Origin of the sequence: Haloarcula mannanilytica (genome assembly GCF_005406125.1) — an archaeon.
Lineage (GTDB): Archaea > Halobacteriota > Halobacteria > Halobacteriales > Haloarculaceae > Haloarcula > Haloarcula mannanilytica.
This window is the reverse complement of record NZ_BIXZ01000004.1, coordinates 221813-276053: the sequence shown is the minus strand read 5'-3', so window position 1 is coordinate 276053 and position 54241 is coordinate 221813. Positions and strand designations below refer to the sequence as shown.

Here is a 54241-nt window from a genome sequence, read left to right as displayed (position 1 = left end):
AACGCGATATCGGCGTAGTAGCCCAGAATATCCCGAAGCTCTGTCGCATCGTACGGACCGAACTTGATCTCCCGTTCCCCGAGGGTCGATTTTACTTTGGGTTCCAGCACATCGACGAATTTGAGGTCGTTCGAGATACCGATGAGTCCGACCTTCGCATCAGTGATCGGCGTGTTCTCGTTCGCTTCTGCTCGGGGGAGTTCATAGAGGAAGTCGTTCCGTGCGTCCGCGGGGATGTTGTCGATTTCGTCCAGAATGATAAGGACGTTCCCGCCGACGGCTTCGATCTCTTCGTAGAGGAACTCGAAGACGCTATCAGTGCTGTAGCCACTCTCCGGTAGTTGGTTCTCCGAGTCCCGGAACTCGTTGACGAGCGTGTTGACCAGCGCGTACGCCGACCGGTAGTTCCGGCAGTTGATCGGCCCGATGACGGTGAGTGGGATGTCCTCGGCCTCGGCTTTTTCTTCGAGTTTGTCACGGACCCACTTCGTGACAGCAGTTTTACCGACACCTGTGGGACCGTAGACGAAGACGTTGTTGGGGTCGTGGCCGACGATAACATCCTGAAGCGCATTAATGTAAAATTCGATCTCTTCGTCGCGGTGAAAGATCGTATCCGGCGTGAACGTGTCCTTTTTCAGCGGTTGCTTTCGTTCGAAGATCGCGTCGGTCCCGTCGAACGGGTTCTCGTTCACGTCGACCATCGTACCCCACCTTTTGAGTGGCCCTACATAAAACCAGTGACCACCGTTCAAGTGTTTCAAGTGTTCTTACGCCGAACAGTCACACACCACCCTGCAAGTGTTTCTCCAATAGACTTCGAAAATAGCCACGAACGGACTGCTACGTCGATTCCTGATCTAACGTACTTGAGTCCTGTGATTTCCTGTTATCTCATCCTAAACTAGATCTAGGTCTAGTAATAACAATTTATATCTTATGGTGTAGGCAATATATCTATATTCATTTAGTTCAGTACCAGATCAGGTGATATTCTAAAACTGTGTATTTAGTCCTTTAAACGTTGTAATCTTCACTTTGAGATTATTCTCTCTATCACAGAATCGTGATAGACGCGATCACTCCCCATCTAATTAAGTACGTCTGAGGTGGCCCACCCCTCCCCACCCCCACCCCCGCCAACACCGAGAACACTTGCACGGTGGTGTGTGTGGGTCCCGCTCCAAAGAGCGCGATTCGCTATAAAAGGGCGTTACGTTCGAGCGGTCCGAAGTCGATGACACGGTAAAAGCTGGGTGACACAGTGAAGATATCCAGATAGCGGACGGCCCAATGGCTACGGCATCGCTCTTTATCCGCTGAGCGCACAATGATTCTCCATGGCAGACATTACGGTGACGTTCGTCGACCGAGGTCGCGTACAGGCTGACCGGAACTTCGTCGTCGATGGCCACAGCGTCGCGACGGCCTCGGACCGCGACCCGGACCACGAGTACGAAACGTACGTCGTCTGGAACCTCGTCGTGGAGACGCCGGAACTGACCGTACTCTGGGACACTGGCTCTCACTCCGAAGCCGCCGATGGGTACTGGCCAACGCCGCTGTACGAGGCGTTCGCACACGTCGATGCCGCCGAGCACACCCTGTCGGCCGACCTTGAAGAGGCGGGCTACAGCATTGCGGACATCGACGCGGTCGTGATGAGCCACCTCCATCTTGACCACGCCGGCGGCCTGCACAACTTCGCCGGAACAGACGTACCGATCTACGTCCACCGCGAGGAACTCCCGTACGCGTACTACAGCGCCAACACCGACGAGGGATCTATCGCCTATCTCGCCAGCGATTTCGACCGCGACCTGAACTGGGAAATCGTCCACGGCGACAGCTACCATCTCACGGACGGTATCGAACTGCTGCACCTTCCCGGCCACACGCCCGGACTCATGGGTGCGTTCATCGACCGCCCGGAGCAGCCGCTCCTCGTCGTCGGCGACGAAGCGTACGTCGAGGCGAACTACGCGGGCCAGCCGATGGCGACGAGCCTCCTCTGGAACAACGGTGCGTGGAAAGAGAGCTTGGAGCGATGCCGCGACCGTCAGCGGGCCACAGGGGCCGAGGTGCTACTCGGCCACGACCTCGCGGTGTTCGAGGACGTGTCCGGGGCCATGGACTGAGACACGGTCGCGGCAGGGCAGACGAACCGCGGCAGGGCACACGATCTGCGGCAGGGCACACAATCCGCGGCAGGTCAGTCCGACACGGGGACGAGCGTCCGTTGCTCGCCGTCTTCTGTCGCCACGACCCAGCGGTCTTCGTGGCGCTCGACAACGGCCCACACGCCGAAAAACAGGTGTAAATCCAGTTCGAGACCGTTCAGTCGCTGACCGGTCTCTTCGATGCGGAACGCCCGGGACTCGGCGACCGTCGTCATCTCAAGAGCGGATGCCAGACGACGGCGAGCCGTAGCGATGACCGGTTCGAACGCGACTCACTGTTCGAGATACCCGTACGTCTCCTCCAGATAGTCGATGATCCAGTCGACCGTGGACTCGTCGTAGGTCCAGAAGCCGTAGAACTCCCGCGGCTCGCGCTCCTCGGCCAGCAGCGCGCACTTCTGGGTCGGGTCGCCGCCGCCGTCGAACACGACGAACCACGAGTCGGCAATCTCCTCGGCTCGTTCCAGGTGGAGTGTGAACGTGCTGTACTCGGGCGGGTCGACATCCGGCACACAGTATGCGTGAACATCCACATCTGTCTCACCGAGTCGCTCGTAGAGGTCGAGTTCGCCCTGCAAAGTCGAGAGGGTCTGGAAACCGGCGTGTAGCGTCCCGTTTCCGACCCGCCACGCGCGGTCCTCGATTTCGCGGGACGCTGCGGTCATCCGCTGGATCGACCACGAGGTGAACATCGTCTCGTCGAGGTGATCGAGAATCGACGCATAGGGGCTGTTGTCCCGCGTGATGTACCGTCGCCCCTCGTTGAGTGAGTCGGTGAACGAATTGAGGCTCGCGGCCGCGATGACTTCCCCGTCCTCGCTGAGCGTGATAAACTCGCCCGGTCGCCCGCTCTCGGTCTGCTCGGTCTGAACGCGAACGTTGCGGTCCGCGAAGCGCTCCTGCAGGTCCTCGGCTGCCGTCGGCCCGGCGTTGAAGACGGTCAGCGTCTTCCGGTGGTTCTCGACACCGGCGATGAGTTCCGTTAACGACATCCTCGACTATACATCGGTAGTCACTGTGTTAGTCGTTCCGGCGGGGAAGTCGCACACCTTATTATTTGCATCTGATATGTACTTCTCAGAAGCACCTATAGGACACGCGAACACATACCAAAAGTGACGAAACGGGATTTCGAAAACGGCAATCTGAGGTGCCTGAGCCGAAAGATAACGATTAATGAGTGGTGATGTAGTGGAAAATCTTTAGTCATGGCCCCCCAACGGAAGGATACGGCACCAGAGCTGGGGCCGAGGATTTCACCATGACAGACAACGAACTAATCTGGCGAATCGCCGGTGGTTCCGGTGACGGAATCGACTCGACAAGCCAGAACTTCGCGAAGGCCTTGATGTGGTCGGGGCTGAACGTGTTCACGCATCGCCATTACCCGTCGCGTATCCGCGGCGGCCACACGTACGTCGAAGTACGTGCGGACGACGAGCCAGTAAAGTCCCGCGGGGACGGCTATAACTTCCTGCTGGCCCTGGGTGACTCCTTCGCCCGGAACCCACAGGAAGAAGCCTACTACGGCAAAGAGGAGCTGAAACCGCTGTACGAGAACTTCGACGACCTCCGCGAGGGCGGCGTCCTCCTCTATGACGAGGGACTGCTCGACGACGAGGATGTCGAGGAGATCGGCCTCGAAGAGGCCGCCGAGGAGAACAACTGGCACGTCGTGCCGATGGACCTCCGCGGCATCGCCAAGGAACACGGCCGCGAGATCATGCGGAACACGGCCGGTATCGGCGCGACCGCGGCCATTCTCGACATCAGCACCGACGAGTTCGAGAAGCTCATCAAACAGAACATGAGCGGCGACATGCAGGAGGCGAACCTCAACGTCCTTGAGGACGCCTACGAAGCCGCCAGTGAACTCGATATCGACCACGATATCGAGGTCCCCGAAGGCTCCCACGACGAGGAGCAGGTCATTCTCTCGGGTTCGAACGCCATCTCCTACGGCGCAATCGACGAGGGCTGTCGCTTCATCTCGGGGTACCCCATGACTCCGTGGACCGACGTGTTCACGATCATGTCCCAACACCTGCCCGAGTTCGGTGGCATCTCCGAGCAGGTCGAGGACGAGATCGCGGCCGCAGCGCTCGCACTCGGCGCGTCCCACGCCGGCGTCAAAGCCATGTCCGGGTCCTCCGGCGGTGGCTTCGCGCTGATGTCCGAACCGCTCGGACTGGCTGAGATGACCGAGACGCCGATTGTGCTGGTCGAAGCGATGCGGGCCGGTCCCTCGACCGGGATGCCGACCAAGCCCGAGCAGGCGGACCTCGAACACGTCCTGTACACGTCACAGGGCGACTCCGCCCGCGTCGTGTTCGCGCCCGCGAACATCCGCGAGTGTTACACCCAGACCCGCTCGGCGTTCCGCATCGCCTACGAGTATCAGATTCCGGCCATCGTCATCTACGACCAGAAGATCCAGGGCGAACTCCGGAACCTCCCGGCCAGCCACTTCGACGAGGAACCGAACGCCGACCCCGGCTCGGTCCTCACCGAAGAGGAGATTCAGGACGCAGCCCACCACTCCTCCGGGAAGTTCCAGCGGTTCCTCCACGAGCCAGAGGACGGCTCCAACGTCAGCCCGCGCTCCGTGCCGGGCCAGAAGGACGGCCGCTTCCTGGCGACGGGTAACGAGCACAACCCATCGGGCCACATCAGCGAGGACCCCGAGAACCGTATCGCCCAGATGAACCGACGGCTCAACAAGCTCGACGACATCCGTGCTGACTTAGACGAGAACACGTCCCACCAGACCTACCGCGGACCCGAGGACGCCGACTACGGCATCCTCGTGTGGGGCAGCCAGCAGGGGACCGTCTTCGAGGCCGTCGACCGACTCAACGAGAACGGCCACTCCGTGAAGGCACTGGGCGTCTCCGACATGGCCCCGTACCCGAAGGAAGAGGTCTCCGAGTGGCTCGAATCGGTCGACGAGGCGCTCGTCGTCGAGATGAACGCTACGGCCCAGTTCCGCGGTCTGACCCAGAAGGAACTCGGCAAGTACGGCGACAAGATGTCGAGCTTGCTCAAGTACAACGGCAACCCCTTCGAGCCCGCCGAGATCGTCGACGGGTTCGAGTCCAGCATTGACGGCGAGGAACTCGCCGCGAGCAACATGAAGTACGTCCCCGCGGCAGGTGACTAACCAATGAGTGCATTCTCAGCAATCAACGACGACCGCGAGATCGAGCGCGATGAGTTCACACCCGGTATCGAACCGCAGGCGACCTGGTGTCCGGGCTGTGGCGACTTCGGCGTCCTCAAGGCGCTCAAGCAGGCCATGCCGGAGGTCGGCAAGAACCCCGACGAGGTCGCGCTGTTTACCGGTATCGGCTGTTCCGGCAAGCTCAACAGCTACTTCAACAGCTACGGCTTCCACACCATCCACGGCCGCTCGCTGCCCGTCGCCCGGGCCGCGAAGCTCGCCAACCCCAACCTCGAAGTCATCGCGGCTGGTGGGGACGGCGACGGCTACGGTATCGGTGGGAACCACACCATCCACACGGCCCGTGAGAACCACGATATGACGTACATCGTGTTCAACAACGAGATCTTCGGGCTGACCAAGGGCCAGACCTCGCCCACGTCCCCGAAGGGCCACAAGTCCAAGACACAGCCCCACGGGTCGGCGAAGTCGCCGATCCGGCCGCTGTCCCAGCAGCTCAACGCCGGTGCGACCTACATCGCTCGCACGGCAGCGGTCAACCCGAACCAGGCCAAGGAGATCATCGCCGAGGCCATCGAACACGACGGTTTCGCGCACATCGATTTCCTGACCCAGTGTCCCACCTGGAACAAGGACGCGAAACACTACGTCCCGTACACGGACGTTCAGCAGTCCGACGAGTTCGACTTCGATGTCTCGGACCGCGCGGAAGCCGCCGAGATGATGCGAAAGACCGAGGAGCGACTGTACGAAGGTGAAGTGCTGACCGGTCGGATGTACATCGAAGACGAGCGTCCCTCCTACGGCGAGGAGAAGCGCCAGATCGGCGAGATGCCCGAGGAACCGCTCGCAGAGCGGTACTTCGACGAGGACGCCGAGTGGGAGCGGACCTACGACAACCTCCTCGAACACCACAAGTAAGCGTCGCGGGCGGACTTCCGATACCTACCGAACGTGGGTTTCTGGTTCGGAAGATATTTTTTCATGCACCGAAAAGAATAGTCCATGAGCGCCGAGTCCACGGAGCGTCGAATCCTGTCGGTCCTTGAAGAGGACGCACAGGCCTCCTACGCAGAAATCGCGGAACGAGCCGACGTATCGAAGCCGACAGTGCGGAAGTACATCCAGAAACTCGAAGAGGAAGGCGTCATCGTCGGGTACTCCGCCGATGTCGACCCGAAGAAACTGGCGGGCCAGTCGATTGCACTGGTCGGCATCGACATCGCCAGCGATTGCTACGTCGAGGCTACGCGGAACCTCAAGGAGATCCCGGAGATGGAAGAACTGTACACCTCCAGTGGCGACCACATGCTGATGGCGGAGGTCCGAGCGATGGACGGGGACTCTCTAGCGGATGTGATCGAGGACAAGATTCTGGCCCTTGACGGCGTTACCGCCGCACATCCGTCGTTTCTCCAGGAACGGCTGAAGTGACGGGTTTTTAGACGCTCCAGCGCTGACTGCACGGTATGCTTTCTCGGCTGGTGCTCGGACTCGGGCCGACGGCCGCTGATCTTCTCAACGGGATTAGCGATGATCGCGGCGACCTGACGGTTGTGACACAGGACGAGCACCGCGCTGAAACGCTTCGGGCGGACGGTATCAACGTGCTTGAAGCCGACCAGTCCGATCCAGTTGTTCTCGCTGATCTCGATGTCCAGCCCGAGAGTGTCATCGTCGCCAGCGAGGACCCCGAACAGAACGCTGCGGCGGCGGCGGCCGCTCGTGACTGCTTCCCCGACGCGTTTCTCTTCGCCTACGCCGGTCGCGGCGCGACGGCCGACCAGCACGACCGACTCGACGGCGTGGCGGATCGCGTGCTCGATCCGCAAGCAGTCATCACCGATCACATCGCCAACTCTATCGGTGACGAGGGGACGCGGGCCAGACAGCTCAATCAGGTACTGCGGACGATTGACGACCACCTTGCCGTCGTCACCCACGACAACCCCGACCCGGACGCGATCGCCAGCGCTGTCGCCCTCGGCGCGCTCGCGGAACGGGCCGGCTGCGAGGTGACGGTCTGTTACTACGGGGAGATCTCTCACCAGGAGAACCGGGCGTTCGTGAACCTCCTCGAGTTCGACCTCCTGAACCTCGATGCCGATTCGCCGGACGAACTGGCGGCGTTCGACGGGTTCGCGCTCGTCGATCACTCGCGGGCCGGCGTCAACGACCAACTCCCGTCCGATACCCCTATCGACATCGTCATCGATCACCACCCGCCGCGTGTCCCGATCGAAGCCCGCTACGTCGACCTTCGGAGCAGTGTCGGAGCGACGAGTACGCTGCTCGTGGACTACCTCCAGCGGTTCGACATCGACATTCCGACGCCAATCGCGACGGGGCTGCTGTTTGGAATTCAGGTCGATACGAAGGATTTCCGGCGGGAGGTCGTCGCGGCGGACTTCGAGGCCGCCGCGCATCTCGTGACGAACGCCGATATGGCGACGCTCCAGCGGATCGAGGACCCGAGCGTCAGCCCGGAGACGCTGTCGGTCATCGGCCGCGCGATCACGAACCGCGAACAGGAGGGGTCGGTGCTCCTGACCTGCGTCGGCGAGATCGGCGACCGGGACGCGCTCGCGCAGGCGGCCGACAGGCTGCTCGACCTCGAAGGCGTCCAGGCGACGATGGTGTACGGCGTCATCGACGGGACGATTTACGCCTCCGCACGGGCGCGCGGAGCGGACATCGACCTGGGTGAGGCCCTGCGGGACGCCTTCGGACAGATCGGCTCCGCGGGCGGCCACGCCGACATGGCGGGCGCACAGATCGACCTGGGAGTGATGGATACCGTTGACGAGCGCGAGGAGTCACTGGAGGATATCGTCCGCTCTATCGTCTCGGACCGGTTTCTCGACGCTATCCAGTCACGGTCCCACCGGCTGCTCGGGCACGTCTACGCGCGCTCTGACTACGATGTAGCCGCGTTCACGGAACCGACGGCGCTCGGGCAAGACGGCGAGACCGACATCGTGACAGCTCGCGACGGGCCTGACGCGTCGGATACCGAAACCGAATGGGACTGGAACGGCACCGCAGCGGATGCGGTGGACGAGGCCACGACGGACGACGAGACGGATACAGTGGACGAGGCCACGACGGATACAGTGGACGGTGATGCGACGGATGCGGCGGACGACGAGACGGGCGACACAGAATCACTCGTCGAACCTGACGACGCCGACTCGTCGTAGGCGAGCCTTTTTTGCCGTCGGTCGAGAACGCTGGGCCGATGGAGGAATCGAGTCGACCGACGGTCGGAGACTACATGACGCGGGAGGTTGCCACCGTCGAACTCGACGACACCGTCGGAGAGGTCGCCCGACGCATCGCCGAGAACGACCACTTTAGCGGCTTTCCGGTGACTGACGGCCGCCGCGTCGAGGGATTCGTCAGCGCGCGCGACCTGCTGCTCGCGGAAGACCACGAGCCGATGTTCCGCGTGATGACCGACGATATTCTCGTGGCGCATCCGGACATGGCCGTCCAAGACGCCGCGCGCGTCATCTTGCGGTCGGGCATCCAGAAGCTCCCGGTCGTCGACGACGCCGGCCACCTGGTCGGCATCATCTCGAACGCCGATGTGATCCGCTCTCATATCGAGCGAGCGACCCCGGGGAAGGTGGACAAACTCAGCCGGACGCTTGAGAACATCCACGGGATCACGACACACGAGGATCGCCGAGAGGTGCAACTCGACGACCTGACACCGACACAGACGACGGTGTACGCCGACGAACTCGAAGGCCGGGTGTACGAACTCGAACGCGGGCTTGCGGAGCCGCTGGTCGTCATTGACAACGGCGGGGACCTCCTGCTGGCGGACGGCCACCACCGCGTGAAAGCCGCTGTACGGCTGGATGTCGACGAGATGGACGCCTACGTCATCGTCCTCGACGAGACGGTCGAACTCGGCATGGCCGAAACTGCCGCGGACTCCGACCTGGAGTCCATCGGCGACATCGAAGTCGTCGATTACGCGCATCACCCGCTCGTCCAGACGACGGAGCGACTGCAGGACTGATCCCGCGTCTACCTGCTTCTGGGAACGCGAAACCTGGTCGCCCGAACCTTCTTGCTAAATGATGACAAACACGAAGGCATGTTCGACGAGTCGGACCTCCAGCGCATCCGCGAGCGGAAAGACGAGTGGGAATCGGAGACGCTCGACCCCGTACTGGACGCTTACGGCGAACGCAAGGACCGCTTCGCGACCGTGTCGAATCTGGATGTAGACAGGCTCTACACCCTGCTCGATGTCGACGATATCGACTACGAGGACGACATCGGCTTCCCCGGCGAGGAGCCGTTCACCCGCGGCGTCTACCCGACGATGTACCGCGGTCGGCCCTGGACCATGCGGCAGTTCGCGGGCTTTGGCACTGCCGATGAGACCAACGAGCGGTTCCACTATCTCATCGATGAGGGCCAGACTGGGCTATCGACTGCCTTCGACATGCCGACGCTGATGGGCATCGACTCCGACGACGTGATGGCCGACGGCGAGGTAGGCAAGGAGGGTGTCGCCGTCGACACGCTCGCGGACATGGAGCGACTCTTCGACGGCATCGACCTCGCTGAGGTGTCGACCTCCTTCACGATCAACCCCAGTGCGCCGGTCATCTATGCGATGTATATCGCGCTGGCCGACCAGCAGGGCGTCCCCCGTGCGGAGATCCGCGGGACGCTCCAGAACGACATGTTCAAGGAGTTCATCGCACAGAAGGAGTGGGTCATTCCGCCGGAGCCGTCGCTGAAGCTCGTCACCGACACGATTGAGTTCGCCAGTCAGGAAACCCCGAAGTTCAAGCCCATCTCAGTGTCGGGGTATCATATTCGTGAGGCTGGCTCGACCGCCGTGCAGGAACTCGCTTTTACGCTGGCGGACGGCTTCGCCTACGTCGAGGACTGCTTGGACCGAGGTCTCGATATCGACGAGTTCGCCCCGCAGCTCTCCTTTTTTTTCAACTCTCACAACTCCATTTTCGAGGAAATCGCGAAATTCCGCGCGGCCCGGCGCATCTACGCCCGCGTGATGGACGACTGGTACGGCGCCGAGGCCAAGGAGAGCAAACAGTTGAAGTTCCACACCCAGACCGCCGGGCAGTCACTGACAGCCCAGCAGCCGCTGAACAACATCGTCCGCGTGACGATTCAGGCCCTCGCCGGCGTCTTCGGCGGAACCCAGAGTCTCCACACCAACAGCTTCGACGAGGCGCTGGCGCTCCCGTCCGAGCAAGCGGTGCGGGTCGCCCTCCGGACCCAGCAGATAATCGCAGAGGAGTCGGGAGCCGCCGACATCGTCGACCCGATGGGCGGCAGTTTCGCCGTCGAGTCGCTAACAGACGATATCGAGGAGCAGGCGATGGCCTACATCACACATATCAGGGACGAACTCGGCGATGGATCGGTCCGCGACGGCGTCATCCGGGGGATTCAGGACGGCTACTTCCAGCGCGAGATTCAGGACGCCGCTTACGAGTACCAGGAGCGCGTCGAGAACGATGAGGAAGTTGTCGTCGGCGTCAACAAGTACACCGTCGAAGAGGACACCGAACCCGAGATTCTGACCGTCGACGAGGACGTGCAGGAGCGCCAGCGGGACAGGCTCGCAACGGTCAAGGCGGACCGGGACGAGGCGGCCGTGGAAGCGGCGCTCGACGAGCTGCAGCAAGTGATCACAGACGGCGGGAACGTCATGCCGGTCATCGTTGATGCGGTGAAAGCCTACGCGACGATGGGCGAGATCATGGCCGTCTTCGAAGCCGAGTACGGCAGCTATCAGGAAACGGCGACCGTGGCCTAGTTCGGTGTCGTCTCGTCGACCCGCTCGGAGACGTACATCACGAGGCCGAGCAACAGGCCGAGACCAACTCCAACTGTTATGAATCCGTACACTGCGACGCCAAACGGCGTCGGCGGGAGCGAAATGAATCCGAACAGCTCAGGCTGGAGGTTCTCCGGGCGGATGCTCCCCAGCACGAACCCCATGACGCCGGCGAGCACGACGATGCTGGCGTACAGCCGAACGACGATTTTCCGCCCGGACCGGCCGTCGACTTGGTCGCTCATGTGGGAGAGAGGGTCCCGAGACGATTAGCCTTTTTCACTTCCGCCCCCAAGGTATCGTATGTCCCAGAAGGAACTGCTGTTTCTCGTCCTGTCGGGGATCGCGCTCATGATGTTCGTGACAGCTATGGTGCTCGTCTCCGGCGCGAGCTGACGGGGCCGTCAACAGTCCGACTGCTGGGTCCCAGCAGAAACACGTACGCGTCGAAAAAACAGCGGCGTCGGCTAGTCTTCCTGTCCGCCGTCAGCGAGCAGGGATGGGTCTTTCTCCGGTTCCTCGGCTTCGAGTTGCTCGTCGAACCACTGGAACTCGCGGTCCAGCATGCCGTCCTGTTCGAGGTTCCACGGATCGCCGTCCTCGACTTTCGGCCCTTCAAGCCAGGACTGGACGATGTTCCAGACGAAGAACAGCTGGCCGATGAACAGGATGACCGCACCGACGGTTGCGAGCTGGTGGAACGTCGCCACCTGCGTCAGCGGCGCGATAGCGCCGTCGAACTGGTAGGTGGCGTAGCGTCGCGGCATGCCCAGATAGCCCAGTGCAAGCATCGCGAAGAACGTGATGTTGGTCCCGACCATCGAGAGCCAGAAGTGGGCCTTGCCGAGCGTGCGCTGGTACATCCGTCCGGTGAACACTGGGAACCAGTAGTAGATGCCGGCGAAGGCCGCAAAGCCGATAGCGCCCATCACGATGTAGTGGAAGTGACCCACGACGTAGTAGGTGTCGTGGAGGATCATGTCGACGGGAATCGAGGCGAGGAACACGCCCGTGACGCCGCCGATGATGAAGTTCGAGACGAAGCCGATACAGAACAGCATCGGCGTCGTCAGCCGGAGTCGGCCGTTCCACATCGTCGTGATCCAGTTGAACGTCTTGACTGCGCTCGGTATTGCGATTGCGAGTGAGACAGCCATGAACGACGCCCGAAGCCGCGGGTCCATGCCCGTCGAGAACATGTGGTGGGCCCAGACGCCGAAAGAGAGGACGCCGATAGCGAGCGTCGAGTAGACGACGAACTTGAAGCCGAACAGCTTTCGGCCGGAGAACTTCGGTAGGATGAGGCTGACAAGTCCCATCGGCGGCAGGACGAGGATGTACACCTCGGGGTGACCGAAGAACCAGAACAGGTGCTGCCACAGCAGCGGGCCGCCGCCCTCGACGGCGAAGAACGTCGTCTGAAGGTTCCGGTCGAGCAGCAGCATCACGATAGCGCTCCCGAGAAGCGGGAAGGCGAACAGAATCAGCGCGGACTGGGTGAGGATCGTCCACGAGAAGATGTCGAGGTTCGCCCAGTTGACATCGTTATCTCGTTCCGTGAAGATGGTCGCGATGAAGTTGACCGCTCCCATCGTCGCACCGATACCGGAGAGATGCAGCCCCAGCAACATGAGGTCGACGCCGGGGTTTTGCTGTTCGACCGACAGCGGCGTGTACATCGTCCAGGCCGTGCGGGCCGGCTCGATCATATTCTCGGTCACCGGCGCGAGGAAGAAGCCGGCCCAGATGAGCAACGCGGCGGGCGGAAGGATCCAGAACGCGATGGCGTTGATACGCGGGAACGCCATGTCATCGGCCCCGATGAGCAGCGGGATGAAGTAGTTCGCGAACGCCGCGATGATCGGCGTCCCGAACAGGAACAACATCGTGATGCCGTGGCTCGTCAGGATGGAGTTGTAGGCGTTGTTGCCCAAGATTGCGCCACCTGGGACGACGAGCTGGATGCGGATGAGCATCGCCATGATGCCACCGACGGCCAAGGCGATGACTGCGTACACACCGTACAACAGGCCGATGTCCTTGTGGTCGACGGTGGTTAGCCAGCGAATGATACCTGCGGGCTTTTCCCGGTTGATGACCGCCCCTTCGTCCCTCGTGACGGCCCCGCCACCCGCCAGCGGCGTGTACGACCGCCAGTTCTCGACACGGGTGAGAAGCGCGGCGACGCCGACGAGGAGGACGGCCATCAGCCCCGTCAGCACAAGATCTCCTGCTACCATAGTCGTCTCTGAGGACTGGGACATTATCAAAGGGTCGATTCCCGCATCAGCGACGACGAAACGCGGCTCCCATCCGAGACTGATCCGCCGAGAAAGAAGGCCCGCTACGCACCGTCACTCGACAGCGAACGCGGTCGGTTTCCGGAGCTGTCCGTTCAGTCTTCGTGGCCGAGTTCGCCGCTCTCTCGCTCGGCGTCCTCAACGGCCTTCCCCGCGTAGTAGGTCAGGACAGCGAGCAACAGGAACATCGATATCATCAGTGCGAACTGCAGCCCGGAGAAGACGGGATCCGTCCCGAACGCCGGGAAGGCGGCGAAGGCGACGATGAAGAAAAAGAGAATCCCGAGCGGGATGACGTTCACGGTGAGGTCGAGCAGGGTGTCTTTTTCGAACCCGAACAGTGCCATGAATAGCCGTTAGAACAGGCCAGTAAATAGAGTGTTGGTTTCGCTCAAACGGGCCGGTGCCCGTCTTAGGCCGCAGTCTGTTCCATTATCGAGGCGACACCGCCCATCGCGATCATCACGACGCCAGCCACGGCGACGGCCACCAGCCGCGTGAGCAGCGGCCCAGTTCCGACGTTCGACAGCGCGATGTCGGCGGCTGGGACCTGCCAGACAGTAAACGCAGCGGCGACAACGATGAGAACCGCGCCGACGCCCAACAGGGTCGGCCACGGCCGCTCGACGTAGCCGGACTCGGTCAGGATGCCGGCGATACTGCCGCCGAACAGAATCAGCCCGAAGACGGCCACCGGAAAGAGGCCGACGAACACGCCGATCTCTGACAGTGCTAGTCCCAGTGCGACGAACACCGGCCACGGACTCGCGGTCGGATACTGGTCGCTCAGTCCCGGCTCCTCTACCATACCAGTACTTGCGACCGCTGTGTCATATGTCCATCGGACCAGTGGTGCTACGGCCAGACAATTACCCCGAACGCCAGGTGGAACACGCCGATTGCAGTAAAACCGGCCGCGACGAGCCAATCGCCGGGCCGTGAACCCATGTGTCGCTGCGTCGCCGCCCTGAGAAACCACCAGACTGCAATCCACACGAGCAAATACGGCGCGAACCACGCTCCGAGCCACTGGCTGACGAGGAGGTCGAGCACGCCGATGGTCACCAACACGTAGCTCACGGCGTGATTCATTATCTGGGCGATTCCGCGCACGTCCGATCGTTTCGTCTGGTAGGAGACCACTAGGAGCCTGAGCGGACGCAGCGGTTCCCCGTCGGTCGGTATCGCGCCGTCGAAATCCAGCAGCCAAGGCATAGCGAAGTGGACGAGGCCCAGCACGACGGTAAACACGCCACAGACACCGAATCCGACGACGCGAGCGATATCGACCACTATTGAGGTATTCGACTGCCCTTCTCCGGGGGTGATAAAAAGCGCTCCGTCGGCCCCTGGCCCTATCGTAAACACGACTGATGCTGTGGGCACAAACTATTTGTCTGCCATCCGGCTTGGTGGGAGTAATGAGTACACGCACGGTCGAACGGGTCGACGGCTGGGAGTCGGTTCCGTTCGATGGCGGGTTCGCGGGCCTGCAGCAACTCGCCGGACAGGAGTTCTCCGGCGCGGTCATCGCGGGTCCGACGCGCCTGTTCATGTTGAACGGGACCGTCGTCGGCGTCCTCGACGGCACTATCGACGATTTCGAGGACGCATCGGGAACAGCGAAACGGTCGCCACACGAGGCCTTGCCCCTGCTTGCAGTGATGCAGGAGCGGGCCGACGAGGTCAAGGCGCAGTACTACACCGAGGACACAGCCCTCGAAGAAGTCGACAGGACGCTGTCGAGCGGCAACTTCACTGGCTTTATCGAACTCTCCGAGAACGTCCTTTCGGGCGATTACTACACTGTCTATCACCAGGGCCGCTCGATGAGCGTCGCCTGGGTCGGCAACTCCGATAAGCTACTCACCGACGACGAGGCGTTCGACACGGCAAACGACGAGGTCGGCATCTACGAGGTTATGCCGGTCGACATCGAGCCTATCGACATCCCGGAGCCACCGGAAGACGACACGGACGAGGCGTCGGGGGACCCGGTGGCCGCCGCCGATCCGCTTGATGCCGGTGATGACCTAAACGCCGCCGACGAACCGGACGATGCTGACGCGGTGGACACACCGCCGACAAGCGGGACAGAGCCGGACGGAGCGACACAGGCCGGCGACGCCGCCAGCGACGAACCGGCGGCGACACCGTCGAGCGCTGTCAGGGACACGGACGCCGAGCAGAGCCAGCCTGCGGCGGAGTCGACGCCGGATCGAAGTCCCGCAACCGGGGGGCCGCCAGGGTCGAAAGCTGCCGGTGCGACCTCCGGTCGGTCCCGCCGCAGTTCCGAGCCGAGTACGGACGAGCAGCCGGAAGCGGACGACACACCGGATACGGACGACACACCGGACACAGGACCGACCCCGGAGACCGACACCGAAACAGCCCCGGAATCTGACCGTAGTGCCCCCGATCAGCAGCCCACTGACCGCGACACCGCGGCAGCGGCCGAGTCAAGGAGCCCGGCGACAGACCCGTCTCAGACACAGGACACCCAGCAGGCCAGTGCCCGGAGTTCGCCGGCACAGAGCGACCGGCCGACCTCGACCGAGCGCAGTGGGGAATCGACCGATACGAACCCCAGCCGGAGTGCCGAGCCACAGCCGGCCCAGTCGCAGTCCGGGACGGCAGCGGCGGCTTCGACGCCGGACGCCGGGTCGAGCGGGGCCGAGGCGGACCTGGAAACGCGCTCGATCCCGTCACTGGATCCGAACAAGTCCGGGGGTGCCCAGGAGGGCGCGACCACGAGCGTCTCACCGACACAGACCCCGCCGACAGGGGGGCCACAGGCGTCGACACCGCGACGCGATCAGCCGGCACAGGAGGATCCCGCCCCGTCGGCCGAGTCCGATGTGCAGGACTCGTCCCCGACCCAGGAGAGCCATAGTACGACTGGGCAGGACGCACCGCCAGCCGACGCGTCGGCGGGCCAGTCGGGGACAGCGGACCAGTCCCAGCCGCCGGCCGACGGAGCGCCGTCGCCGGCCGAACGGGAACGCGTCGCCGAGCTAGAGTCGGAACTGGAACAGCGGGCCGAGACGGTGTCGGAACTCGAAGCCGACATCGCGGATCTAGAGGCCACGAACCAGGAGCTTCGGGACGAACGCGACCGGCTGGAGTCGGAGTTGGCCGACGCACGCGCCGAAATCAGCCGGCTGGAGGAGCAACTCGACGAGCAGGACGACACCGGCACAAGCGGTGTGCGGCTCAGCGTCAGCGAGGCGATAAACGGGACGAACCTCTTTGTCAGGTACGACTCGAAGGGGAAAGCGACGCTGGAAGACGCCAAAGACGGCGAGGCAAGCCGCGAGGAAGTCGAGGCGAATCTCAGATTGGAGTATCACACACAGTTCGAAGCGGAGGGTGCCACAGTCGGCGGGACGCCGTTTCAGGAGTTCCTCGAAGACAGCATCCAGTACCGCTTTGTCAACTGGCTCATCAGGAACCTCCTCTATGAGATCCGGGACACCGGCCACGCAGGGGCGATGAAGGACCTGTACGAGGGACTCTCGGCCATCGACCGCGCCGAACTGAACGGCAACGTGACCGTGACCTACACGGAGGACGGCCAGGAAAACCGCTCGCAGGAACGGTTCGACGTGGTCGTCCGTGACCGGATGGGGAACCCGCTGGTCGTCGCCAACATCAACGACTCGCGCGAACCGGCCTCCGAAGGCCAGATGTCTGACCTCATCAAGAACGCCGAACGAGTGGGTAACGCCTCCGACTCCCTTGCGTCGGCGTTTCTCGTCACGAGCAGCTTCTTCGAGCCGGGAGCGCTCGAAACGGCCGAAGAAGCCACCTCTAGCGGACTGTTCAACCGCGATAAGCGGAAGAGCTTCGTGAACCTCTCTCGCAAGGAGGGCTTTCACCTCTGTCTGTTAGAAGCGAGAAACCAGGAGTTCCACCTGGCGGTCCCGGAACTCTAAGAGAGAATCTTAGCCTTCGATTTCGGCCGCGTCTTCGATCTTCATACCTTCGAGCTTGTCGATGATCTCGTCGACCTTCTCGTCTAAGTCGTCGACGAACTCACCGGTCTGTTCGGTCGTGATGGCACCCTGGCTGGAGGGCTCGATGAGGTTCTCCTCTTCGAGAACGCGCAGGGAGTACCGCACTTTGTGGTGCGGGTAGCCGGTCTCGTTGGACATCTTCACGATACCGATAGGCTCGTTCTCGATAACCATGCGAAGCACTTGCAAGTGGCGCTCCAGCATGTCAACTTCCTTCTCAAGCCTGTCTATCATGGCAATTGTTAACTTGTGTTTGTGGTATTTAAAGGTTCTCCCTCGGACAACCGCTATAACGTTGATACGTTCGAAGAGGGGTGTCTTAAAACCGTCGTAACGATTCACATGGGTACTGCTCACGAGCGTGATATCCGGACCGTAATCTGTTTATCACGGTGGCTGGAAGGTCCGTGCGATGACCGTAACCATCGTCGGCTCACAGCTCGGCGACGAAGGAAAGGGCGGCATCGTCGACCTGTACGGCGACGACGTGGATGTCGTCGCGCGCTATCAGGGCGGCGACAACGCCGGCCACACCGTCGTCCACGAGGGCGAGGAGTACAAGCTCTCGTTGGTTCCGAGCGGAGCCATCCGCGGCAAGGTCGGCGTCCTCGGCAACGGGTGCGTCGTCAATCCGCGAACGCTGTTCGACGAGATAGACACGCTTCAGGACCGCGGCCTCGACCCGGACGTTCGCATCGCCGAACGAGCACACGTCATTCTCCCGTTCCACCGCGTACTCGACGGTATCGAGGAGAAGGTAAAGAGCGAGACGGACCAGGAGGTCGGCACGACGGGTCGCGGTATCGGCCCCACCTACGAGGACAAGGCTGGCCGGCGCGGCGTTCGCGTCGGCGACCTGCTCGACCCGGACGTGCTTCGGGAGCGCCTCGAATACGTCGTCCCGCAGAAGCGGGCTGTCGTCGAGGACGTGTACGGCCTTGACATCGACGAACTTGAGGACCCTGATGTCCTCGACGTAGACGCCATTTTCGAGGAATTCCGCGAATTCGGCCGCCGCTTCGAGGCCGAAGATATGACCGTCAACGCCGGGGCCTTCCTCAGCGCCACCATCGACGAGGGTCAGAACGTCATGCTGGAGGGCGCACAGGGGACGATAATCGACATCGACCACGGGAACTACCCCTACGTCACCTCCTCGAACCCGACGGCCGGCGGCGCGGCGACCGGGACCGGACTCAGCCCCGGCGTCGTCGGTGACGGCGAAGTCATCGGTATCGTGAAGGCGTATCTCACCCGTGTGGGGAGCGGCCCGCTGCCGACCGAACTCGGCGGCGTCGTCGGCGACACGCCCGACTACGACGAGCAGGGCGAAGGCGAGAACGAGGAGCTGGCGAACTACATCCGCGAGGAGGGCGGCGAGTACGGCACTGTCACCGGCCGGCCGCGCCGGGTCGGCTGGCTCGACTTGCCGATGCTACGCCACTCGACGCGCGTGTCCGGCTTTACCGGCATCGCCATCAACCACCTCGACGTGCTCGCCGGCCTCGACGAAGTCAAGGTCGGCCACACGTACACGCTCGACGGCGAGGAACTGGCGTCGATGCCCGCGACCACCGAGCAGTGGGCGCGCTGTGAGGCGAACTTCAAAACCTTCGACGGCTGGCCCGAGGTCGACTGGCAGGCCGCCGCTAGCGAGGGGTATGACGCCCTTCCGGAAAACGCCAAGACCTACGTCGAGTACATCGAATCCGAACTCGATACGCCGGCCTACGCCATCGGCGTCGGTCCCGGCCGCGGCGAGACCATCGTCCGCGAACAGCCGTTCTAACGGGTTTCTCTCTCGGATTCGGCGCTCGAACGCTCCGACAGCAGTACCCAGCGACGGCACTCCGTCACTGGGAGAGCGGCAGACTTTTGCGACCGCCGGTCCTGGCCGGACGTATGAAAGAGGACCTGATGGAAATTATTTGCTGCCCTCTGGACAAACACGACCTCGACCTCGAAGTGACAGAGCGCGACGACGGCGAGATCCTGTCGGGCGAACTTGTCTGTACCGAGTGTGGCGAGACGTTCCCTATCGAAGAAGGCATTCCGAACCTGCTCCCGCCGGACATGCGCGACGAGGCCCCGGCCTGAACCTTTTTTTCCTCGCCCCGCGGAGTCACTGCCGTGCCTGACTCCCTGCCCGTGCACCTCAATCGGACGGACATCCACAGCCTGGAGGTTCCAAAAGAGTTCGACGCGACAGGGAGCTTCGACGTGCAGTTACACAACCACGGCGAGGCGCTGCACGTCCATCTCCATCTCGACGACTCGCTGTCGTCGATTGCGTCCCTCGACGCCCCGAACCACTACGTGCAGGCCGACACCGAGCGCCCGGTCAGGGTGACCATCGACGGCGACGGCCCGGTCCGTGGCAAACTCAAGGTTGTGACGGCCCACGGCGCTGAAACTCGGTACGTCGACGTGTTCATCCCCGAAGGCGGGACGGAAAACGAACCGGTCATCGTCGACGACGACCTGGCAAAACCGCAGCCGAAGCCGGCGACGAAGTCAGAACCCGGCCTCGAAGACCTGTCCGCGGGGCCGGTGCTGGCGGCCGGCGGCTTCACGGTCCTGATTGCGGGCCTCATCACGCTGGTACTCACCCAGAATATGCTGCTGACCGTCGGCGCGGTCCTCGCGGTCACAATCGTGCTGGGGCTCCTGTTCGTCGCCGTTCGCTCATCCTGAGACCAGTCGAGTCACTGCTCCGTCTCGACGCCGTCGAGGTTCCCCTCATCGTCGAACAGCTTCGCCCGCAGGAACCGTGTTCGGTACCGGTTGGCCCCCTCGTAGATGTCCGCCTCGCGGATGTCCTCGGTCTCACCGTCGGCGACGGCATCGATGATGTCCTCGATCTGCTCTTTCTCGCTTGGCGTCAGTTCGAACTCGTAGGTCTGGGACTCCTCGCCTTCGAGTTTCGTCCACTTGCGTGCGCCAGCGATCACGAGCGAGCAGGGTTCGCGGCAGGGGAACTCGCCGGACCCGCCGTCAACATCAAGCTCCGTCTCCTCGTCGTACTGCCACTCCCGGCGCTTGAGACACTGGGAGTCGTCACAGCAGGCCTCGGCGACCCAGTTGACGTGCTCGTAGCCGTCGCCGCGGTCCCAGGTCCTGACGACGCCGTAAATCCCCGTCTGGCGGTCGACGGTGTCCCGCCAGTGGTTCACGTCGAGTTCGCCCTCGCGCTCGCGGTGCCAGTTCGCAATGGTCGCCGGGTAGAACGTGTCGACCGCCGTGACAAACTCACTCGCCGTTAGCTCGGGGAACGTCCAGCCGGTCCGGAGCGACGGCGCGGTCTTGAGCGGACGGTAGTCCCCGTCGTCGTCGTGTTTCGCGATCTCGCGCGCATCGAGTGGGTCGTCGTGTTCGTCGAGAACACTCGTGCCGACATCGGCGTCGGCGCGGTGGCGGACGCTGTAGGTCCGCTCCCCGTCGGCGAGCGTGACGGACAGATGCAGTTCCCCCCAGGTCGCGGAGATGCCATCCGCGAGGGCGTCGTAGCGCTCGGCCACGTCCCGCTGCTGTGCGCCTTCGAGCCAGCGGAGGAACGCCCAGCGGTCCGCCTTCTGGGGCGCAATAGCGTGCCAGAAATACCAGTTGCGGACGTACGGCGACTCAGTCGCTACCGTCCGGAGCGTCTCCTCGTCGATACCACTGTGGTCCACGTCCGGCGTCTGGAACGTGTAGCCGTCGGTCTCGTGGGCCACGTGGAGGTCGTCGAAGGCGATGCCGTCCGGGGCAGTTGCCACCAGCGCGTCCACGTACTCGCCGTCCATACCGGCAAACGGGACTCAGTCGGCAAAAGTCGGCTGGTTCCGGCCAGCCAGTGGCGGAACCCCGTTATTTTGACCCCACGGCAGCAGTCGGTGAGCCGTCAATCCCCGGTCGCGGGCGTTGCGCCACCGGTCTCCTCGCGCACCTGCTCGATAGCACTGCGTACGTCTGCCCCTGCGTCAGCGGCCCGCTCCAGCACCACGTCGGCCATCAGCGGCTCCGTGCCGACCGCGCCGGCGTACCAGATGTCGTGGCCCTCGACGGTGGTCGGCACGTCGTAGCCCGTCCGGTAGTCGTCGGTCAGCCCCATGTCCTCGGGGATGTCCTCCTGGGTGTGGAAGCCGTCGGCGATGAACAGCGGCACGACGACGATGTCATCGCTCTCGAAGTAGTCGGCCACGTCGTCGACCTCGGGGTCCTCATCCATGAACAGCGCCTGCACCTCGTCGAAGCGGCCTCGCTCCCGGATGCGGTCGGCGTGGTACTGGATGGCCTTCGCGGAGTTCTCGTTGCGCTCCGTGCCGTGGCCGACGACTGCGAGGCCGAACCCCTCGCCGACATCGGGATCGCCAGTGACTGACTCGGCCCGCTGGACGATGACATCGCTCATCGAGTCGTGGGTCCCGACCGGGCCGCAGTAATGGACCGTCTGGTCAGTGTCCTCGGCGGTCAGCGTCGCGTTGGTCGCGCTCGTCCCGTCGGAGTCCCACAGCTCGGGGTCCCAGTCCTCCAGCCGGAACTCCCGGGGAATGACCTGCTCGGTGAAGTACCCTTCCGAAATAAACAGCGGGACCAGATACACCTCGTCGGCGTCGACGGTCCGTAGCGCCTCCCGGAACGACGGTTCCTCCTTCCAGAAGGATTCACGGACCTCGGCGAATGCGCCAGTCGCTCGAATCGTGTCCGCGTGGTCGTAGGTAGGCGTACTCGACTCGGCGTTCAGGTGGGAGCCGTGAGCCGCGATAACGAGGGCTTCGTCCATACCACTCGATTGGGGCGAGCCGTCCTTAGGGCCTTCGTTGGCTGGTCCGGATGGCCGGCTGGCTAACCGGTTTCGAACTCGGAAAGCGAGTGGTTTCCGACCGATGCCATTCGGTTACAGCCCGAACAGGAGGACGTAAAACAGCAGTGCGGCCGCCGCCAGCAGTGCTGCATGTCCCAGCGCGCCGGCAGCGACGACGACGCCGGCGACGACTCGTTCCGCCGTTTCCAGGGGCTGTCCGAACGCCTGCCGCTCTCGTTGTGCAATCGCCATTGTTCTTCCCTCATGTAGAGAGTGGGCATCCAGCAGGACAATCCCCCCTGACTGTTCTCACTCGCTGGGACCAAGCCCCCAATATTGTGTCCCCGCTCTTCCTCTATCCGATGGAACCGCTTTTGCCCGCGCCGTCCGTGGTCGACGCCAATGTCACTCGCAGCCGCGACCAGGGAGGCCGTCCGCGAGCGCCCGTTCCTCTACGACGCGCTCCGAGCCGGCGTCGTGAACTACACCGCCGCCGCGCGCACGCTTGACGTTGCCGGCGAGGAGGAAGCCATTGCGACCGCGCTCCGTCGGTTCGCCGAGGAACTGGACGACGGCCCGGCCCACGAGAGCGACGCCCACGTGTCGATGGAGAGCGGCCTGGGTCGGATCGAATCGGGCGACGATGAGACGGATACCGTCCTCGCAGTCGGCGACGCCGCCTTCGCCGAGGGCGCTGGTTCGCTGACGGGTATCGTCGCCACCGGCGACCTCTACCCGGAAGCGCTGGCCGAGGTGTTGGGGCGCCTGCGAGCAACCGATGTCCCGGTCGAGGCCGCCGGCGTCACTGACGACGCGCTGGTCGTGGTGGTGGGCCGCCGCGCGGGACCGGACGCGCTTCGGGTGGTCGAAGCGACAGTACAGCGGTGAATCGCCTTCCGACGGCTTAAAGCGGGCGGCACCAGTGGTCCCCGATAATGACGCTTCGTGTGACGAACACGTTGACCGGCGAGAAAGAGCCCTTCGAGCCGCGCGACCCCGACTCCGTGTTGCTGTATTACTGCGGGCTGACGACCTCCGACCCGCCCCATCTCGGGCACGCACGCGGGTGGGTCCACGTCGACGTGATGGCCCGCTGGCTCGACCACTTGGGCTATGAAGTCCACCACGTCGAGAACTTCACCGATGTCAACGAGAAAATCGTCGCCCGCGTCGGCGAGGACGGCGACAGCGAGGAGAGTGTGGCCCGCCACTACGTCCAGCAGGTCATCGAGGACATGCGGTCGCTCAACCTCGGCCGCGCGGAGGTGTACCCCCGCGTCTCCGAGCACGTTCCCGAGATCATCGACCTCGTCGAGCGACTGATCGAGCAGGGCCACGCCTACGAGCGAAACGGCTCCGTCTACTTCGACGTGACCAGTTTCGAGGACTACGGCAAGCTCTCGAACCAGTCCGTCGACGACATCGAATCCCAGGGCGAGGACACCGAAGGGGAGAAGCGCCACCCGGCCGACTTCGCGCTCTGGAAGGCCGGCGGCGTCGACCCCGAAGACATCGCCGAACACCAGCACCCAGAGGCCGCTCCCGCTGAGGAAGCCTGCCAGACTGCCCAGACCTGGGACTCGCCGTGGGGCGAGGGACGACCCGGCTGGCACATCGAGTGCTCGGCGATGTCGATGACCCACCTCGACGAGTCTATCGACATCCACGTCGGCGGGCAGGACCTCGTCTTCCCCCACCACGAGAACGAGGTGGCCCAGAGCGAGGCCGCGACCGGAAAGCAGTTCGCGAAGTACTGGCTCCACGTCCGACTGCTGGAAACAGAAGAGGAGAAGATGTCCTCCTCGCTTGGCAACTACTTCACCGTCGGTGACGCCGTCGATGAGTTCGGCCCCGACGTGCTCCGAACCTTCCTGCTGTCGACGGCCTACACCTCGCGGGCGACCTACAGCAACGAGACCATCGCCGAGGCCGAGGAGCGCTGGGACCGTCTCTCTCGGGGCTACGAGCGCGCGGTCGAGGCCTGCGACGACGTGGACGCCTACGCGAAGGTGACCGACGAGTCACTGCGCGGGGCCGTCGACGACGCCCGCACTGCGTTCGAGGCGGCGATGAACGACGACTTCAACACGCGGGAAGCGATGACCGCGCTGCTTGACCTGACGGCCGCAGTGAACTCCCATCTCGACGCCCACGAGCAACGGGACTACCAGGGGCTCCGCCGCGCTGTCGAGACCTTCGAGCAATTCGGCGGCGACATCCTGGGGCTTGCGTTCGGCGACGACGACAGCGGCGAGGTGTCGCTGGCTGGTGACGTGGTCGACCTGGTCCTGGATATCCGCGAGCAGGAACGGGACGCGGGCAACTACGAGCGGGCCGACGAACTCCGGGACGAACTCGAAGCGCTCGGCGTCGAGGTGCAGGACACCGACGACGGGCCGGCATACCGGCTCTGAAAGCGTTGAGCGACCGGCTCTGAACGGGTATCGACTGTGTTTTTGTAGATCAGACGACACCTTGAACGGCCAAGTAGTTTATATACTGGACACAGTGTAGGGACAACAATGCAAAAGGGAATCCTCACGCTTCTCGTCGGACTCCTCGTCGTCTCGTCGGGCTGTGTCGGCCTGATAACCGGGGAGACGGTCGAGTTCGACTCGACACCGGCGTCAGTCAGCGACAGTGCGCTCGAAGAGACCGGCTACGAGCAGGCGATAGCTGACGAACAGACCATCGAGCGGACGGTCACTGTCGCCGGTCAGGAGCGGACGATCCGCGTCACGAACCACATCCGGCAGTACGAGCGCGGTATCGACCTCGGACCGGTCGGTGAGGTCAACGCCGGGCGGTTCATCGTCTTCTCGACGCCCAGCGCAACCGTTGCGGGACAGTCGCTGAACCCGGCCGCGAGCTGGTCCAACGAACGCCTCGTCGAGGAAGTCGCCAGCCGGAACGACCAGATCAACGATGTCCAGTTCGAACGCAACCGGTCGGTGGATGCGCTCGGCGAGTCCCGTGAGGTGGCCGTGTTCTCCGGGACGACGACTATCGAGGGCCAGGACGTGGATGTCCTGCTCCATCTCACGAGCTTCGAACACGAGGGCGACGTGATCGTCGCCGTCGCCGTCTACCCGGAGCGCCTCGACGACCGGGAGGGTGACAGGGTCGAGACGCTGCTGGGCGGCCTCTCGCATTCTGGCAACTGACCCCGGGGATACTGTTTTCTTTTGGGCCGGTGATGACGGACGCATGAATCGGTTGTTCGTCGCGGGCGTGGCGCTCACGCTCGTTGGCATTGCCGGCTACGTCGTCGGGACGAGCGTCGCCTACCCGGGCCGGTCTGCAGCAGTGATTGCGGTCATGGTCGGTCTGACGGTGGCCGCCGTCGGCCACTCCACATCGGCTGGGGACGAGACATGATTTCCGCGGTGGTGTACTCCGAGGAACACGCCGTTGAGTACGAGGACCTGGCGGCCGCCCGACGGGCCGTGGGGACGACGTGGGTCCACGTCACTGACGCGACAACCGACGAAATAACGGCTGTCAGCTCCGCCTTCGACCTCCACTCGCTGGCTATCGAAGACATCCAGAACGACGTGCGAGCGAACGTTCAGGAGTTCAACGGCTACACGTTCGTCCTCGTCAAGTCCGCGTCCCTCACGCCCGGGGAGACGACATTCGACAAGGAGGTGAAAACGACACCGCTGGGTCTGTTTATCGGCCCCGACTGGGTCGTCACGCTGTCGACCGGTTCCGTCCCGGCCGTCCAGCGCGTGATGGATGCCGTGGGTCGCGGCGACGAGCGACTCCTTCACCGCGGGCCGGATTTCACCGCCTATCGGGTCATCGATGTCATCGTCGACGCGTACTTCGACCTGCTGGACGAGATCGAGACCGACATCGAGCAAATAGAGGAGGAAGTGACAGCATCCACCGATATCGAGACGCTCGAACGGATCAACGACGTTCGGCGCGACCTCCTCTCGTTTCGCAAGCAGGTCTGGCCCGCGCGGGAAGCGATTGGCGTGCTCGCCCGTGGCGACCCCACACAAATCCAGCCACAGACGGAGAAGTACTTCCGGGACGTGTACGATCACCTGGTTCAGATCGTCGACCTGACCGAGACCTACCGCGACTTGGTGGCGGGCGCGCGTGACATCTACCTGAACACGGTGTCCCAATCCACCAACGAGGTGATGAAGGTGCTCACCGTCGTTGCGACGATCTTCATCCCGCTGACGTTCGTCGTCGGCGTGTACGGGATGAACTTCACCGACAGCCCGTACAACATGCCCGAATTGGGCTGGGCGTACGGCTATCCGGCGGTGATGATCGGAATGGCGATCGTCGTCGCCGTCCTGCTCGTTCACTTCCGCCAGCGGGGCTACCTATAACGCCAGCGGGACGAGCAACACCCCCATCAGGGTCGCCCGCCGAGCGTCGAACTTCGGCGGGAGGTGGCCCACTGCGGTCGCGGCCCCGAACGCACCGACACCGACCAGGCCGGCAAAGAGCGCGGAGAGACAGACGAGTACTGCGATCACCGACAGCGAGAGGTATGCCGGGTCCAGTTGGCCGACGATCCGGAGGTAGCGGTCGCCAAGCGTCGGGACGAGTATCGCCCCGGCGACGGCAGCGATGGCGACCGCAGCAAGCAGCGCCGGGAGCACCAGGGGAACGTCGGCCCGGTCGAGCGCCACGAGGACGCCGGTACGTGGCGTGCCCAGCGAGATGAGCGCAAACAGCGCAAAGACTGCCGTCGCCGTGTTGACGCCGCTCGTTGTGACGATGAACGCCCGCGGTCCCTGGTCGGCGACCAGCCCCAGTGCCAGCGTCGCTGCGATGGCGCTTGAGATACCCGGGATGTAGCCGACGGCGCCCCCACAGAGCGTGCCGATGCCGGCGAGAACGCCGACGGTCCGCGGCGGCGTGGTTACCGCTGGGTCGGCCTGCGGGGGGACGCCGTTGCCTGCGATGGCGGCCAGCAGCACCGGCGCGCCGAACAGTCCCGAAAACAGCGGGACCAGTACGTCCGTCACAGGCAGCGCTCCGGTTACCGACGCGTCGAGCAGGGCGATTCCGAGCAGCCCGCTGGCTGCCAGCGAACACGCCGCGCCGAACTGCTTTCGGCGGCTCTGTTCCGTGACCACGAGCAGGATGGCCACGCCACCAAGCAGCACCGACAGCCACGGCCGGAGGAGCGGATAGGCACGTTCCATCACCAGCGTCAGCGGAATCGCGAGCGGGACGGCAAACACCACGGCCAGCCCGCTCCCCAGCGCTGACAGACGAAGCGCCTCCCGGCCCCGTCCCTCGATAACTAGCTGGTGGCTCGGCAGCGCGCTGGCCGCCATCGCGGGGTCCGGAACGCCAAGTGCCAGCGCCGGAATCACGTCCAGAAAGGTGTGTGTCACGCCGGCCGAAAGCATTGCCACGCCCACGTAGAGCCGCGGCCCGGGCAGGCTACTCGCGGCAGCGGCGAGCAGCAACGCAAACGTGTTGGCGTGCAGCCCCGGTACGAGCCCGCTGAGCGTTCCGAGGCCGACTCCCGCCCCGACTGCAGCGAGTAGCGCGAGCGTCGCTGTCGGGTCGACGGCGGGAGCCATGGCCTGCATACCGGGTCGTGGTCCCGTTCCCGTACTTGAACCTCCGCGTCGCTCGGCCTAGCTATTCTTCGACAGCGTGGTGCGGCCCGACCGGACCGTGTTCGGGACAAGTCCCGGCGATTGGAGTGGCGTTGAGACAGCCGTGGCGGCTGTCGGTCGCGACCAGTCCCGTCGAGAGCTCACTCCCGCAGAGGCGACAGCGCAGGATCGACTCGGCCATACGCGCCCTACTGTCTACAGCCTCCTGAACCTGGCGAGCTTTTTGGTGTGCCGGCCATTCGTACCGGCATGAGCAACGAGTCCCGAAAGTCGGCCGGGTTCAAGGACCGGACACCGGTGACAACAGCCAGGCAGACGCTACTGGACGCCGTGACGCCACACGAGCGGACGGAGCGCGTCCCGCTGCGCGACGCCGACGAGCGCGTCGTCGCCACGGAAATCACCGCTGAGCGAGCGGTGCCGCATTACCGCCGGGCGGCGATGGACGGCTTCGCCGTCAGAGCCGAGGACACCTTCGGCGCGAGCCAGCGGTCGCCGGAATCGCTCCGGGTCGGTGAGACGGTGACCACAGGAACAGCGACCCGCGTCCACACCGGTAGTGAACTCCCAGATGGCGCAGACGCCGTCGTGATGGTCGAGGAGACCGAGGTGACCGGCGACAGCGTCACCGTGTTCGACGCGGTCGCGGGCGGGGAGAACGTCGCGCCCGTCGGCGAGGACGTAGCGGAGGGACAGACGCTGTACGAGGTGGGCCACCGGCTCCGCCCGTCTGACCTGGGGCTGTTGAAATCCGTTGGGAACGACACTGTCGAGGTGTACGAGCAGCCCACCGTCAGCGTGCTTCCGACGGGGGAGGAGCTGGTACAGGACGACCCCGCGCCGGGGGAGGTCATCGAGACGAACGGCCAGACCGTCACCCAGTACGTCGAGCGCTGGGGCGGCGCGGCGACCTACCGCGACATTGTCACCGACGACGTGGACGCGCTCCGGGCGGCCATCAGCGACGACCTGGACCACGACCTCGTGGTGACGACCGGCGGCTCCTCCGTCGGCGAGCGGGACCTGCTCCCGGAGGTCGTCGACGACCTCGGCGAGGTGCTGGTCCACGGCGTCGCGCTGAAACCCGGCCACCCGGTCGCGCTCGGCGTGGTCGAGGAGACGCCGATACTCATGCTTCCGGGCTATCCGGTTGCCTGCATCGTCAACGCCGTCCAGTTCCTCCGGCCGGCGCTCCGGCGGGCCGGCCACCTCCCGGCGACCGAGCCGCCGACGACCGAGGCCGAGCTCACACGAAAGATAGCCAGCGAGCCGGGGACCCGAACATACGCCCGGGTGGAACTACACGACGCAGATGCGAACGAACAGCCGACCGCGACGCCGACGCGGGCCAGCGGCTCCGGCGTCCTCTCAAGCGTCGCCCTGGCGGACGGCTGGGTCGTCGTGCCGGAGTCCGTCGAGGGGTACGACGCCGGCGACACCGTGACCGTCGAGGACTGGGAGTGGTCACAGTGAGCGACCGACGGGAGTTCCGCGACCTAGCCTCGCCCGAGGAGGCCCACGAAGTCGTCGCAGGCCTCGACATCGACCCCGAACCCGAGACGGTCCCACTCGCGGACGCCCGCGACCGCGTCCTCGCGGAGCGGATCGACGCCGACATCGACGTGCCCGGCTTCGACCGCGCGAGCATGGACGGCTATGCGGTCCGGGCCAGGGACACCTTCGGCGCTGACGAGGCCGACCCGGTGACGCTGTCGGTCGCCGGCGAGGTCCATGCCGGCGAGGAGCCCGACGTGACCGTCGAGTCAGGTTCGGTCGCCGAAATCTCGACCGGCGCGGTGATGCCGTCCGGTGCCGATGCCGTCGTGATGGTCGAGCGGACGACCGAGACTGACGACGGCGTCGAGATACGTACGTCCGTCGCGCCCGGTGACAACGTGATGCTCGCGGGCGCGGACATCGCGGCCGGGGCGCGTGCGCTCGGCCCCGGAACGCGAATCACACCCAGAGAGATCGGTCTCCTGTCGGCACTGGGTGTCGACGAGGTCCCGGTGCGTGGCCGACCCAAGGTCGGCATCCTCTCGACCGGCGACGAACTCGTTCGGCCCGGTAATCCACTCGACAGCGCCGCTGGCGAGATATACGACGTGAACAGCTACACGCTGGCCGGCGCGGTCGCGGAGGCCGGCGGCGACCCGGTGATGTACCCCCACGCCGGCGACGACTACGAGGAGATGGAGCGGTTGCTCCACGAGGCGGCCGACGAGTGCGACCTCGTTCTCTCGTCGGGGTCGACCAGCGCGAGCGCGGTGGATGTCATCTACCGCGTCATCGAGGAACGGGGCGAACTCAGGCTTCACGGCGTCGCGGTCAAGCCCGGCAAGCCGATGCTCGTGGGGACTATCGGCGACTCGGCGTACGTCGGCCTGCCGGGCTATCCGGTGTCGGCGCTGACCATTTTCCAGACGTTCGTCGCGCCGGCGGTCCGGGACGCCGCCGGTCGGGACCCGCCACAGACGGCAACGGTCTCCGGCACGATGGCGGTACAGGAACGCTACGGCGAGGGGCGCAGACGCCTTATGCCGGCCGGATTGGTCGAGGACGAAACGGGGTCGCTACTGGTCTACCCCGTCGACAAGGGCAGCGGTGCGACGACGAGCCTCGTCGACGCCGACGGCTTCGTCGACGTGCCGCCGGGGACGGACTATCTGGCGGAAGGGGAGGCAGTCGACGTGACGCTATTCTCCCCGGCAGTCAGGCCGCCGACCCTGCTCGGCATGGGGGAGGACGACCCGCTCCTCTCGCGCTTGCTTGACACTGTTTCTCGCCCGCGGTATCTCCCGCTCGGGTCCACGGAGGGCCTTCGCCGCCTCGACAACGGTGTGCCCGATATCGCGGCCATCGCAGGACCGGTCGACAGCGACCACGAAGCGACGGATATCGGCGGCTGGGAGCGAGAGTGGGGGCTCGTCATCGGTCCTGACAGCGCCGTCACAGGCCTCGAAGACCTCGTTGACGGGGACTACCGCTTCGTCAACCGCGACACCGCCTCTGGACTGCGACGGAGTTTTGACGACGCGCTCGACGCCCTCGGCGGAGAGCGGGGCATCGGTCGCGCCGAAGTCGTCGATGCCATCGACGGCTACGAACTCACGACGAAAGCCCACGAGAGCCCCGCCCGGAAGGTCCTGGCCGGCGACGCTGACGTGGGCCTGGGACTCCGGGCCACGGCAGCGAAACTCGACCTTGGATTCGTCTCACTGGGAACACAACCGGTTCGGATTCTCGCCAACCCAAAGCGGCGGGAGAAAGACAGTGTCACGGAGTTCGCTGAGACGCTTGCCGATATCGACTCGATGACTGAGGGAATGGCCGGGATGGAGCCCCAGTAGGGAACGACTATACCGAGTATAGATTGTATAGGTTAATCGGAATTACACCTTAAATATAGGGTAAATTATAGGTTGGCGGGAAACCAGGTGTTGTCATAGAATAATAGCAGATACCGCCGCTGTCGGCGCTATTCGAATCCTCAAACAGCACAATCAGACACCTGCATAGACGTTCTCGCTCGTCTGGGGCATCGCTCATATCAATTCGAACGTAATTAGCTTCTCAGTTGGTGTCTATCCAGAGATCTGGCTGTTCGTAACTGTCGTTGGGAATCTAACGGCACGACCACTCCAGCTTAATATACTATTCCAATATATTATCCTACTATTATATTTTCTCCCCCACTCGCCCGCAACAGTCGCCTTTCGCGGCGTCACAGTTCTTCCAGACCAAGGATATCTCTGGCCTCCGCGGTGGATGCGACAGGGCGGCCCAGTTCGTCAGCTAATCGCACCACGCGCTCGACGAGTCGTGCGTTGCTCTCGGCGAGTTCGCCCCGTTGGTAGTAGACGTTGTCTTCGAGACCCACGCGGACGTGGCCGCCGAACAGCAGTCCCATGGTCGCAAACGGCAACTGGTGCCGCCCGAACCCGAGCGTGTTGAACAGCGCACCCTCGGGGAGATTGTCGATCGCGTTCAGGAAGTTCCCCGGTGTCGGCGGTGTCAGCGTTCCCGGGCCGAAGATGAGCGTCGCGTACACCGGTTCTGCGAGGTCGCGGCGGTCGAGCAGTCCCCGGAGTTCGTTCAGGTGGCCGTCATTGAACACCTCCAATTCGGGCTTGATACCGCGGGCAACCATCTCGGCGTGTAGGGAGTCGACCAGGGCGCGCGTGTTCTCGCTGGTCAGGTGGTCGTAGCGGTTCAGCGGCCCCATGTCCAGCGAGGCCATCTCCGGCGGCGGGTCCGTTCGGAGTGGCTGGTGGCGCACGTCGTCCGGCGCGCCCGTCCCGCCCGTAGAGTGTTGGATGATGATGTCGTCGGTGTGACGGCGAACGGCGTCGTCGATCTCCTGAAAGCACTCCGTCTCGAAGGAGCGCTCACCGTTCGGTGTCCGGGCGTGGAGATGGACGACGGACGCGCCAGCAGCTTCGACTTTCCCGGCAGCGTGACCGATTTCTTCCGGTGTTTCCGGGAGATTTGGATTCGCCTCCTTGCCATGGACGCCGCCGGTCAACGCCGCGGTGATGATGACCGGGTCCGCATCGAGGTACGCCTCGTAGCCCCCAGTCATTCGTCCTCCGCGTGGGCCCGAAATATTTCGCAGTGCTGCCCGTGATCCAGGTCGTACCGGTCGTTACAGATGTCGGCCCGCATCGGCTGGACGAACGTCTCTGCCGCGGTGCAGTACGCCCGCTCGTGATCGAACGACTGCGTCCCGGCTGCCGTCCGATACTCCAGATATGGACAGGCCATGCCTACACTACAGAAAGGCGCTTGTTAACGGTTCACTTGTGTCTGGCAACGTAGTTACACGCGTGTCTCCCGGTATCAGCGGTGTGAGCAACCTTCTCAATGGTGGGGCCCAATATGTCGGTAATGTCACCTGCCACAGACGGCCTCGATCCAATAGCTGCGGGCACGGACGACACCCGGACCCGGGTCGCTATCGAACGCCTACTCCCGCCGTTCGCTGGCCCGAGGCTGGACGGGACCGAGTGAGTCGCAGTGATGACTGACACACCGACTGCTGTCGACCTCGCCGTCCCGTTTCGGTTCGAGTACGACCCCGCAACGCTCCGCTACGCGCCCGGTACGACCCGCGCACTGGGCACGGAGCTGGACGCACAGGGATACGACCGTGCGCTGGTCGTCTGTGGCTCGACCGTCGGAACGACGCCGGCCGTGATGGACCCCGTTCGGGACGGCCTCGGCGACCGACTGGCCGGTGTCTTCGCGGAAACGACGCCAGCCAAACGGCTCGGCACCGCGTACGACGGCCTCGAACGCTTCCGCGAGACCGATGCCGACTGTCTCGTAGCCGTCGGTGGCGGGAGCAGTCTCGACGTGGCGAAAATCATCAGCCTCCTCGCGGCCACCGACCGCGACCCGGCCGCTGTCGGCCATGCGCTCGTCGACTCCGGAACGATAGCTGTCCCGGAAGCGGAACTGCCGCCAATTGTGGCCGTCCCGACGACGCTGGCCGGTGCTGACCTCTCCATTGTGGCGGGGGTTACAGCCGACCCTGACACCTGTCCTGTAGATGAACCAGCCAGCGGTGGCATCAGCGACCCGAAACTGATGCCCGCGACCGTCTGTTATGACCCCGAGTTGATTTCGACAACCCCCCGGTCGGTCCTCGCAGCGTCGGCGATGAACGGCTTCGACAAGGGCATCGAGACACTGTACGCGGCCAACGCGACGCCGATAACCGATGCCACCGCGTCACACGGCCTCGGTCTCCTCACTGACGGACTGCTCGCATTCGGTGATGGTGACGACGACCCGCGGGTGTACCAGGCGCTCACGCAGGGCATCATGCTCGTCCAGTACGGTATTTCCCGGACAGACGGGATCACGCTCTCGCTGATCCACGCCTTCGGTCACGGACTCACCCGAACCTACGAGGTCCAGCAGGGCGCGGCCCATGCGGTAATCGCTCCGCACGCGCTCTCGTATTTGTTCGAACAGGTCGACGGCCGGCGGTCGCTGCTTGCTGACGCACTTGGCGTCGGGGACGCAGACGACCGTGCTGCTGCGGTCGTCGACCGGGTCAGTGAGGTGGTGACGGCACTGGGACTGCCGACGCGACTCCGTGACGTTGACGGCCCTGACCGCGGAGAGTTCTCGGCAGTCGCCGACGCGGTCCTCGAAGACTCTTTCATGGCGAACGCCCCATCAGGACTGGAGCCCACCCGAAAAGACATTATCGGTGTGTTAGAGTCCGCTTGGTAGGATTCTCACGAAACAGTCGCAACGCGGTGCGGTAGAAACAGCGTACCGCGCGAGCGGAGCGAGCGCGGTTTCACGTCTCGCGACCAGCGGGAGCGAGACGGTCGTTTTTAGCGTAGATTTTTGCGAACCCGCTCCCCGCAGCGGCGCGAAGCGCCGCGAGGAGAGGAGGGGACGTAAAAAGGTACTCGCTACATGTCGGGCCAGGCTTTGGCAGCCCGGCCGACACCGGTTACGTCGTTGATCCAGCGGGCGGCAATCGCCTTTTTCAGCAGTTTCGCCGGCAGCCCGCCGAAGGTCTCGATGGGCATGTTCATCACGTCGTGGGCGACGGCTTTCTCGCCGACAGAGACGACTGTCCCCTTGTCCTTGTGCGTCCAGGTTTTGAGCGGCTGGCCACGAACGGCGCGAGCCAGGTTTTCGCCGGCGACCTCGGCGGCCTGCCAGGCGGCCTGAGCGGTTGGCGGCGCGGGCTGGTCGCCCGGCTGGTCGATCAGTGCCGAGTCACCAATCGCAAACACGCGCTCGTCATCGGTCTGGAAGTTCCCCTCAGCGTGGACGCGGTGGTTGCGCTCGTCCTTGTCCAGGTCCACGTCTTGCATGCAGTCCCGGCCGGTAATGCCGCCCGTCCAGACCAGCACGTCGTAGTCCAGTTCGTCCTCGTCGCCGATGTAGACCGTCTCCTCGTCAACCTCGCCGATGAATTCGCCGCACTTGATGTTCACGTCGGCGGCCTCCAGGCGCTTGCGCAGGGCACCCTGGAGTTCCGGATCGCTGTTGGGCAGCACCTGATCGAGACCCTCAACGAGGTGAATATCGATGGGCGCGTTGTGTTCGTCGCGGAACTCGGCGACCTCGCCGGCGGTCTGGATACCTGAGAGGCCAGCACCGCCGATGACGACCTGCGCCGGGTCGTTGGTGGAGGCCTCACGAGCAGCCTGCTGAATGTTGTCGTGGATTTCGAGCGCGTCGTCGAGGCTCTTCAGCGTCAGCGCGTGCTCTTTGAGCCCGTCGATGCCGAAGAAGGCCGTCTGCGAACCCAGGCCTACAAGCAGGTAATCGTACTCGACCGTGTCGGAGTCGGCGAGGTCGACCTCCTGTGCCTCGGTGTCGATGCCGACGACTTCGTCCTGAATGAACGCGGTCGAGGGCTGCTTGATCTCGTGGACTGGAATCGCGATATTCTCCTGAACGCTCGGGTCCCGAATGCACCGATGGGATTCGTGTAGTACCAGATGGTAGTCCGTCTCAGAAATCCAGGTGATATCGGCCTCCCCGTCCAGTTCGTCTTCCAGGCTCTTGATCGTCCCAGCGCCCGCATACCCCGCACCGAGTACGACCACGTTCTCCGTCATAGGCCACTCTCCGGAGTCATCCGATACAAACCCTTTGGAATCGGTCTAGTTGTCCTCGCATGCTGGCACACAGTCGTGATGCAGGCCCCGAAGTTTGCAGTCGCCTTCGACCGCGCCCTGGGTCGAAAAGGAGGCCTACTCACGCGACAGACAGCCCCTAACTTTTTTGCCGAGTTTTGTCTATCGGACCCGCTACGCATCGAGCGGGACAGCGGTTTGACCGACGCCGAGATACGGCCCAATGATCTCCGTTGTCCCAACCGCTAAAGCTGTGCACCACGGGAGCGCTCGGTCCGGCAAGTCGGTGCAGCCCACTCGACGGCGTTGTGGAGGAGTTGCTGGACAGCCGGGTGGTGATACACCGGGAACGTCTCGTGGCCGGGCTGGAAGTAGAATACTCTCCCGTCTCCGGGGTGGTAACAGCACCCGCTGGGGAACACCGTGCCGTCGTCACACCAGCTTACCGTCACCAGCGTGTCCGGTTGCGGCAGGTCGAACCCCTGTCCGTATATTTCGGCGCGTTCGAGTTCGAATTCCTCGGGGAGTCCATCAGTGATAGGGTGGTCCGCTTCGACGACCCAGACACGCTCTCGTTCCCCTTCTTCGCGCCACCGCAGGACACCGCTCGTTCCCATGAGCGACTCGAAGGGCTTCGATTCGTAACTGGAATGGAGCGGAATGAACCCCATCCCGCCACGAACGGCCTGTTCGACTCGGGCCGCTACCGTATCGGTGACAGCATCGTGGGCGACATCACCCCACCATAGCAATACGTCCGTTTCGGCGAGGACATCCGCAGTCAATCCGTGCTCTGGTTCGTCGAGTGTCGCTGTTTGGACAGTGTGGCCGTGCGAGACGAGCATCTCAGCCAGCGCCGTATGGATACCGTCGGGGTACATGGCATTTGCCGGTCCCGTGGCCCGTTCGTGCTGGTTTTCGTTCCACACTGTGACTGCGACCATAAAGAATACACTGAATAATCAAATAAAAATATAGCTACTCACGGCTGGCCGAAAGACGGACGTTCTGAATCTGTCTTTTCAACCAGTTGGACTGTGATGACTGCGAGAATGGTGGTATCGGTCTTCTCGTATGCCCGTTTCACTTCGTAGGGTTTGAACGTCTCTTCGGCAACCGATTCCAACATCTGAAACAACTGTATTCGGCGGTTTCAACCCCTCAAACTGCAATAACATCTGTACGGTCATTACGGAAATACGGCGGCTCTGTCACGGTCTGGGTAGGGCTCCTGCCAATATGTACGGGCGAAACACGAGTCACTCTATAGACTCTCCGAAGCCTCCCACGAAGCGGCCGTCGGTATCTTGACAGGGGTAGTTATTAGCCGTCCGCGGCCGAAATTCCGGCAAGACATGAGCGATTCACCGGAGAAGCTCTCCGTCTGGTGTGCTGGCGAGGAGTGGTGCCCCATAACGACGACCGCCTCTCTCATCGGCAAGAAGTGGCATCCCGTCATCATCCACCGCCTGCTTGAAAACGGCCCGTCGGGCTTTAATGAACTCAAGGAGGATGTCGACGGAATCTCCTCGAAAGTCCTCTCGGACAGCCTCGAAGATCTTCAAGAGAAGGGACTCGTCGACCGGGAAGTCATCAACGAACAACCGTTCCGCGTCAATTACTCGCTGACCGACCTCGGAGCGTCACTGGAGCCGGTCATCTCCGAGATGGCGGCGTGGGGCCAGCGCTATCTGGAGGAACCAACGGAGTCCGACGAAGCCACGCAGTAACTCTCGCGGGCAATACCTTTTGTCGCCGCCCGGCGAACGCTCTAATATGCCTGTCAGTTCTGACGACGAACTCCGAGAGATCCTTTCGCTGGACCGCGTTGCAGTCGTCGGGTGCTCGACTAGCCCCGGCAAGGACGCCCACGAAATTCCGAAATACCTCCACGAGCAGGGGTACGAAGTGATTCCGGTCAACCCCTTCGCCGACGAGATATTCGGGCAGACGGCCTACGACTCGCTGTCGGAGGTCCCTGGCGAGATAGACATTATCGACGTGTTCAGGCCAAGCGAGGAGGTCAGTGACATCGTCGACGCGGCCCTGGAACGGGACGACGATGCCGTCATCTGGCTCCAACTGGGCATCCACGACGACGAGGCCGTCGAACGCGCCGAGGCGGCCGGCCGCCGCGTCGTGCAGGACCGCTGTATGAAGCCCACTCACCAGCAACTGATGGGATAAGCCGACAGGCGACGGCTAGCTGCGGCTGACCACACTACCGCCCGATACGGTTTAGTCCGTGGCTGGACCACATCCGAAATATGCTGCCGTGGGAGTCAGAGGCGTACTGGCTCGTCAGGTTCCTGTTTCACCGGGGGCTTGCGGTCATCTACCTACTGGCCTTCCTCGTCGCAGCCACGCAGTTCCGTCCGCTCGCGGGCGAAGACGGCCTGTTGCCGATACAGCAGTACGTCGAGCGCCACGAGTTCCGTGACCGCCCCAGCCTGTTCTATTTCTACCCGGACGACCGCGCCATTGGCATCACGGCCTGGGCTGGCGTCGGGCTTTCAGTGCTGGCATTCGTCGGCCTCCCGTCATGGTTTCCGCGTCCGTACGCAGTTCCCCTATCGATACTGCTGTGGCTCACCCTGTGGGCGCTGTATCTCTCTTTTGTCAATGCCGGCCAGACGTTCTACGGGTACGGCTGGGAGTCGATGCTGCTTGAGACCGGTTTCCTCGCGACGTTTCTCGGTGCAGGGTCGACGGGGCCGCCGATCGTCGTTATCTGGCTGCTCAAGTGGCTCCTGTTCCGCAATATGTTCGGCGCTGGACTCATCAAACTACGCGGTGACGACTGCTGGCGGGACCTCACCGCGCTGGACTACCACTACGAGACACAACCGATTCCGAACCCGGTGAGCTGGTACGTACACCACCTCCCAGACCGGTTCCATCGGCTGGAGGTGCTTGGCAACCACGTCGTTGAAGTCGCCGTGCCGTTCCTCTACTTCGCGCCCCAGCCCTGGGCGTCGGTGGCGGGGGCTGCGACTATCGGGTTCCAGGGCTGGCTCATGCTGACGGGGAACTTCTCGTGGCTCAACGCCCTCACCATCGTCCAGGCCATCGCGACGTTCAGCGACGGCGTCCTCACGTCCGTCTTCCCGGTCACCGCGCCGAGTGTGAGCGCAAGCGCGCCGCCGCTGTACCTGCAAGCGATTTCTGTCGTCCTCGCCGCGGTCGTCCTCTGGCGGAGCGTCGACCCGGTCCGAAACATCCTTTCGGAACGACAGGTGATGAACACCGCCTTTGACCCGCTCCGACTGGTCAACACCTACGGCGCGTTCGGCTCGATTACTCGGAATCGATATGAGATCGTCGTCCAGAGGACCACCGACGAGGTCATCACGGCCGACACGGACTGGCAGACCTACGAGTTCAAGGGCAAGCCCACGGACCCCGCCCAGCGGCCGCGGCAGGTCGCGCCGTACCACTACCGACTGGACTGGCAGCTGTGGTTCGCAGCGATGGCTCCCTCGCCTCGTCGGAGTCCGTGGTTCCTCGTGCTATTAGATCGACTGCTGGCCGGCGACGAGACCACCGAAAAACTGCTGGAGTCGGTCCCGTTCGCCGAGACGACACCCACGCACGTCCGCGCGGTCCGCTACCGGTACCGGTTCACGACGCCCGAGGAGCGCCGCGAAACTGGCCGGTGGTGGGAGCGCGAACGCGTCGGCACCTACGTCAGCCCGGTCAGCGAGGGCGACCTGCAACTCGCACGGGTCTAAGGCTGTCAGTTCGAATCGTCCCTGCGCGCCGGCGGCGTCTTCGACATGATTTTCCCCCACTTCGAACGGTTGTCTGCGACTCGTCGATAGGCCCGCTCGCGGAACCGTTCGTAGTCCTCGAACTGGCGGAAAAACGAGACCAGCGGCCGCGCCGGCTTGCCCATGTCTGTGTAGGTGAGCGCCGTCTCGATGGACTCCCCACAGGAGTACACCTCGTCGTCGGTTACCAGATGCGAACAGGATTCGTAATCCTCCGGCAGGCGCGCCAGCAACTCGTCGTCGAGTTCGGAGAAGCCGACGATGTCGAGGTCGGACCGCTCGTCGAGGAAGTCCGCCCACCACGTACAGAAGCCGCAGTCGTCGTCGTAGACGAGCGTTGCGTCGCTCATACGTCATGTAGGGACCCGAGGCACAAACACCTGTGGTTCAGCCGGCAGGAATTTACAGCCGGTCGCCACAGACGCAGGTATGGAGCGGTTCGTCACACTGGTCGTGGCCGGCGGGCTGGCGCTGGTGGCCGGGCTCTGGGCGGTCCGTCTCGCGGCCTCACTCTCGCCGATCTGGCTCGGTGGGATCGTACTCGCCCTCATAGGTCTGGCCGCTATCGGCGTCGGTATCGGACGCGAACTGTCGCCCGACTGGTGACTGCGGGACGCCAACTGTTTTGCCCGCCGCTCCCCTCAGAGCGGGTATGGACGAGGACGCAGTCGCCGAACTCATCGAGGAATCGCTCCCGGAGGCACGGGCAACAGTCACCACACCGCGGGACCCGGACGACGACAAACACTACGCCGTGCGCGTGGTCTCGCCGGCGTTCGAGGGGAAATCGCTGGTCGACCAGCACCAGCTCGTCCACGACGCGCTGGGCGAGCATCTCACGCGTGACATCCACGCTATCGAGCTGACGACGCTGACGCCCGAGGAAGCCGAGTAGGCGAGCGCCCCCGGCGGCGTGCCCTTGCTTGCCCCGCCGGTACGTCTTTATTGCCGACGCCGTTAGGGAGGGTATGGCATTCGAGCCCGAAGAACTCTCGCCGGAAGAGGTCACGGAACAGGTCGACAGCGTCATCGAGGACAACGAGGTCGTGCTGTTCATGAAAGGTAACGAGCTGATGCCACAGTGTGGCTACTCGAAGAAAGCTCTCGGATTGCTGCAACAACACCGCGACGACATCGAGACGGTGGACGTACTCAAGGCCACCGACGCGTACCGGGAAGCCCTAGAACGGCACAGCGGACGCGAGACAATCCCGCAGACGTTCGTCGACGGGGAGTTCATCGGCGGGAGCGACATCCTCGAACAGCTGGACGAACGCGGCGAACTCGCGGACAAAGTCGGTCAGGGAGCGCCGTTCTGAGGGGCAGTCGAGGCCCTTACTCCTCGTCGTCTTCGTCTTTCATGTCGCCGAGCTTGTCGACGAGGTCGCTCGTGGTCGCCTCCGTCTCGAAGGAGACCGATCCGTCGTGGTCGTTCTCGTGGACCGCAACGCCCTCGCTGTCGTCTGCATCTACGTCGTTGTCCTTCTGTTCGGATTCATCGTAGCTACCAAAGCCCATACAACTACATCTCGCAGTCGCACACTAAAATTCGCCGGTTCCTGCCGGTATTGGCACAGCGAAACAAGCAAAGGTTCTTTACTATGCTTGCACTCCCGCTAGATAACGGCAATTGAGGGCCGTGGTTTTCCGACGGCTATCGGGCCTCCATCTCCAAACTTATGAGTTCCGCAGACGAGACACTTGATCGAATTAAAGCACAGGTCGAAGAAGAGACGCCGAACGACATCGAAATCGAGTCCGTCGCCTTCGAGGGACCGGAACTGGTTATTTACACGCCGGACGCACAGACGGTCGCCAACCGCGACGGGATTGTTCGGAACCTCGCACAGACCCTCCGAAAGCGAATCAACGTCCGACCCACGCAGGAGGCGCTGGTCCCGCCGAACGAGGCTCGGGCGCGAATTACGCAGACGATTCCCGAGGACGCCGGTGTCCAGAACCTGGATTTCGACCGCCAGACCGGCGAAGTGTTTATCGAGGCCGAAAAGCCCGGCCGCGTCATCGGCCGCCACGGCGCAACGCTCGATGAGATTTCGGCCTCTGTCGGCTGGACGCCTGAGGTCGTCCGCACGCCACCGATGGAGTCCTCGACCGTCTCGAACGTCCGGAACTACCTCAAGCAGGAGCGAGAGGAGCGCCGGGACATCCTCCAGCGCGTCGGCCGCCAGATCAACCGACCAACCACGGCCGACGAAGACTGGGTTCGACTGACCACACTTGGCTGCTGCCGAGAGGTCGGCCGCGCGTCGTTCATCCTCTCGACGCCCGAATCACGCATCCTCATCGACTGCGGTGACAAGCCCGGCGCTGAGGGCGAGGTCCCGTATCTTCAGGCCCCCGAAGCGCTCGCGGCGGGGCCGAACTCCCTCGACGCCGTCGTACTGACACACGCACATCTGGACCACTCTGCGCTTATCCCCATCCTTTTCAAATACGGCTACGACGGCCCGATTTACACGACCGCGCCGACGCGGGACCTGATGGGCCTGCTCCAGTTGGACTACCTCGACGTGGCCTCCAAAGAGGGCCGCACCCCGCCCTACGAGAGCCAGCAGGTCCGAGACGCGCTGAAACACACGATTCCCCTTGAGTTCGGCAACGTCACCGACATCGCGCCGGACATCAAGCTCACGATGCACAACGCCGGCCACATTCTCGGCTCGGCGGTGTGTCACTTCCACATCGGCGAGGGGCGGTACAACGTCGCCTTCTCCGGGGACATCCACTACAAGGACACCCGCCTGCTTGACGGGGCTGTCAACGACTTCCCGCGGGTGGAGACACTCGTGCTTGAGTCGACCTACGGCGGGAAAAACGACTACCAGACCGACCAGTCCGACTCCGAACGGGTCCTCAGGGATGTCATCAACGAGGCCTACGAGAAGGACGGCAAAATCCTGATTCCGGCCTTCGCCGTGGGTCGGTCCCAGGAACTCATGCTCGTCCTCGAAGAAGCGATGCGGAAGGGCGACATCCCGACGATGCCGGTGTACCTCGACGGGATGATCCGCGAGGCGACGGCCATCCACACCGCGTATCCGGAGTACCTCCGCGAGGACCTCCGCCAGCGCATCCTCTACGAGGACGAGAACCCGTTCCTCGCCGAGCAGTTCGAGCAGGTCGACGGCGGCGACGAGATGCGACAGGACATCGCTGACGACGAACCGGCCATCATCCTGACCACTTCCGGGATGGTCACCGGCGGTCCCGTGATGTCCTGGCTCCGCCTGCTGGGCAGCGACCCGGACAACACGATGGCCTTTGTCGGTTACCAGGCCGAGGGGACACTCGGTCGCCAGATCCAGCGTGGCCAGGACGAGATTACTCTTGGCGATACGAGCGGGCCGCGCGCCGAACGGGTCAGCCTCAAAATGGGTGTCGAGACGGTTGACGGGTTCTCCGGCCACGCCGACCGGCAGGGATTGGAGTCGTTCGTCGAGACGATGCACCCGCGGCCGGAGAAGATTCTGTGCGTCCACGGCGACGAGTCCTCGACGAACCAGCTGTCCTCGGCGCTGTACCAGAAGTTCAACATGCGGACGCACAACCCGAAGAACCTCGAAACGTTCCGGCTGTCCTAAACGGCAGCTCAGTTCTCTTCGGAGAGGTTCAATCCGGCGAACAGCCGCGCCGAAATCACCTGTTCGACGATGTCGACGAGTACGGTGTCGTCGCTCGTGTAGTCTGCGAAGATACCGAGTGGCACCTCGCCGCCGGCCATCTCCCGGTGTCCGCCCGCGTTCCCCACGTCGCCCAGCGACTCGCTCAGAACATCGCCGATGTTGACCCGGGAGTCCGTCGACCGGGCACTGAGCTGGATGGTGTCCTCAATGATACCGAAGACGATGGCCGTCTCGACGCCCTCAAGCGTCGCCAGGTAGTCGGCCGCCTGTGGCAGGGCGTCCCGCTCCGGCGTCCGCCCGACGTGTGAGATCAGCACCGACCCGCGGACCGTCCGATTCCCGATGGCGTCCGCGATGGCATCGACGGTCGCACCGCTGACCGACGGCGAGGAGAGCTTTCGGAGCAGATCCGAATCGGCCGCGTCCGTTAGAAAGCCGGCGGCCCCGTACTCGTCCGGTGTCACGCCGCGCAGGAACCCCAGCGTCTCCCGACGGATCGCAAACAGCAGCGCGGTCGCCAGCCGGTCATCAAGTTCGATTTCGAGGTCCCGCAGGTACTCGGTCAGTATCGTCGCCGTCGCCCCGATCTCCACTCGGTGGTCGACGAACCGGGCCGTGATGTCATCGGCGGGATGGTGGTCGATGACGATGTCGACAGAAACGTCCGCTGGAACACGGTTGTTCGACCCCGGAATCGAGTGGTCGACGAAGGCGAGCAACTCTGAGGCCGCCCGGTCGGTCACGTCGGCCACGTCGAACTCCTGAATGTCCATCTCCAGCAGATTGACGAACGAGCGGTTCTGCTGGTGGGAAATCTCACCGCTGTAGAGGATGCGTCGCTCGTCGATACCGACAGCGGCCGCGATGCGGCCGAGCGCCAGCGCGCTGGCCAGACAGTCGGGGTCGGGGTTGTTGTGACAGACGATGGTGAGCGACTCCGCTTCTCCGAGCAGATTTTCGAGTTCCGTTGCGGGGCGCATCTATCAGTCGACGCTTCGGGCCCCTGATACAAGCGTGTGGGGGACAGCTCATCTCACAACCGAGCACGTAACTGCTGGACGAGCACACCCAGGACGAACGCGAGCCCGAGATTGACAAGGACGCCGAGGAGGCCGATTGCCACGACGACAACCAGGTTATCCGTTCTGGAAACGCCGGTCCAGCCCAGCTGGAGCGCGATCAGCACCAGAATGACGCCGAGCAGCGCCGTCGGATAGGCCGCGATGACGCCGACGGCGAGGAAGGCGGTGAGGATGTAGCCCGCCCCGAGTATCAGGTTCGCGCCGGACGTTCTGGCCCCGAAGGCGTACTTTCCGGCGACGCCGCCGCTGCCGTGACACATCGGGAACGCGCCGAACGGGACCGCCGTAAGGTTCATCAGTCCCATGCTGTTCGAGAGCTGGTCTGCGGACACATCTCGGTCGAAGTAGTCCGCGAGCAGGACCGACGTTGCGAGGGCGGCGTTGCCGACCGTGACTGCGATCTGTGCGAGGACCGCCTCTGCCGTCTGTACCGACACCGTCATTGTCGGGAGCATGAACATGGCGTCGACGGCGGGGACGGCCGGCGTCGGCACCCCGGTTTCCGCGAGGGCGAGGCCGACCCCGAGGACGAAGACGGCGAAGGCGCTCTGCCCGCTGTGGCCGATCACCGCGAGGACCGCCACCACGCCGACGGCGACGGCCACGAGCCGCGGGTCGCTGAGTCCGAGACCCACCCCCGTCTCCAGCAGGACCAGCGCGACGCCGAGTTGGATTCCCCGGACGACGGTGTCGTCGACGTACTGATTGACCGTCCCGAGGGACCGCGTGGTACCGAGCGCGAGTAGAATCACTGCCAGCAGTAGCCCCGCGACAACGAGTTCGCCGGTCGAAATCGTCCCCGCGATGACCAGCGCGGCGAAGGCCTTCATCGGCTCGATGGAGATGGGGACACCGTAGTACAGCCCCCAGACGACCTGAAAAACGCCGAACCAGACGAGCATGACCGGGAGCGAGAGCTCGGTCAGCACGGCGACGGCCACGACGACCGGCAACACCGTCGCCGAGTCCCCGACCGCGCCGGTCAGTTCGTTCCACGACAGCGAGATCGGCGTCCGGTCGCGGAACGTGAAACTCATCGTAGCCGGTTTTCACGAGGGAACAGTAAGAGCGTTTGCCCGCGGCGGCCGTTACTCGGAGTACTCGTAGGGCGCACGGTCCCCGTCGGTGTCGATGTAGTCGTCGTTTATCTCCCACTCGCCGTCCTCGGTTTCGACCATGTACTCGCCGTAGTAGGGGACGCGGGTGTCGACCGTCTCGCGGAACGCGGCGCGCATCGACTCCTTGGTCGTGCCGATGTCCCGCAGGTCGTCGTTGCGGTTCAGACAGCCCTTGAGAAAGCCGTCGTGAGTGAGCCGTACGCGGTGGCAGTTCGCACAGAAGTTCTCGTTGCCGACGGGGTCGACGATTTCGACCATCCCGCTGTTCTGGTTGTTGACCGGCTCCGTCCGCACGCCGCCGTCGGAGGCGGCCAGCGAGGTAGTGGTTCCTGCGCTTTCGGCCGTCTCCTCGCTGCTGTGTATCCAGTAGCGCTTTCGGTCGTGCATCTCGCGGTGTTCGACCGTGTCGGCGCGGTCCTCCAGCCAGTCGTGGACCCGCTGGATGTCGATTGCCCACTCCGGGTGGCCGGCCAGCTCCGGCATGTACTCGATGAGCTGGAGCTGGAGACCGGGGTTCTCGGCGACGTGGTCGACCATCTTCGGGACGTACCCCGCCGTGGGCTCGAAGACGACCATGTTGAGCTTCACCGGTTTGAGGCCGGCGTCAAGCGCCGCCTCGACGCCTTCGAGGACGCGGTCGTAGGCCCCGCTCTGGGTCAGTTCGGCGAAGGCCTCGCTGTCCAGTGCGTCCTGCGAGACGTTGACCCGCTCAAGACCCGCGTCGACGAGGTCCGGGGCGCGGCCGGGGAGGAAGGTGCCGTTGGTCGTCATCGACACCTCCATCTCGTTGGGGGCGCGTCGGACGATCTCCTCTAGGTCCTCCCGGAGCATCGGCTCCCCGCCCGTGAACTTCACGGAGTCGACGCCGAACTCGGCGGCGACTTCGAGAAACGCCACGATGGTGTCGGCGGTGAGTTCGTCGTCCTGTGCCTCCATCGGGCCCCGTGTGTCTCCCAGCCCCTCGTTGTGACAGTAGACGCAGTCGAAGTTACACCGGTCGGTCAGGGAGACGCGGACACCGGACACCTCGCGACCGAAGTCGTCTTCGAGCATTCCTTGCTAACTATTCACAGCACATCCTCTTAAATGGCGTGACTGTGCCGGTTCCGAAACCGTACTCATCGGGGTAACGGTTAATCCCGACACGGCCCTTCGGTGGATATGGACATCGTCGACGCGCTGGACGCACGGCGAGGGACGACCTGTTTCGTCGGCGCTGGGGGCAAGAAAACGACGATGGCAACGCTCGCCGGTCACCTTGACCACGCGGTCGTCACCGCGACAGTCAGGATTCCGATTTTCGACGGCTGGGTTGACGAGGTTGTGGTGACAGAAAACCCGCGGGCAGCCATCGAAGGTGGGTCCGCGTGGCCGCTTGGCGTCGTTCCGGCACAGGAGCGACCGGACCGCTACCGCGGGTACGATCCGGAGACCGTCGCCGAGCTAGCCGACATCGACCACCCGATTCTGGTGAAAGCCGACGGCGCGCGGATGCGTGAGTTCAAAGCGCCGAGCGACCGCGAGCCACAGCTACCCTCGACGGCATCCACGGTGGTTCCCATCGCCAGTGCCCACGTCGTCGGCGAGCCGCTGACCGAGGAGATCGTTCACCGAGTCGACGAAGTGGCCGCGATAACCGGCCTCAACCCCGACGACGAGATTCGGCCGGAAGATGTCGCGGCGGTCCTCGCCAGCGACCGCGGCGGGCTGAAAGATGTGCCCGGCGACGCAACCGCGATTCCGCTGCTCAACATGGTTGACGACGCCGACCTCGAAGCGAGTGCGCGGGCGGTCGCCGAGGCGATACACGACCGGGCCGATGTCCCGCGCGTAGTGCTCGCGGAGATGCGGGCCGACGACCCGCTGGTCGCTGTCGTCTGAGAGCGGACCGACACCAGCTGTGCTCGCTCAGAACCGTTCGACCGCCGCCTCGAACTCTTCGCGGGTATTGAGATTGTCAAAGGTCTTCATCGTGGTGTGTTCGAGGACTTCCTCGCGCTCCACAACCACGTAATCGAGGTCGAAGATGGGTTCGACGACCTTGTGCTCGCCGCGGTCCAGCGCTCGCCGACAGGCCGCCCGCATTGCCCCGGCGTGGTACACCGCCTGGGTCGTCTGGAACCACTCGTCCGGGCGCGGGACTGCGGCCTCGTGCGACGCCGCCCGCTCGAACAGATACTCGACGAACCCCGGGTCCACGAAGGGCATGTCACAGGCCACCACGGCGGCGTACTCACTGTCGACGGCTCCCAGTCCGGTCGCGATGCCGGCCATCGGCCCCTGGTCGGGGTCCTCGTCCAGTGCGAACGTCGGGTCGAGCGCGTGGCCCGACAGCGCCGCGTCGATGGCCTCGACCTGGTCCTCGCGGCAGTTCACGACGAGTTCGTTGACGACCTGGCCTATGCGGTCGGCGACGCGACGGATCATCGGCGTCCCGGCGAGGTCGGCCACGGCCTTGTCGCTGTCCCCGAACCGCGTCGACCGGCCGCCCGCGACGATAACTCCTGCGCGCATACCCCGGCTTCTCGTGTCTGGCAGAAAGGTGCTTCGTGCATGATTGATGGGGATAATCCTTTAGTCGACCGACGGCGGAGTGGGTGGTGATGACAGTAGCCAATCGGGACCGGATACTGCGCGTCGACCTGTCGTCGGCGTCGGTCGAGAGCCGTCCGGTCCCGGGGCAGTGGCGTCAGCGGTTCGTGGGCGGCAAGGGACTCGGCGCTCGGTACCTGTACGACGAACTCGACGCTGGAACCGACCCGCTGGGTCCCGAGAACGTCCTGCTGTTCATGCTCGGGCCGGTCTCCGGACTCCTGCCCGGCGAGACGCGCTACGCCGCGGTCACGAAGTCGCCGCTGACCGGCGGCTTCCTCGATTCCTACGCGGGCGGGACGTTCCCGGACACGCTGGCCGGCGCGCTGCAGGACCACATCGGAATTCTGGTCACCGGCCGCGCCTCGGAGCCGGTCGAACTCGTCGTCGAGGACGACGGCGCGACGGTCGAACCGACCGAGACGTGGGGGCAGGACACCGCCGAAACCGCGGCGGCGTTTCCCGATGCTTCGGTAGCGTGTATCGGCCCCGCGGGCGAGCAGGGGGTCGCGTTCGCGACTATCGCCTCAGACGGTGGCGAACACCACGCCGGCCGGGGCGGTGCCGGGTCGGTGATGGGTGCAAAGCGGCTGAAAGCCGTCGTCGTCCGCGGCGACCCGCCGACGGACCTCGCGGAGCTGCGGGAACAGTACGCACAGCGGTACCGCGAGGGCGACACCGGCCAGTGGCTCCACGCCAGCGGGACCGTCGAAACGGTCGATTTCGCCAACGAGGTCGGCGCGCTCTCGACGCGGGGCTGGGAAGACGGTCAGTTCGAGGGAGCCGACGGCGTCGGCATAGAGGCCGTCCAAGAACTCGCCGCGGGCCGGGAGTACGACGACGAGGGCAGCCCCGGCGGCTTTCGCGTCGAGACGGAGGACGGCGAAACCATTCCGCGGGGCGCGACGGCGATGAGCCTCGGGGCCGGCCTCGGCATCGACGATTTCGACGCCGTGGCGGCGCTGGGCGAGACGTGCAACCGACTCGGCCTCGACCTCATCAGCGCCGGGAGCGCTGTCGCGTGGGCAATCAAAGCCGGTGACGCCGGCCTACTGGAGGAATCGCTCGATTACGGAAGCCCCGACGACGCGCGGGCGCTGCTGAACGAGATCGTCACGCGGGAGACGACGCTCGGGGACGCCCTGGCCGACGGCGTCGACGCGGCCTCGGCCCGTCTTGGCGGGGACGACCTCCTGCCGACGGTCAAGGCGATGGAACTGCCCGCGTACGACCCCCGCGGAGCGCGGAGCATGGCGCTGGCGTACGCGACCAGCGACCGCGGAGCCTGTCACCGACGCGCCCTCACAATCGAGCGGGAGGCCTTCGACGGCGACTGGAGCCCCGAGCGGGCGGCCGCGGCCGTCATCCGAGAGCAGGACCAGCGCTCGGTGCTGTGGTGTCTTGTCGTCGATGACTTCGTCGGCGACGCCTTCGACGATCTCGGCGCGGAGTGGCTCGACGCCGTCGGTCTAGACACGGACGGCGACCTCGCGACGGTCGGCGAACGGGTGTGGAACCTGACGCGGTTGTTCAACGTCCGCGAAGGCGTATCGCGAGCCGACGACGAACTCCCGGCGAAGCTCCGGGAACCCCTCGATTCGGGGCCGAATGCGGGCGCGGCAATCGACACCGAGTCCTTCGACGCGATGCTCGACGAGTACTACAGCCAGCGGGGCTGGGACGCGGACGGCCGACCCACCCGCGAGACAATCGAACGGCTCGGCCTCGCGGACGCCGTCGACGGGGCGACACGACCAGCGGACACGACACTGGGAGAATGACAGACCAAATCGACCTCGATGAACTCGACGTACAGAACGACGAAGAGACGCCGAACCGGGGCGACTGGTTCTGGAGCGGGGAAGGTGATCCGGAAGATGAGCCGGAGCCCGGGACTGTATCGGTTCGGCCCGACAGCGACGCTGAGGCCGAGAATAACGGGTCGGCTACGGCCACAGGTACGGGTACTGATGGGGATACCGGTATCGCGGAGGATGGACCGGACACTGCCAGCGCGGACCCCAGCGACCAGTCGGTCCCGCACGTTCCCAGAGAGAACAAGGACAAGCCGGTCGGCATCCCGACGGACAGCGGCGGCGCGGGTGGCGCGGCCGCGACCGACACCGACCCGGCCTCGAACGTGGCCGAGGACCCCGCTGCCGGCGAAAAGTCCGTCGAGGCGAGCGGCCCCCACGGCGGCGGCATCGACGATATGACGATGGCGGTGACCTACGACGCGGCCCGGCAGTTCGCCGACCCACAGCGGGTCTTTCAGGAGGCGCGGGCGTGGGCCGACTGGGTCGGTATCGTCGGCGACGTTGATGCCTTCGTCATCAACAAGTTCCAGCGCGACCACGGTATCGACGCCGACTTCTTCAGCGGCGCGGGCCAGGAACCGGCCGAGCGGCTGGCCGACATCGACGAGCACTCGATGTTCTACGCCGAGCGGATGGTGCTGGTCGGCCGCCCCGACGACGAGCCCATCGCCGAACGGACGGGGTGGGAGTTCATTCCGCTCTCGGACGCCGCCGAGAAGGCCGACTGGGAGCTCGCCGAGGAATAACGCCGTATATTTATAACACTTGATAGTCATTGTTATACACGAACGACAATGACACTCCGAACCGCGATCCAACAGTCGAAGATACTCACCTTCGTGGTACTGGGTGCGTTCGTCTGGCTGTTACTGACACTGTTCGAGGTACTGTCGACGATCGACTTCGCGACTGGAACGGGGTCGTTCGTCGGCCAGAACGCGCTAGGTGGTCTCGCCGGAGTGTTCGTATTAGCCATCGTCCTCGGGACGCTCGTGGTCCTGTACTCCGAGATCACGGAAGCGGATCCGGCACCCCAGTCCTGGCCCCCGACCGACGAATGACCTACTACAGTTGCGAGGAATGCGGCCAGATGATCGACCTCTCGGCGTTCGAGGGCCAGCCGCGCCGACAGAACTGTCCGGTGTGTGAGGAGACGACGCTGTGGACGCCCGAGTTCGAAGGCGAGGGGGTGTCGTTTTGACGCTCGCCTTCGAGGTGAGCGACCGCCTGTACGAGGCGGCTCAGGAGTGGGCCGACCGGCGGCTAGAAGACATCGATGAAGCGATGGAGACCAAAGTCGAACAAGCACTGCTGGAGATCGAACACCTCGTCTCGCAGTCCCACGACGTGGAGTTCGAGGTCGACGGCCGCGAGATACGGTACGAACCGACCGAGGAACTGGCTGCGCTGCTCCGCCGACAGGCCGAGGAGAGCGGGATAGACGAGAGCGCGGTCCTGAAAATGCACGTCGACCTCTACGCCAACGCCTTCCTCGATGAGGTCACGGACGAACAGAAACCGCCGGGGACGCCGTCGGAGTGACGGCACCAAAGCTTAAGCCGGAACCACACAAAAGTTGATTTACAATGGCACACGAAGACAGTCACTGGAACCCAAAGGGCGCGACAGAGATGTTCAACGGCTTCGAGGTCTGGGACCATGGCGTCTGGCCGGGTGACGTGAACCAGAACGACACGACGACGGACGACGACGAAGAGTAAGAGCGCAGTCTGTTTCTGCGGACCGAACTCCTGGTTTGGCGAGTGCCCGCTACGTGCTCGGGAACGCCCGCTTGTCCCGCGGTGGGACGTAGAAATTTGCACGCGTTACGACCTCGATAAACTCCAACAGGCCGTTGTTCTGGCGGTCGCGCAGGTCCTCGTGTTCCTCGCGGAGCCACCAGCCGTTCATGGCGTCGCGGGTCGCCTCGAAGTCCCCGAGGTGGGCCTGCAGCGAGAGGAAGTGAATCCCGGCCTGGCCGCCATCGACCGTGTTGAAATCCCGGCGAAGAATGATCGGCTCCCCGTCTTTGCGGGCGCGGGCGACCTTCTCCCAGTGGCCGACCTGTCCGTCCTCGCTTGCGTGTTCGCGGACCATGTCAGCGAAGGGGAGGTCACCCCTATCAATGTCTTCCTGGGAGAACTCTGCCGAGAACATCCGTTGGACGCGCTCGGACTGGGCGAGCTCCCACCAGTTGTCGAAGGACTCGTTCAGCCGCGAGAGGTGCATCGTCGTCCCGCCGGCGTGGGGGCCGTCCGAGATGGTAACGCGGTCCTCGCTGGCCTGTGACCCCGAGCGGCCGGAAAAGAAGCCCGAGAACATCGGGGCCGATTCGGGGATGGTCGAGGGCACGCCCTCGGCGTCGGCGTGGGCCGCGGGCAGTCCCTCGCCGATGAACCCTCCGCGGCGGTCGGCGACAGAGAACACGTTCCCGAGTCGCCCCTGCACGTCCGCGCCCGCGAGCGTCGGCCGCGTGTCGAACATCGCCGATTCGGCGGCCGCGAGCTGAGAGGGAACGTCGCTTGCGAGCACTAGTATCGCGTCGAAGGCCTGCAGGTCGGGGTCGTCCGTCCGGGAGAGAACGCGGGGGCTGCGTATCGGCGACGCGTCGAGCGAGCCGTGCGTGTCGAAGTAGCTCGTCCCCCAACCGAGCATGTGCAGGAGTCCCTCGCTGTTGAACTCGTAGGCGTCTTCGAGCGTTCGCATCGCGAGTTCGACTGTCTCCGCGGCCGAGTCCGACGGCGACACGTCGAGGTCGAGCATGTAGAGCCGGAAGTGACGTGGCAGCAGTTCGTTGTCGGCGTCGTCCCGTCGCAGAGCGTCGTTCCAGGCGTGCTGACGCATCGGTAGTTCGTCGGCTCGTGGGTTGGGGTCGAGGTCACCGGTCGGCGACACCGCCTGTCTGGCCAGCAGGGACGAACAGCCGCTGAGACCCGCAGCCCCGGTAAGCGTGGAGAGTCGGAGCAACAGCCCACGGCGCGAAGTCATGGTATGATATCACAAGGGTAGGGCTACGCAGAGAAAAACTTTGTCTCAGCCGAACAGGTCGCAACGGTTTTTTACCTGTGAGTCCGTAGCAAATTCCATGCTAACTATCCCCATGCATGCGGAATCGGGACTCAACCTCCCGTTTCCACCCGACATGGGCGCGATGGTCCTCGGTGCCGGACTGGTCGTCCTCGCCGTCATCACGTACGACATCTATCAGCAGCACTGGGCCGGGGAGGGGAGTTGATGGCGACTGAGCGATCAAACGCCCGGCTGACCGCCGTGTCCGTTCTCAGGTACCTCCGGATGCTGGTCTACACGCTCGCCACGCTGCTGGCGCTGTCGTTACTTGTCGTCGGGACAATCGGTCTCATCGCCGAACTCAAAGGGAGCTGGCACTGGGAGATCCATCTCCAATCGACTATCAGCTACATCGGCCTGTTCGTGAGCCGCCTGCTGCTCGTCCTCGTCCCGCTGTTCGTTGTCCTCGTCATCGGTCGGCGGGTGGTCCCCGATGCGTGAACGACTGCGCACCAATCCGTTCGGTGTCGTCGCGGCGGCCTCGGTGACGCTGCTGTGCGTGCTGGTCGCGGGCGCGGGAGCCGTCGCGGTCATCGCACGGTCGGTCAACTCTTGGCGGTCGCTCTTTCTCATGGAACAGACGATGGCGCTCCTGCTGCCCGCAGTACAGGTACTGATGGTCGTCGGCCTTGTCGCCAGTGTGGGACTCGTCCTCCGCATCCGGTAGCCGCCTGTTAGCCGATCTGCGCGACGATTTCGTCCTCGAACCGGACCAGTCCCTCACAGACGAGCGCCGCGGCGAGGAACAGCCCGTCGTCGGCTTCCTCGCGCATCTCGTCGGTGAAGTCGACGACCCACTCGCTGAGGTGTTGCTCGATGAACACCCGCTCGTAGCCGACGGTCTCCTCGTCACCCTCGCGCTGGCGCTCGATGAGATACCGAAGGAACGCCATCTCGATAGCGATGAAGTCCTCTTCTTCGGGGTACTCCTCGGGCGGTGCCCATCCCGCCGCGGCGTAGCTGGCCTCGACTTCGGCCAGGCCCTCACCGATGAACTCCGTATCCTCGCGGTAGTTCGTCTCGTGGGGCAACACCGGCGGTCGCGGGCCGACGAGCAGGTCCGTGTACTCCCGTTCGAGGTCGTCCTGTACCGCCGAGACCGGCCGGTCGGCGTTCTCGTCGATCCACGCCTGCAGCATCTCGAAGCCCTCGTCAAGTTGGTCGTTGATGGAGTCTTCGGGCAGTTGAATGTCGCCGGTCAGTAGCCGCTCGACGAACGCCTCCTCGGGCACGTCCCAGAACACGTCGATGACGAAATCCACGAGCTCTAACCGGGCCTCGTAGACGGCCGCGTCGTTCATCGCTTCTCCCCCTGGTCGAACAGCAAGCGACTCCGACAGTCGCTACAGTACTCGAAGACTGAGTGGTCGGCGTCGGGGGCCAGCCCCTCCACCTGATCGCCGACCTCCTCCTCGATTTTGTCGGCTGAGGCGACGCTGGTGAAGGGTTTGCCACAGCGGACGCATTCGAGCATGTCGCCCTCGTGGACCGTCGTCCAGGCCTCGCCGTCGCGGTTCTCGGGGAGCAGGGAGAGGTCCAGCCCGTCGTGCATCGTAATCGCCGTCTCCGGGCAGCCCTCCTCACAGAGGCCGCAGTTCACGCAGTCCGCGTGGTTGAAGGCGAGTTCGCCCTGCCCGGTC

General features: G+C 64.0%; 64 protein-coding genes (2 of these 64 cut by a window edge). 37 read left to right on the top strand and 27 right to left on the bottom strand.

The window, feature by feature from the left end; translation table 11 throughout:
- Window positions 1-704, bottom strand: the 5' portion of a protein-coding gene (locus Harman_RS13540) for a Cdc6/Cdc18 family protein (protein ID WP_137684318.1). It extends 625 nt beyond the left edge of the window; the window shows 704 of its 1329 coding nt (coding positions 1-704); the start codon lies at window positions 702-704; the stop codon falls past the left edge of the window.
- A 636-nt stretch (window positions 705-1340) separates the two neighbouring features.
- On the opposite strand from Harman_RS13540, the gene Harman_RS13535 reads away from it, so the two are divergent.
- Window positions 1341-2138: an N-acyl homoserine lactonase family protein gene (locus Harman_RS13535; protein WP_137684317.1), complete on the top strand. Its 798-nt coding sequence runs from the start codon at window positions 1341-1343 to the stop codon at window positions 2136-2138.
- Window positions 2139-2212: 74 nt separating this feature from the next.
- Here the strand turns inward: Harman_RS13535 and Harman_RS13530 are convergent, their stop codons facing one another.
- Together Harman_RS13530 and Harman_RS13525 are read right to left on the bottom strand one after the other, a co-directional pair.
- Complete coding sequence (locus Harman_RS13530) at window positions 2213-2395, bottom strand: hypothetical protein (protein WP_137684316.1); 183 nt, start codon at window positions 2393-2395, stop codon at window positions 2213-2215.
- Window positions 2396-2452: 57 nt separating this feature from the next.
- Window positions 2453-3172: a DICT sensory domain-containing protein gene (locus Harman_RS13525; RefSeq protein WP_137684315.1), complete on the bottom strand. Its 720-nt coding sequence runs from the start codon at window positions 3170-3172 to the stop codon at window positions 2453-2455.
- A gap of 269 nt (window positions 3173-3441) precedes the next feature.
- Here Harman_RS13525 and Harman_RS13520 point away from each other — a divergent pair, with 269 nt between their 5' ends.
- The 6 genes from Harman_RS13520 (at window position 3442) to Harman_RS13495 (ending at window position 11173) form a co-directional block, all read left to right on the top strand.
- Window positions 3442-5340 carry a 2-oxoacid:acceptor oxidoreductase subunit alpha gene (locus Harman_RS13520; RefSeq protein ID WP_137684314.1) on the top strand — a complete coding sequence of 633 codons (1899 nt, stop codon included), beginning with the start codon at window positions 3442-3444 and terminating at the stop codon, window positions 5338-5340.
- A gap of 3 nt (window positions 5341-5343) precedes the next feature.
- Window positions 5344-6282, top strand: a complete 939-nt coding sequence (locus Harman_RS13515; RefSeq protein WP_137684313.1) for a thiamine pyrophosphate-dependent enzyme — start codon at window positions 5344-5346, stop codon at window positions 6280-6282.
- A gap of 84 nt (window positions 6283-6366) precedes the next feature.
- On the top strand, window positions 6367-6795 hold the full coding sequence (gene lrpA1 / locus Harman_RS13510) for an HTH-type transcriptional regulator LrpA1 (protein ID WP_004591923.1): 429 nt from the start codon (window positions 6367-6369) through the stop codon (window positions 6793-6795).
- A 35-nt stretch (window positions 6796-6830) separates the two neighbouring features.
- A complete protein-coding gene (locus Harman_RS13505; protein WP_137684312.1) occupies window positions 6831-8561 on the top strand; it encodes a DHH family phosphoesterase in 1731 nt (576 codons plus the stop codon).
- A 38-nt stretch (window positions 8562-8599) separates the two neighbouring features.
- Window positions 8600-9391 carry a CBS pair associated ParBc domain-containing protein gene (locus Harman_RS13500; protein ID WP_137684311.1) on the top strand — a complete coding sequence of 264 codons (792 nt, stop codon included), beginning with the start codon at window positions 8600-8602 and terminating at the stop codon, window positions 9389-9391.
- A gap of 78 nt (window positions 9392-9469) precedes the next feature.
- On the top strand, window positions 9470-11173 hold the full coding sequence (locus Harman_RS13495) for a methylmalonyl-CoA mutase family protein (protein ID WP_137684310.1): 1704 nt from the start codon (window positions 9470-9472) through the stop codon (window positions 11171-11173).
- Here the strand turns inward: Harman_RS13495 and Harman_RS13490 are convergent.
- The 5 genes from Harman_RS13490 to Harman_RS13470 all read right to left on the bottom strand — a co-directional run bounded on the left by Harman_RS13490 (window position 11170) and on the right by Harman_RS13470 (window position 14787).
- Entirely contained in the window at window positions 11170-11439 is a 270-nt protein-coding gene (locus Harman_RS13490) for a DUF7520 family protein (RefSeq protein WP_137684309.1), read from the bottom strand. The two genes, Harman_RS13495 and Harman_RS13490, sit on opposite strands and share 4 nt — an antisense overlap.
- Before the next feature lie 222 nt (window positions 11440-11661).
- A complete protein-coding gene (gene ctaD / locus Harman_RS13485) occupies window positions 11662-13434 on the bottom strand; it encodes a cytochrome c oxidase subunit I (protein WP_137684308.1) in 1773 nt (590 codons plus the stop codon).
- A 155-nt stretch (window positions 13435-13589) separates the two neighbouring features.
- Window positions 13590-13841: a DUF6684 family protein gene (locus tag Harman_RS13480; RefSeq protein ID WP_137684307.1), complete on the bottom strand. Its 252-nt coding sequence runs from the start codon at window positions 13839-13841 to the stop codon at window positions 13590-13592.
- Between the two features lie 65 nt (window positions 13842-13906).
- Window positions 13907-14302 carry a DUF7541 family protein gene (locus Harman_RS13475; RefSeq protein WP_137684306.1) on the bottom strand — a complete coding sequence of 132 codons (396 nt, stop codon included), beginning with the start codon at window positions 14300-14302 and terminating at the stop codon, window positions 13907-13909.
- 47 nt (window positions 14303-14349) lie between these two features.
- Complete coding sequence (locus Harman_RS13470; protein WP_235007213.1) at window positions 14350-14787, bottom strand: hypothetical protein; 438 nt, start codon at window positions 14785-14787, stop codon at window positions 14350-14352.
- Window positions 14788-14915: 128 nt separating this feature from the next.
- Between Harman_RS13470 and Harman_RS13465 the strand changes: the two genes are divergently transcribed.
- Window positions 14916-17429 (top strand): DUF7527 domain-containing protein, encoded by a 2514-nt coding sequence (locus Harman_RS13465; RefSeq protein ID WP_137684305.1) that lies wholly within the window; start codon window positions 14916-14918, stop codon window positions 17427-17429.
- Window positions 17430-17438: 9 nt separating this feature from the next.
- Here the strand turns inward: Harman_RS13465 and Harman_RS13460 are convergent, their stop codons facing one another.
- Complete coding sequence (locus tag Harman_RS13460) at window positions 17439-17744, bottom strand: hypothetical protein (RefSeq protein ID WP_004516266.1); 306 nt, start codon at window positions 17742-17744, stop codon at window positions 17439-17441.
- 178 nt (window positions 17745-17922) lie between these two features.
- Between Harman_RS13460 and Harman_RS13455 the strand changes: the two genes are divergently transcribed.
- From Harman_RS13455 to Harman_RS13445, 3 genes are all read left to right on the top strand, one after another.
- Window positions 17923-19299: an adenylosuccinate synthase gene (locus tag Harman_RS13455; RefSeq protein ID WP_137684304.1), complete on the top strand. Its 1377-nt coding sequence runs from the start codon at window positions 17923-17925 to the stop codon at window positions 19297-19299.
- A gap of 113 nt (window positions 19300-19412) precedes the next feature.
- The gene (locus tag Harman_RS13450; protein ID WP_137684303.1) at window positions 19413-19607 is read left to right on the top strand and encodes a methytransferase partner Trm112; all 195 of its coding nucleotides are present in this window, start codon (window positions 19413-19415) and stop codon (window positions 19605-19607) included.
- 33 nt (window positions 19608-19640) lie between these two features.
- Complete coding sequence (locus Harman_RS13445; protein WP_235007212.1) at window positions 19641-20204, top strand: DUF7524 family protein; 564 nt, start codon at window positions 19641-19643, stop codon at window positions 20202-20204.
- A gap of 11 nt (window positions 20205-20215) precedes the next feature.
- Here Harman_RS13445 and Harman_RS13440 read toward each other — a convergent pair whose 3' ends face one another.
- From Harman_RS13440 to Harman_RS21580, 3 genes are all read right to left on the bottom strand, one after another.
- The gene (locus Harman_RS13440) at window positions 20216-21292 is read right to left on the bottom strand and encodes a DR2241 family protein (RefSeq protein WP_137684302.1); all 1077 of its coding nucleotides are present in this window, start codon (window positions 21290-21292) and stop codon (window positions 20216-20218) included.
- Between the two features lie 98 nt (window positions 21293-21390).
- Window positions 21391-22272 (bottom strand): CbiX/SirB N-terminal domain-containing protein, encoded by an 882-nt coding sequence (locus Harman_RS13435; protein ID WP_137684301.1) that lies wholly within the window; start codon window positions 22270-22272, stop codon window positions 21391-21393.
- A gap of 114 nt (window positions 22273-22386) precedes the next feature.
- Entirely contained in the window at window positions 22387-22545 is a 159-nt protein-coding gene (locus Harman_RS21580; protein ID WP_200830900.1) for a hypothetical protein, read from the bottom strand.
- 150 nt (window positions 22546-22695) lie between these two features.
- On the opposite strand from Harman_RS21580, the gene Harman_RS13430 reads away from it, so the two are divergent.
- The 5 genes from Harman_RS13430 to corA all read left to right on the top strand — a co-directional run bounded on the left by Harman_RS13430 (window position 22696) and on the right by corA (window position 26645).
- Window positions 22696-23181: a DUF7523 family protein gene (locus Harman_RS13430; protein WP_137684300.1), complete on the top strand. Its 486-nt coding sequence runs from the start codon at window positions 22696-22698 to the stop codon at window positions 23179-23181.
- 47 nt (window positions 23182-23228) lie between these two features.
- Window positions 23229-24707, top strand: coding sequence for a cysteine--tRNA ligase (cysS, locus tag Harman_RS13425; protein WP_137684299.1), 1479 nt, complete (start codon window positions 23229-23231; stop codon window positions 24705-24707).
- Between the two features lie 108 nt (window positions 24708-24815).
- A complete protein-coding gene (locus tag Harman_RS13420) occupies window positions 24816-25457 on the top strand; it encodes a DUF6517 family protein (RefSeq protein ID WP_137684298.1) in 642 nt (213 codons plus the stop codon).
- A gap of 43 nt (window positions 25458-25500) precedes the next feature.
- Window positions 25501-25671: a hypothetical protein gene (locus tag Harman_RS21575; protein WP_200830899.1), complete on the top strand. Its 171-nt coding sequence runs from the start codon at window positions 25501-25503 to the stop codon at window positions 25669-25671.
- Window positions 25668-26645: a magnesium/cobalt transporter CorA gene (corA, locus tag Harman_RS13415; protein ID WP_137684297.1), complete on the top strand. Its 978-nt coding sequence runs from the start codon at window positions 25668-25670 to the stop codon at window positions 26643-26645. Before Harman_RS21575 ends, corA begins: the two co-directional genes overlap by 4 nt.
- Here corA and Harman_RS13410 read toward each other — a convergent pair.
- Both Harman_RS13410 and Harman_RS21570 read right to left on the bottom strand, forming a co-directional pair.
- On the bottom strand, window positions 26640-27857 hold the full coding sequence (locus Harman_RS13410; protein ID WP_200830904.1) for a tripartite tricarboxylate transporter permease: 1218 nt from the start codon (window positions 27855-27857) through the stop codon (window positions 26640-26642). The genes corA and Harman_RS13410 overlap by 6 nt on opposite strands.
- Window positions 27858-27918: 61 nt before the next feature.
- Window positions 27919-28077, bottom strand: coding sequence for a hypothetical protein (locus Harman_RS21570; protein ID WP_200830898.1), 159 nt, complete (start codon window positions 28075-28077; stop codon window positions 27919-27921).
- Between the two features lie 68 nt (window positions 28078-28145).
- Here Harman_RS21570 and Harman_RS13405 point away from each other — a divergent pair, with 68 nt between their 5' ends.
- Together Harman_RS13405 and Harman_RS13400 are read left to right on the top strand one after the other, a co-directional pair.
- On the top strand, window positions 28146-29369 hold the full coding sequence (locus tag Harman_RS13405) for a molybdopterin molybdotransferase MoeA (RefSeq protein WP_137684295.1): 1224 nt from the start codon (window positions 28146-28148) through the stop codon (window positions 29367-29369).
- The gene (locus Harman_RS13400; RefSeq protein WP_200830897.1) at window positions 29366-31246 is read left to right on the top strand and encodes a molybdopterin biosynthesis protein; all 1881 of its coding nucleotides are present in this window, start codon (window positions 29366-29368) and stop codon (window positions 31244-31246) included. Before Harman_RS13405 ends, Harman_RS13400 begins: the two co-directional genes overlap by 4 nt.
- Before the next feature lie 374 nt (window positions 31247-31620).
- Here Harman_RS13400 and Harman_RS13395 read toward each other — a convergent pair whose 3' ends face one another.
- Both Harman_RS13395 and Harman_RS13390 read right to left on the bottom strand, forming a co-directional pair.
- Window positions 31621-32478, bottom strand: a complete 858-nt coding sequence (locus Harman_RS13395) for a BKACE family enzyme (protein ID WP_137684293.1) — start codon at window positions 32476-32478, stop codon at window positions 31621-31623.
- Window positions 32475-32660 carry a hypothetical protein gene (locus tag Harman_RS13390; protein WP_137684292.1) on the bottom strand — a complete coding sequence of 62 codons (186 nt, stop codon included), beginning with the start codon at window positions 32658-32660 and terminating at the stop codon, window positions 32475-32477. Before Harman_RS13390 ends, Harman_RS13395 begins: the two co-directional genes overlap by 4 nt.
- Window positions 32661-32783: 123 nt before the next feature.
- Here Harman_RS13390 and Harman_RS21985 point away from each other — a divergent pair, with 123 nt between their 5' ends.
- Complete coding sequence (locus tag Harman_RS21985; RefSeq protein WP_268812804.1) at window positions 32784-32906, top strand: hypothetical protein; 123 nt, start codon at window positions 32784-32786, stop codon at window positions 32904-32906.
- Between the two features lie 9 nt (window positions 32907-32915).
- Window positions 32916-34139, top strand: coding sequence for an iron-containing alcohol dehydrogenase family protein (locus tag Harman_RS13385; RefSeq protein WP_137684291.1), 1224 nt, complete (start codon window positions 32916-32918; stop codon window positions 34137-34139).
- 188 nt (window positions 34140-34327) lie between these two features.
- On the opposite strand, the gene Harman_RS13380 is transcribed toward Harman_RS13385, so the two are convergent.
- Together Harman_RS13380 and Harman_RS13375 are read right to left on the bottom strand one after the other, a co-directional pair.
- Window positions 34328-35491: an NAD(P)/FAD-dependent oxidoreductase gene (locus Harman_RS13380; protein ID WP_137684290.1), complete on the bottom strand. Its 1164-nt coding sequence runs from the start codon at window positions 35489-35491 to the stop codon at window positions 34328-34330.
- Between the two features lie 263 nt (window positions 35492-35754).
- The gene (locus tag Harman_RS13375) at window positions 35755-36453 is read right to left on the bottom strand and encodes a ThuA domain-containing protein (RefSeq protein WP_137684289.1); all 699 of its coding nucleotides are present in this window, start codon (window positions 36451-36453) and stop codon (window positions 35755-35757) included.
- A gap of 411 nt (window positions 36454-36864) precedes the next feature.
- On the opposite strand from Harman_RS13375, the gene Harman_RS13370 reads away from it, so the two are divergent.
- The 3 genes from Harman_RS13370 to Harman_RS13360 all read left to right on the top strand — a co-directional run bounded on the left by Harman_RS13370 (window position 36865) and on the right by Harman_RS13360 (window position 39240).
- On the top strand, window positions 36865-37239 hold the full coding sequence (locus Harman_RS13370; RefSeq protein ID WP_137684288.1) for a winged helix-turn-helix transcriptional regulator: 375 nt from the start codon (window positions 36865-36867) through the stop codon (window positions 37237-37239).
- 46 nt (window positions 37240-37285) lie between these two features.
- Window positions 37286-37696, top strand: coding sequence for a CoA-binding protein (locus Harman_RS13365; protein ID WP_137684287.1), 411 nt, complete (start codon window positions 37286-37288; stop codon window positions 37694-37696).
- 80 nt (window positions 37697-37776) lie between these two features.
- The gene (locus Harman_RS13360; protein WP_137684286.1) at window positions 37777-39240 is read left to right on the top strand and encodes a lipase maturation factor family protein; all 1464 of its coding nucleotides are present in this window, start codon (window positions 37777-37779) and stop codon (window positions 39238-39240) included.
- Window positions 39241-39245: 5 nt separating this feature from the next.
- Here the strand turns inward: Harman_RS13360 and Harman_RS13355 are convergent, their stop codons facing one another.
- Window positions 39246-39629: a thiol-disulfide oxidoreductase DCC family protein gene (locus Harman_RS13355; protein ID WP_137684285.1), complete on the bottom strand. Its 384-nt coding sequence runs from the start codon at window positions 39627-39629 to the stop codon at window positions 39246-39248.
- A gap of 79 nt (window positions 39630-39708) precedes the next feature.
- Between Harman_RS13355 and Harman_RS21565 the strand changes: the two genes are divergently transcribed.
- The 3 genes from Harman_RS21565 (at window position 39709) to Harman_RS13345 (ending at window position 40598) form a co-directional block, all read left to right on the top strand.
- Window positions 39709-39885, top strand: a complete 177-nt coding sequence (locus Harman_RS21565; protein WP_200830896.1) for a hypothetical protein — start codon at window positions 39709-39711, stop codon at window positions 39883-39885.
- A gap of 46 nt (window positions 39886-39931) precedes the next feature.
- On the top strand, window positions 39932-40174 hold the full coding sequence (locus Harman_RS13350) for a BolA/IbaG family iron-sulfur metabolism protein (RefSeq protein ID WP_137684284.1): 243 nt from the start codon (window positions 39932-39934) through the stop codon (window positions 40172-40174).
- 73 nt (window positions 40175-40247) lie between these two features.
- Window positions 40248-40598, top strand: coding sequence for a glutaredoxin family protein (locus tag Harman_RS13345; RefSeq protein ID WP_137684283.1), 351 nt, complete (start codon window positions 40248-40250; stop codon window positions 40596-40598).
- A gap of 16 nt (window positions 40599-40614) precedes the next feature.
- Here the strand turns inward: Harman_RS13345 and Harman_RS13340 are convergent, their stop codons facing one another.
- Window positions 40615-40797, bottom strand: a complete 183-nt coding sequence (locus Harman_RS13340; RefSeq protein ID WP_137684282.1) for a DUF5786 family protein — start codon at window positions 40795-40797, stop codon at window positions 40615-40617.
- A gap of 161 nt (window positions 40798-40958) precedes the next feature.
- On the opposite strand from Harman_RS13340, the gene Harman_RS13335 reads away from it, so the two are divergent.
- The gene (locus Harman_RS13335) at window positions 40959-42881 is read left to right on the top strand and encodes a beta-CASP ribonuclease aCPSF1 (protein WP_137684281.1); all 1923 of its coding nucleotides are present in this window, start codon (window positions 40959-40961) and stop codon (window positions 42879-42881) included.
- A gap of 8 nt (window positions 42882-42889) precedes the next feature.
- Here Harman_RS13335 and Harman_RS13330 read toward each other — a convergent pair whose 3' ends face one another.
- The 3 genes from Harman_RS13330 to moaA are packed head-to-tail and all read right to left on the bottom strand — an operon-like array spanning window position 42890 to window position 46176.
- A complete protein-coding gene (locus Harman_RS13330) occupies window positions 42890-43903 on the bottom strand; it encodes a DHH family phosphoesterase (RefSeq protein WP_137684280.1) in 1014 nt (337 codons plus the stop codon).
- 53 nt (window positions 43904-43956) lie between these two features.
- Window positions 43957-45042, bottom strand: coding sequence for a putative sulfate/molybdate transporter (locus Harman_RS13325; protein WP_137684279.1), 1086 nt, complete (start codon window positions 45040-45042; stop codon window positions 43957-43959).
- Window positions 45043-45093: 51 nt separating this feature from the next.
- Complete coding sequence (gene moaA / locus Harman_RS13320) at window positions 45094-46176, bottom strand: GTP 3',8-cyclase MoaA (RefSeq protein WP_137684278.1); 1083 nt, start codon at window positions 46174-46176, stop codon at window positions 45094-45096.
- A 108-nt stretch (window positions 46177-46284) separates the two neighbouring features.
- Here moaA and yqeC point away from each other — a divergent pair, with 108 nt between their 5' ends.
- The gene (gene yqeC, locus Harman_RS13315) at window positions 46285-47004 is read left to right on the top strand and encodes a selenium cofactor biosynthesis protein YqeC (RefSeq protein WP_137684277.1); all 720 of its coding nucleotides are present in this window, start codon (window positions 46285-46287) and stop codon (window positions 47002-47004) included.
- A 27-nt stretch (window positions 47005-47031) separates the two neighbouring features.
- Here yqeC and mobA read toward each other — a convergent pair whose 3' ends face one another.
- A complete protein-coding gene (gene mobA / locus Harman_RS13310; protein WP_137684276.1) occupies window positions 47032-47637 on the bottom strand; it encodes a molybdenum cofactor guanylyltransferase in 606 nt (201 codons plus the stop codon).
- An 86-nt stretch (window positions 47638-47723) separates the two neighbouring features.
- Between mobA and Harman_RS13305 the strand changes: the two genes are divergently transcribed.
- Genes Harman_RS13305 through Harman_RS21980 form a run of 6 tightly spaced genes read left to right on the top strand, consistent with a single transcriptional unit; the run spans window position 47724 to window position 51253 of the window.
- A complete protein-coding gene (locus tag Harman_RS13305; protein WP_137684275.1) occupies window positions 47724-49496 on the top strand; it encodes an aldehyde ferredoxin oxidoreductase family protein in 1773 nt (590 codons plus the stop codon).
- Window positions 49493-50278, top strand: coding sequence for a DUF7124 domain-containing protein (locus Harman_RS13300; RefSeq protein ID WP_137684274.1), 786 nt, complete (start codon window positions 49493-49495; stop codon window positions 50276-50278). Before Harman_RS13305 ends, Harman_RS13300 begins: the two co-directional genes overlap by 4 nt.
- Window positions 50279-50326: 48 nt before the next feature.
- Window positions 50327-50593, top strand: a complete 267-nt coding sequence (locus Harman_RS13295) for a hypothetical protein (RefSeq protein WP_137684273.1) — start codon at window positions 50327-50329, stop codon at window positions 50591-50593.
- Entirely contained in the window at window positions 50590-50733 is a 144-nt protein-coding gene (locus Harman_RS21560) for a hypothetical protein (protein WP_004591875.1), read from the top strand. The genes Harman_RS13295 and Harman_RS21560 overlap by 4 nt, the downstream gene beginning before the upstream one ends.
- A complete protein-coding gene (locus tag Harman_RS13290; protein ID WP_200830895.1) occupies window positions 50730-51074 on the top strand; it encodes a hypothetical protein in 345 nt (114 codons plus the stop codon). Before Harman_RS21560 ends, Harman_RS13290 begins: the two co-directional genes overlap by 4 nt.
- A 44-nt stretch (window positions 51075-51118) precedes the next feature.
- The gene (locus Harman_RS21980) at window positions 51119-51253 is read left to right on the top strand and encodes a hypothetical protein (protein WP_268812803.1); all 135 of its coding nucleotides are present in this window, start codon (window positions 51119-51121) and stop codon (window positions 51251-51253) included.
- Between the two features lie 49 nt (window positions 51254-51302).
- Here Harman_RS21980 and Harman_RS13285 read toward each other — a convergent pair whose 3' ends face one another.
- Window positions 51303-52520, bottom strand: a complete 1218-nt coding sequence (locus tag Harman_RS13285; protein ID WP_137684272.1) for a DUF7405 family protein — start codon at window positions 52518-52520, stop codon at window positions 51303-51305.
- A gap of 97 nt (window positions 52521-52617) precedes the next feature.
- On the opposite strand from Harman_RS13285, the gene Harman_RS21555 reads away from it, so the two are divergent.
- The 3 genes from Harman_RS21555 to Harman_RS13275 are packed head-to-tail and all read left to right on the top strand — an operon-like array spanning window position 52618 to window position 53268.
- Window positions 52618-52767, top strand: a complete 150-nt coding sequence (locus Harman_RS21555; RefSeq protein WP_200830894.1) for a hypothetical protein — start codon at window positions 52618-52620, stop codon at window positions 52765-52767.
- Window positions 52767-53042 carry a hypothetical protein gene (locus Harman_RS13280; protein ID WP_137684271.1) on the top strand — a complete coding sequence of 92 codons (276 nt, stop codon included), beginning with the start codon at window positions 52767-52769 and terminating at the stop codon, window positions 53040-53042. The genes Harman_RS21555 and Harman_RS13280 overlap by 1 nt, the downstream gene beginning before the upstream one ends.
- Entirely contained in the window at window positions 53035-53268 is a 234-nt protein-coding gene (locus Harman_RS13275; protein ID WP_137684270.1) for a hypothetical protein, read from the top strand. Before Harman_RS13280 ends, Harman_RS13275 begins: the two co-directional genes overlap by 8 nt.
- Before the next feature lie 7 nt (window positions 53269-53275).
- On the opposite strand, the gene Harman_RS13270 is transcribed toward Harman_RS13275, so the two are convergent.
- Window positions 53276-53902 (bottom strand): TorD/DmsD family molecular chaperone, encoded by a 627-nt coding sequence (locus Harman_RS13270; protein WP_137684269.1) that lies wholly within the window; start codon window positions 53900-53902, stop codon window positions 53276-53278.
- Window positions 53899-54241: the 3' portion of a 4Fe-4S dicluster domain-containing protein gene (locus tag Harman_RS13265; protein WP_137684268.1), read on the bottom strand. The gene runs 1793 nt beyond the window's last position; only the last 343 of its 2136 coding nucleotides appear in the window; its start codon lies beyond the right edge, outside the window; the stop codon is at window positions 53899-53901. The genes Harman_RS13270 and Harman_RS13265 overlap by 4 nt, the downstream gene beginning before the upstream one ends.

Excerpts from the sequence above, each read along its gene's own strand:
- Harman_RS13535 (WP_137684317.1), top strand. The coding sequence starts at position 1,341 with ATGGCAGACATTACGGTGACGTTCGTCGACCGAGGTCGCGTACAGGCT.
- Harman_RS13530 (WP_137684316.1), bottom strand. The coding sequence starts at position 2,395 with ATGACGACGGTCGCCGAGTCCCGGGCGTTCCGCATCGAAGAGACCGGT.
- Harman_RS13525 (WP_137684315.1), bottom strand. The coding sequence starts at position 3,172 with ATGTCGTTAACGGAACTCATCGCCGGTGTCGAGAACCACCGGAAGACG.
- Harman_RS13520 (WP_137684314.1), top strand. The coding sequence starts at position 3,442 with ATGACAGACAACGAACTAATCTGGCGAATCGCCGGTGGTTCCGGTGAC.
- Harman_RS13515 (WP_137684313.1), top strand. The coding sequence starts at position 5,344 with ATGAGTGCATTCTCAGCAATCAACGACGACCGCGAGATCGAGCGCGAT.
- lrpA1 (WP_004591923.1), top strand. The coding sequence starts at position 6,367 with ATGAGCGCCGAGTCCACGGAGCGTCGAATCCTGTCGGTCCTTGAAGAG.
- Harman_RS13505 (WP_137684312.1), top strand. The coding sequence starts at position 6,831 with ATGCTTTCTCGGCTGGTGCTCGGACTCGGGCCGACGGCCGCTGATCTT.
- Harman_RS13500 (WP_137684311.1), top strand. The coding sequence starts at position 8,600 with ATGGAGGAATCGAGTCGACCGACGGTCGGAGACTACATGACGCGGGAG.
- Harman_RS13495 (WP_137684310.1), top strand. The coding sequence starts at position 9,470 with ATGTTCGACGAGTCGGACCTCCAGCGCATCCGCGAGCGGAAAGACGAG.
- Harman_RS13490 (WP_137684309.1), bottom strand. The coding sequence starts at position 11,439 with ATGAGCGACCAAGTCGACGGCCGGTCCGGGCGGAAAATCGTCGTTCGG.
- ctaD (WP_137684308.1), bottom strand. The coding sequence starts at position 13,434 with ATGGTAGCAGGAGATCTTGTGCTGACGGGGCTGATGGCCGTCCTCCTC.
- Harman_RS13480 (WP_137684307.1), bottom strand. The coding sequence starts at position 13,841 with ATGGCACTGTTCGGGTTCGAAAAAGACACCCTGCTCGACCTCACCGTG.
- Harman_RS13475 (WP_137684306.1), bottom strand. The coding sequence starts at position 14,302 with ATGGTAGAGGAGCCGGGACTGAGCGACCAGTATCCGACCGCGAGTCCG.
- Harman_RS13465 (WP_137684305.1), top strand. The coding sequence starts at position 14,916 with ATGAGTACACGCACGGTCGAACGGGTCGACGGCTGGGAGTCGGTTCCG.
- Harman_RS13460 (WP_004516266.1), bottom strand. The coding sequence starts at position 17,744 with ATGATAGACAGGCTTGAGAAGGAAGTTGACATGCTGGAGCGCCACTTG.
- Harman_RS13455 (WP_137684304.1), top strand. The coding sequence starts at position 17,923 with ATGACCGTAACCATCGTCGGCTCACAGCTCGGCGACGAAGGAAAGGGC.
- Harman_RS13450 (WP_137684303.1), top strand. The coding sequence starts at position 19,413 with ATGAAAGAGGACCTGATGGAAATTATTTGCTGCCCTCTGGACAAACAC.
- Harman_RS13440 (WP_137684302.1), bottom strand. The coding sequence starts at position 21,292 with ATGGACGGCGAGTACGTGGACGCGCTGGTGGCAACTGCCCCGGACGGC.
- Harman_RS13435 (WP_137684301.1), bottom strand. The coding sequence starts at position 22,272 with ATGGACGAAGCCCTCGTTATCGCGGCTCACGGCTCCCACCTGAACGCC.
- Harman_RS21580 (WP_200830900.1), bottom strand. The coding sequence starts at position 22,545 with ATGGCGATTGCACAACGAGAGCGGCAGGCGTTCGGACAGCCCCTGGAA.
- Harman_RS13430 (WP_137684300.1), top strand. The coding sequence starts at position 22,696 with ATGTCACTCGCAGCCGCGACCAGGGAGGCCGTCCGCGAGCGCCCGTTC.
- cysS (WP_137684299.1), top strand. The coding sequence starts at position 23,229 with ATGACGCTTCGTGTGACGAACACGTTGACCGGCGAGAAAGAGCCCTTC.
- Harman_RS13420 (WP_137684298.1), top strand. The coding sequence starts at position 24,816 with ATGCAAAAGGGAATCCTCACGCTTCTCGTCGGACTCCTCGTCGTCTCG.
- Harman_RS21575 (WP_200830899.1), top strand. The coding sequence starts at position 25,501 with ATGAATCGGTTGTTCGTCGCGGGCGTGGCGCTCACGCTCGTTGGCATT.
- corA (WP_137684297.1), top strand. The coding sequence starts at position 25,668 with ATGATTTCCGCGGTGGTGTACTCCGAGGAACACGCCGTTGAGTACGAG.
- Harman_RS13410 (WP_200830904.1), bottom strand. The coding sequence starts at position 27,857 with ATGGCTCCCGCCGTCGACCCGACAGCGACGCTCGCGCTACTCGCTGCA.
- Harman_RS21570 (WP_200830898.1), bottom strand. The coding sequence starts at position 28,077 with ATGGCCGAGTCGATCCTGCGCTGTCGCCTCTGCGGGAGTGAGCTCTCG.
- Harman_RS13405 (WP_137684295.1), top strand. The coding sequence starts at position 28,146 with ATGAGCAACGAGTCCCGAAAGTCGGCCGGGTTCAAGGACCGGACACCG.
- Harman_RS13395 (WP_137684293.1), bottom strand. The coding sequence starts at position 32,478 with ATGACTGGGGGCTACGAGGCGTACCTCGATGCGGACCCGGTCATCATC.
- Harman_RS13390 (WP_137684292.1), bottom strand. The coding sequence starts at position 32,660 with ATGGCCTGTCCATATCTGGAGTATCGGACGGCAGCCGGGACGCAGTCG.
- Harman_RS21985 (WP_268812804.1), top strand. The coding sequence starts at position 32,784 with ATGTCACCTGCCACAGACGGCCTCGATCCAATAGCTGCGGGCACGGAC.
- Harman_RS13385 (WP_137684291.1), top strand. The coding sequence starts at position 32,916 with ATGACTGACACACCGACTGCTGTCGACCTCGCCGTCCCGTTTCGGTTC.
- Harman_RS13380 (WP_137684290.1), bottom strand. The coding sequence starts at position 35,491 with ATGACGGAGAACGTGGTCGTACTCGGTGCGGGGTATGCGGGCGCTGGG.
- Harman_RS13375 (WP_137684289.1), bottom strand. The coding sequence starts at position 36,453 with ATGGTCGCAGTCACAGTGTGGAACGAAAACCAGCACGAACGGGCCACG.
- Harman_RS13370 (WP_137684288.1), top strand. The coding sequence starts at position 36,865 with ATGAGCGATTCACCGGAGAAGCTCTCCGTCTGGTGTGCTGGCGAGGAG.
- Harman_RS13365 (WP_137684287.1), top strand. The coding sequence starts at position 37,286 with ATGCCTGTCAGTTCTGACGACGAACTCCGAGAGATCCTTTCGCTGGAC.
- Harman_RS13360 (WP_137684286.1), top strand. The coding sequence starts at position 37,777 with ATGCTGCCGTGGGAGTCAGAGGCGTACTGGCTCGTCAGGTTCCTGTTT.
- Harman_RS13355 (WP_137684285.1), bottom strand. The coding sequence starts at position 39,629 with ATGAGCGACGCAACGCTCGTCTACGACGACGACTGCGGCTTCTGTACG.
- Harman_RS21565 (WP_200830896.1), top strand. The coding sequence starts at position 39,709 with ATGGAGCGGTTCGTCACACTGGTCGTGGCCGGCGGGCTGGCGCTGGTG.
- Harman_RS13350 (WP_137684284.1), top strand. The coding sequence starts at position 39,932 with ATGGACGAGGACGCAGTCGCCGAACTCATCGAGGAATCGCTCCCGGAG.
- Harman_RS13345 (WP_137684283.1), top strand. The coding sequence starts at position 40,248 with ATGGCATTCGAGCCCGAAGAACTCTCGCCGGAAGAGGTCACGGAACAG.
- Harman_RS13340 (WP_137684282.1), bottom strand. The coding sequence starts at position 40,797 with ATGGGCTTTGGTAGCTACGATGAATCCGAACAGAAGGACAACGACGTA.
- Harman_RS13335 (WP_137684281.1), top strand. The coding sequence starts at position 40,959 with ATGAGTTCCGCAGACGAGACACTTGATCGAATTAAAGCACAGGTCGAA.
- Harman_RS13330 (WP_137684280.1), bottom strand. The coding sequence starts at position 43,903 with ATGCGCCCCGCAACGGAACTCGAAAATCTGCTCGGAGAAGCGGAGTCG.
- Harman_RS13325 (WP_137684279.1), bottom strand. The coding sequence starts at position 45,042 with ATGAGTTTCACGTTCCGCGACCGGACGCCGATCTCGCTGTCGTGGAAC.
- moaA (WP_137684278.1), bottom strand. The coding sequence starts at position 46,176 with ATGCTCGAAGACGACTTCGGTCGCGAGGTGTCCGGTGTCCGCGTCTCC.
- yqeC (WP_137684277.1), top strand. The coding sequence starts at position 46,285 with ATGGACATCGTCGACGCGCTGGACGCACGGCGAGGGACGACCTGTTTC.
- mobA (WP_137684276.1), bottom strand. The coding sequence starts at position 47,637 with ATGCGCGCAGGAGTTATCGTCGCGGGCGGCCGGTCGACGCGGTTCGGG.
- Harman_RS13300 (WP_137684274.1), top strand. The coding sequence starts at position 49,493 with ATGACAGACCAAATCGACCTCGATGAACTCGACGTACAGAACGACGAA.
- Harman_RS13295 (WP_137684273.1), top strand. The coding sequence starts at position 50,327 with ATGACACTCCGAACCGCGATCCAACAGTCGAAGATACTCACCTTCGTG.
- Harman_RS21560 (WP_004591875.1), top strand. The coding sequence starts at position 50,590 with ATGACCTACTACAGTTGCGAGGAATGCGGCCAGATGATCGACCTCTCG.
- Harman_RS21980 (WP_268812803.1), top strand. The coding sequence starts at position 51,119 with ATGGCACACGAAGACAGTCACTGGAACCCAAAGGGCGCGACAGAGATG.
- Harman_RS13285 (WP_137684272.1), bottom strand. The coding sequence starts at position 52,520 with ATGACTTCGCGCCGTGGGCTGTTGCTCCGACTCTCCACGCTTACCGGG.
- Harman_RS21555 (WP_200830894.1), top strand. The coding sequence starts at position 52,618 with ATGCTAACTATCCCCATGCATGCGGAATCGGGACTCAACCTCCCGTTT.
- Harman_RS13280 (WP_137684271.1), top strand. The coding sequence starts at position 52,767 with ATGGCGACTGAGCGATCAAACGCCCGGCTGACCGCCGTGTCCGTTCTC.
- Harman_RS13275 (WP_137684270.1), top strand. The coding sequence starts at position 53,035 with ATGCGTGAACGACTGCGCACCAATCCGTTCGGTGTCGTCGCGGCGGCC.
- Harman_RS13270 (WP_137684269.1), bottom strand. The coding sequence starts at position 53,902 with ATGAACGACGCGGCCGTCTACGAGGCCCGGTTAGAGCTCGTGGATTTC.